Genomic DNA, 56361 nt, shown 5'->3' with positions numbered 1-56361 from the left:
TCGCGTCGGGCCCGGTGAGCGGCGCGAAGCTGGCGCTCATCCCGCGGCGGCGGGCCAGGTCGCGAACCAGCTCCCGCAGCAGCACGGCCCGATCCGCGGCGACCAGGCCGCCGGCGGGGCTCAGCGTCACCTCGTACTGCGCGTCCCCGTACTCGGCGAGCCAGTTCTCCGGCTCCAGCCCGGCTCGTTCGAGCAGGTCGACCAGGTCGCTGCCGAAGGGCTCGGCGGCGCGCAGCCGTTCGAACGTCATCGCGCTGGCGGGATGCGTCCCCGCCGGACCGGTGCCCGCGAGGGTGAACTCGTGCTCGAATGAGGCCAGCACCGTCAGGCCGGTCTCGCGCCGCAGCCGCTCCAGAATCCTCGCGAGCGTCGCGCGCGGGCAGACCGCCCACGGGTCCCCGTCGGTGGTCGTCTGGTCGGCGAGGTACAGCACGACGCCGGGCGGCTCGGGTATCTCGACCGCGGTGGCCGGGTCGGGCATCAGTCGCAGGTCACCGACCGAGCCGAACGCGTTGGGCTCGGCGATCGGGCCGAAGCAGGTCAGCGCCGCGTTGGCCGGTACCCAGCCGACGCCGCGGTCGAGGGCGGCCTGGTGCCGGCTGTAGGGCACGGCCCGCCCCCGGTACCGGCCGGACAGGTCGCACGTGCCGACGAAGGCGGTGCGGGCGCTCATCGCCGTCCCACGACTTGAAGCATTCGAGTCACATCTCCCCCTCCGGTGGGAAACTGAAACTATCATTTCTTCCACCGCGCACCCAAGCCTTCTGTCGATCAAGGCCCCAGCTCTCCCGTCGATCAAGCGCCCAGCTCTCCCGTCGATCAAGCGCCCAGCCCTCCCCGTCGATCAAGGGCCAGCTCTCCCCGTCGATCAAGGGCGAATGCACGTGCTTTGATCTCTTTTCCGCGTGCGTTCGCCCTTGATCCATGCGATTGGCCTTGATCGTCGCTGCCAGAATCGACGCTGTCCTGACCACCGCGACGGGAGCACGATGACTCCGCGACAGCGCTTTGACGACCTGCGCGCCGCCGAGCGGGCTGGGCGGCCGCTCGTGAGGGAGCGGCTGTGAACAGCGCGGCCGCCAGGCAGCGGCTGCGGGCCGTCGCCGCCGAGACCATGACGATCGTGCACGAGGGCGGCTATCGGGCCCCGGGCGGCGCCTGGATCGACATCCGGGACGCCGTCGACCAGGCCGTCGCCGGCACCCGCCTGTACCTGCCGGACGAGCCGGTGCTCACCGGCGGCGTGGCCCGGCCGGCGCCGCTGGTCGACGTCACCAACGAATCCACCCTCGCGGCCGCCCGCCGGCTCGGCCCGGACACCGCCGCCCTGGTCTTCGCCTCGGCCCGCAACCCGGGCGGCGGCTTCCGCAACGGCGCCCGCGCCCAGGAGGAGGACATCGCCAGGGCATCGGCCCTGCACGCCTGCCTGGAAACCGTGCCCGACTTCTACCAGCACCATCGCGGCGATCCCGACCTCCGCTACAGCGACCGGATCATCTACTCACCCGGCGTGCCGGTGTTCCGCGACGACCACGGCGCCCTGCTCGACCAGCCGTGCCGCGCGGCGCTGATCACCGCCGCCGCCCCCAACCTGCGGGCCGTGGCGCAGAACCAACCCGAGCTGGTCGACACCGTTCCCGCCGCGATAGAGCGCCGCGCCGCGCGGGTGCTCGAGGTCGCCGCCGCGCACGGGCACCGCCGCCTCGTCCTCGGCGCGTGGGGTTGTGGCGTCTTCGGCAACGACCCCGCGGTGGTGGCGCGGGCCTTCGACGACGCGCTGCGCCGCGTCGGACCCTTCGACCACGTGGTGTTCGCGGTCCTCGACCACGCCCCCGGCACCCCGACCCACCGGGCCTTCCTCGGGGCGGTCGGCACCACCCCGTAGCCTTCAAGAGCCTGAGGGCAGGACCGTCAATGGCGCGCCAAATGTGTCGGCGCCGGGGCCATGGCCCCGTGAGATCAGGACCCGGTTGCCGAGCGGAGCGGCCAGACGGACGACCACCTCGCGGCGCTCCATGTAGGCGAGTCGGACGCCGTCTCCACCGTCTAGGGGAACCTCCATGGGCTGGACAAACACAGCCGTATCCGTCTCATACACCTCGGCGTGAGGATAGGCGGCGTACACCTTCGGCGTTCCAATGAACCGGTACGTCAGGGTGCGGCCGTCGCCGGCGAGCGACGACTCCTCGCCGCCAGAAGGCACGAGGCCATGCGGTCGCCACGTCATCTGACGCTCGAACTCGGGATCGACGGCGATGAACGGCCATCTCCGGTTCGCCGGATACATCATCCACGCGGGAAGGTCACGGACGCCTCGGTCAGTAGCGAAGGGTCCGGGTCCGCGGATGACGGGGGCCAACGAACCTGATGCTCCCGTATGGACGTCTCGGCAATACGCGGTCGCTGCCGGTATGAGTTCCGCCGGCAGCTCGGACTCGGCAACGGCGGGACCGTCGAACATCGCCCGAAACCGCGCGTCCTCCGCTAGTTGATCGAGCTGTGCGGCGCTCATGCTGGTGAAGACGATCGGCCGTGGCTCCCGGCGGACCGGGAATCCGGCCCATCTCGCCAGCGCCTGATGGGCCTGATCCTGATGCGAGGGCACGGCCTCAGCGTAGCCGCCGGGCGCCAGGTCCACAGTGGTCAGCCCATCCATCGCGCCTTGACCCGTGCCATCGAGGAGGGTTGGTCGTTCTCCGGGTGTTGGGATACTGGTCCGCCGGGGTGTGAGGGGCATGATGGTGCGGGCGTTCGATGAGATGCTTGCCGAGTTGGCCGAGCGGCGTCACGAGTTTCGTGAGCAGCGCTACGTCTCCAAGGACTTCGTCGCGCGGCTCAAGCGGCTCGGCCTGTACCGGGTCGCGACGCCGCAACGCTTCGGCGGGCTGGCGATGGCGCCGGCGGATTTTCTTCGGCAGGTCGAGCGGATCTCGGTCGTCGACGGATCCACCGGCTGGGTCGCCAGCTTCGGCTCGCTGCTGATCTACCTCGGTTCGTTGCCGCTGGAGACGCAGGCCGAGCTGTACGCCGATGGACCTGATGTCGTCCTTGCGGGCGCGCTGCTTCCGATCCAACGGGCGACGCCCACCGAGCGGGGCTTCCTGGTCAACGGGCGGTGGAAGTTCGCCAGTGGTTGCATGGCCGCCGACATCGTGTGCGTCGGCATCCCCGGCGGCGATGGGGATGGTGGGGGCGTTGGCCGGCCACGCGGGGCGCTGGTGCGTCCGGACCGGCTGGAGATCGTGCCGGACTGGGACGTCGTGGGGATGCGGGGCACCGGCTCGTTCGACATCGTCGCCAAGGACGTCGAGGTGGACCGGGAGTGGACGTTCGTCCGTGGCGGCGAGCCGGTGATCGACGAGCCGCTGTTCCGGTACCCGGCGATCAGCTATGCCGCCCAGTCGCTGTCGGTGGTCTCCGCCGGCGTCGCCCGGGCCGCGCTCGACTTCGCCGAGCGGGTCGGCAGCGGCCGGGCCAGCAACACGGGCGCTCCCAAGCTCGCCGAACGCGCCTACTACCGCGCCGGCATCGCCGAGGCGGAGGCGAAGCTGCGCTCGGCACGCGCCTACTTCTACGAGGCCGCCGACGAGGCGTGGCAGGCGATCGTCGACGGCGGCCAGGTCAGCGACGAGCGCAACGCCCATCTCCGGCTCTCCGCGGCCTATCTCGCGCGGACCTCGTCGGAGGTGGTCCACCAGGTCGTCTCGCTGTCCGGCGCCGCCGCCATCTACAACGATCACCCGCTGCCCGCGCTGCTCGGCGACGCATTGGTACCCCAGGAGCACGCGTTTCTCAGCCCGGCGATGTACGACGCCGCCGGCGCCGTCCTCATGGGCCAGCCGGCGACCATCCCGGCCTTCCGCTGACCTGAAGAAATTGACCCTAGTCAGGCGAGCGTCTGCAAAGTAGTTTCATGCGATGCAGGTATCGCGTCGTGCTGTGTTGTCGACGGTTCCGGCGGCGGCGTTGCTGGCGGTGGTCGGTGCGCGGCCGGCACGTGCCGCGGAGAGCACCGACTTCGCCACACTGATGAGCAACATGGTCGCGATGTTCGCCGGCACCGTGGAGTCGAACGCCCATCCCGATGTCGCGGCGAAGCTGTCGGCCATCGACTCGACCGCCCGCACCTGGCTGACGGCCATGGACCAGGCCGGTGCGGGGGAGCTGTTCAAGGGCGTGCCGCTGGGCACGAGCGACGTCAACCTCAAGCGGACCTCGCAGAGCCTCTACGAGATCGCGCTGGCCACGCGGGCGCCGGGCTCGGCCCTGTATGGCGACGTCGCGGTGCGGCGGCGCGTCATCGACGGCCTGGCAACGATGCACGAGACCTGGTACGGCGACCAGTCCAAGGGGTACTACGGCAACTGGCACAACTGGGAGATCGGCATCTCGACCGACGTCAGCCGGACGCTGGTGCTGCTGGCCCCCGAGCTCGCCGCGTACCGGCCCGACCTGCCGGCCACCTACGTCGCCTCGATGGACGCCTACCTGCGCAACGGCCGCGACGGCGACGTGGACCTGAACTCGCGGTTCCACACTGGAGCCAACCTGGCCGACATCACCGCCAACCGGATCCTGCAGGGCGCCGTGCTCGGCGATGGTGCCCGGGTCGGCAAGGCGGTCGCCGACCAGCTGACCGTGTACGCCACCATCGACCCGTACGACCTGCGGCACGGTGTCACCGACGGGTACTACGCGGACGGTTCCTTCATCCAGCACTCCTCGGTGGCGTACACGGGCTCGTACGGCAAGGCGCTGCTGACCCGGGTGGTGCAGAGCGTCAAGACCCTCGACGGCACGAGCTTCGCGCAGGGCGGTGAGCTCGTCGGCGTGGTGCAGGGCTGGATCGTCGACGGCTTCGCCCCGCTCATCTTCGAGGGCTACCTGATGGAGGTCGTCAAGGGCCGCGCGGTGTCCCGGACGAACACCGGGTACGCCGACGTGGCGCAGGTGGTCGAGGCCATTGTGGACCTGTCCGGGTACGCCACCGGTAGCGATGCCACGGCGTTGCGCGGATACGTCAAGCACCTGCGGCAGTCGTCGCGGTCGGCGCTGAACCCCACGACGTTCGTGTCGCCGGTCAGCATCGTGCGGTACGCCGGCATCCTCGCCGACGCCTCGACACCGGCCCTGGACCTGAGCGCCGCCGAGCGCAGCGTCGCGTTCAACGCCATGGACAAGCACGTGCACCGGCGCCCCGGGTACGCCTTCGCGCTGGCCCGCAGCTCCAGCCGGATCAGCAAGTACGAGTACATGAACGGCGAGAACCTGATGCCCTGGTTCCAGGGAGACGGCGCGTACTACCTGTACCTGGCCGGGCAGGATCAGACGCAGGCGTTCGGCGTCGACCACTACGCGACCGTCTCGCCGTACCGGCTGGCCGGTGTGACCGCACCCGTGGAGAGCCGGCTCACCATCCCGCAGCTCTACGGCACGATGTGGTACGAGAATCCGGCGCTCGGGTTCACCTCGTCGTCCGAGTCGCAGAACAGGTACGTCTACTTCCCGCGTGGCACCAACGACTTCTCGGGCGGCGCCGTGCTCGGCGCCTACGGCGTGGCGGGCTTGGTGCAGTCCGACGACTTCGCCTACGCGGCCAAGCGGGCCGGCGAGCTTCCGGACGACTTCGTGGCCTACCGCAACGCCACCGCAACCAAGTCGTGGTTCATGTTCGACGACGAGATCGTGGTGCTCGCCGCGGGCGTGGGTGACGCCGCGGGCCGGGCGGTGACGACGACCATCGACAGCCGGATTGCCGCGGTCCCCGACGATGTCGTGTTGAGCGGGAAGCGGCGCGACGGCGGGGCGTGGTCGGGTACGGGCACCGCGCGGCTGGAGTGGCTGCGTTACGCGAACGCGACGCAGGGCACGTCGGTCGGGTACGTGTTTCTCGACCGGCGACGGGCGACGGTCACCCTCGACGAGGTGACCGCCAGCCGGCGCGTGGTGCGGCTGTCCAATCCAGACACGCTGGTCTCGAAGCGGGTGTTCTCCCTCGGCTACGAGCAACCGGCCGGTGCGGCGCCCGCCACCGTGGCGTACGCCATCATCCCCAACGCTCCCGGCGGGGCGTTGCGGTCTCGCGCCACCGTTCTTGTCAACACCAGCCGCGTCCAGGCGGTCATCCACAGTGGACTGCGGATCGTGGGGGTCAACGTCTTCGCCGCCGGCGTCCACCACGCCGGACACCTCGCCATCGAGGGCCCCGCCTCGGCGATCGTGCGCACCGCCCCGAACGGCGCCACGTCGATCGCCGTATCGGATCCGACGATGGGGCGCGACACCGTCACGCTGACCATCCACGGCCGGAGGCTGCGGGTCGTGTCGGCCGACGAGGGCCTTCGTGTCCGCCCCTGCGCCGGCGGCACCCGTGTCGACGTCACGACCCGGCACGCCTACGGCCGCACCTTCACCGCGACGCTCCGGTGAGGCGGCGCTCGGGTTAGTGGTATTCGTAGGCGCCGCGATCGGCCACGGCGACGCCGTCCTGGTTGCCGTCGACGGGGATGGTTACACCGTCCAGGTCGGTGGGGTAGCCGGCGCCGACGGCGGTGTCGACCATGGGGCTGCCAGCCGTCGGGCGCAGATCTCCGGCGGCCGCGTCGCGGAACAGCGGGTCGGCCCAGGCGTCGGTGGCCGCGGGCTGGCCGTCGAACGTGCTGCCGTGATAGATGTTGTTGCCGCCCGCGTAGACGCCGTCGGTGTACCCGGAGCGGTATCCGGCCACCAGCACGTTGTCGCTCGCGTGCAGGATCGTGGCGTCACAGCCGCCGTAGCACGCCAGTCCGTAGCTCTGCGCGCCGGTCACGTAGACGGTGTTGTGCGTGAAAACGGTGCCGGTGACCGGGCCGAAGCCGTCGCGCGCGCCGCGCGTCACCAGGCCTGCCGCGATGTCCAAACTGGAGCGCACGACGTTGTACGCGTACGTGTTGTCCCGCGTGGCGGCGTTGCCCAGCTCGGCGAAGGTGACGTTGTCGACGGAGATGTTGTGGTGGACGACGTTCTGCTGACCGCCGTAGATCTCAACCGCGCCACCGTCGAGGCCATAGTCGTGGGAGACCGCGTGGCTGCCGGAGATGCGGTTGCCGGCGACCTCGGTGCGGAGCCCCTGCAGCAGGATCCCGAAGGCGCCGTGGTCGTCGTCCCCGCCGGGCGTGTTCACGATCATCCGGTTGTTGTCGACGATGTCATTATCGAGGATGCGGGCGTCCTCGGAGCTCGGGTAGACGTCGATGCCGGTCGTGTTGTTGCTGACGATGTTGTGGCTGACCACCACCGAGTCGCCCCGGATCAGCACACCGCCGGGCCCGGCGCAGTTGTGGATGTCGAGGTAGGTCAGCGTCACGTACGAACCGTCGAGGGTGACGCAGGGGCCGTCGGTCGGCGTCGACTGGATGACCGGGGTGTTCCCGACGGCGCCGTAGGCGCTGATGAGGATCGGCGCGTCCGGGGTACCGCTCGTGGCTACCGTGAGCCGGTCCGAAAAGCGGCTACCGCGGGCCAGTAGCAACTGGTCACCGGGTGCGAGGGCGGCGCTGTTGGCCCGTGCCAGGCTCCGCCACGCCTGGTCCGGTGACCCGCCGCCGCGGGCGTCGTCGCCGTCGACACTGTCCACATAGTACACATTGGCGGTGGCGGCCGCCGGTTGGGCACCGGTGAGGGCGCCGGTCGTGGCCAGCAGTAGCGCGGCGGCGGCGATCGGTGTGCGGCGGCGTGACATCGGCGCTCCTCACGTATGATTTGCCGCTGCCTATTCCCCGCTGGCGGCGCTCCAAACGGAATGCGCCTACTGCTGGTCCATCCAGGTGTAGAGGGGCTGGCGGTGGGTCAGGAAGTAGTCGAGCGGCCGCTCGGGGTTCCAGTAGTCCCACGGGTGCTCGGTGATGTGGTCGTCACCGATCTCCTGGTAGAGCCGGTACGCCTCCTGGTACTGGTCGGCCCGGTGCAGCACGAACGCGAACGTGTTGTGCAGTCGCGGCCAACCCGGGCGGCGCTCGTACGCCGGGTGGAGCACCGACCGCTCGGCGGCGGCCATCAGCTCGGCGGTCACCTCGGGCTGCTCCAGGTAGCCGGCGCTGGCACCGGCGCGGCCCAGGTCCACGTACTTCTCGAGGTGTGCCTCGGCGATCGCGCCGTGCAGCGGGCTGCCGGCCGGGGCGTTGCGCGCGGCCTGGCGGGCGAACGCGAACATCTGCTCGTGGCTGCCGTGCCACTTCGCGCACAGGTACTGCTGCATCGCGCCGTGTGCCCACTTGTGATGCGGGTGGCGCCGCACCACCTCGGTGAAGCGGCGCCCCTGCTCGGTGATGTCGACCTGGCGTCCGATCCCGGAGTTGAGCAGGAACGCGCGTGCGGTCGTGTCGTGCGGGTCGCGCTGGGCCACCTCGTCGAGGCAGTTGTCGGCGAAGACGACGCGGTGGAAGAAGAGCTGGAGCCGCGACTGCGGGGTCTGGTCCGCGTACGCCGCGCCACGCGCCTCCCACGCCCAGTAGACCGCGTGCACGCCCTGTACGAGGCGGGGGAGCGTCGACTGCGGCTCGGCCGCCACCCACCGCGGGATCCAGTCCTGGACTGCGGCGACGTCGCCGCAGATGGACAGGTAGAACGCGTGGTCGTCGCGGTCGGTGATGGATGACAGGAAGTCGCGCGCTGTCGGCCAGTCTCGCCGCTCCAGCGCCGCCCGCAGGAACCGCGCGGCCGGATCACCCTGGCACGGGTCGATAGCCGGCCCGGCGGGTGGTGGTGTCGGCTCGTTCTTTCCACTGAACAGTCCCACGGCGAAGCACTGTACCGGTAGTGCTAGGTATACCCCGAAGACTCCACCGTGCGGGAATGCCCGCGGCGGCGCCGTTCGAGAGGCTGATTGCATGGTTCGTGCCGCGCTGCGTAACGTGTTCGCGCACAAGGCCCGGCTGCTGATGACCGCGCTCGCCGTGACGCTCGGCGTCGCCTTCGTCGCCGGCACCCTGGTCTTCGCGGGCAGCATCACGGGTGCGTACGCCGAGAGTTCGAAGAAGAGCTTCGACCATCTCGACGTGCGGATCCGGCCCGTGGTCGGCTTCGGCGAGCTCGGCTCCGGCCGGCTGCTCGGCCAGGAGACGCTCGACCGGGCGCGCGCCCTGCCAGGGGTGAGCGCCGCCACCGGCACCGCCTCCGGCTTCGCCGCGCTCGCCGGCCGCGACGGCGCGCTGGTCGGCGAGGGCTGGCAGACCCAGGGCGCCAACTACCCGGAGGCCGGCGGTGCGCGATACCCCTTGACTGACGGCCGGCCGCCGCGATCCGAGCGTGAGATCGCCATCGACCACCGGACGGCAGAACGCACCGGGTACCGGGTCGGCGACACGGTCCGGCTGTCCGTCAGCGGACCGGTCATCGAGCAGCGGGTCAGTGGCGTCTTCACCACCGACGACGGGAACGTCGCCGCCGGCGGCACCCTCGTCCTGTTCGACACCGCCACCGCCCAGCGCCTGTTCGCCGCGCCCGGCCGGTACAACCAGATCGACCTGAGGGCCGCGCCGGGCACGTCGCCCGAGGCGTTGCGGCGGCGGGCCGAGGCGGTGCTGCCGAACGGTACCGAGGCGGTCACCGCCGCCGGCCTCGCCGCCGAACAGGCGGACGTCAACGCGGGCGGCGTCCGGATGCTCGGCCAGGTGCTGCTCGCCTGCGCCGGTATCGCGCTGTTCGTGGCCGCTTTCCTGATCGTCAACACGTTTACGATGCTTGTCGCCCAGCGCACCAGGGAGTTGGCGCTGCTGCGCGCGGTCGGTGCCAGCCGCCGGCAGGTGACCCTCGCGGTACTGGCCGAGGCCGCCACGGTCGGCCTGATCGCGTCCGCGGCGGGTCTGGCCATCGGCATCGGTGCCGGGGCCGGGGTGCGCGGCATCGTGTACACGATGGACAGTACGCTGCCGGACGGCCCGCTGGTCGTGGGCGCCGCCACCGTCGTCGCCGCCCTGGCCATCGGTGTCGGTGTCACCGTCTTCGCCGCGTGGCTGCCGGCCAGGCACGCCGCGCGGATCCCACCGGTCGCCGCGATGAGCAGCGTGCACGCGCCGGCCACCACGCGCGGCCTGGTCGTGCGTAACGCCATCGGCGCGGCCCTGGCCGCGAGCGGCTTCGTCCTGGTCGTCGCCGCCACCACGATGGTCGACGGCAAAGGCTGGCTCGGCCTCGGCGCCGTCCTGCTGCTGACCGGCGTCTTCGTCCTCACCCCGCTGCTGTCCCGGCCCGTGATCGCCGCCGCCGGCCCGGTGCTGCGCCGCTTCGGGGTACCGGGAACGCTCGCCGGCCAGAACGCCCTGCGCGACCCGCGCCGCACCGCCGCGACCGCCTCGGCGCTGACCACCGGCCTCACCCTGATCACCGGCCTGACCGTCATCGGCGCCAGCGCCTACCGGACCACGGACGCGCTCGCCACCGCCAACCTGCGCGCTGACTATGTGGTCAGCATGGTGGGCGCCGGCCCGCTGGCGGCGGACACGGAAAGGAAACTGCGCGGGCTGGACGCCGTGGTCGCGTCCTCACCCCGGCGGGAGGTACAGGCCAGCGTCGAGGGCACGAACCAGACGGTGGTCGGCCTCAAGGCCAGCGACGTCGACGAGCTGCTCGACCTGGGCTTCATCGAGGGCACGTTCACCGCGGGGGAGACGGCCATCGTCGACGCGCCCACCGCCACGGCCAAGGGTTGGCGGCTGGGCGATCGCATCGAGGTCACCTGGCCGGACGGGGTCAGCGCCCACCTGACGATCACCGGCCTGTACGACAGCAGCTTCGACGACGGAGTGAAGACCGACATCTCCACAATGGACCGCCACCTGGACCGGGTCGCCGACACGACGGTCTTCGTGAAGACCGAGGGTGGCGCCAGCGAGGCGACGAAGCGCATCCTGCGGGAGGCGCTGGGCGACAGTCCCGCGATCCGGGTACAGGACCGGCGGGACCTGGTCGACGACATCACCGGCACCGTCGGCATCATCCTGAACATCCTCTATGGAATGCTGGCGATCGCCGTCGTCATCGCGGTTCTCGGCGTCGTCAACACCCTCGCGATGTCGGTGCACGAGCGCGCGCGGGAGATCGGCCTGCTGCGCGCCGTCGGCCTGGACCGCTCCGCCGTCAAGCGGATGATCCGGCTGGAGTCCATCGTCATCTCGCTCTTCGGCGGGCTGCTCGGTGTCGGGCTGGGGGTCTTTTTCGGCTGGGCGGTCGGCGAGTTGGTCACCGTCCTGGGCATCAGCACGTGGACGCTCGTGCTGCCCTGGGGTCGCCTGGCGCTCACGCTGGCGGCTGCCGCACTGGTCGGCGTGGTCGCCGCGCTGTGGCCGGCCCGCCGGGCCGCGAAACTCGACGTACTGGAAGCGATCCATGCCGAGTGACGCGGCCCGGTGCCGGTGTCAGGCCGGTATGCAGCCGTTGGCGTCCTTGAGGTGCGCCTTGTTGATCAGGTTGTCGTCCAGCCAGTTGTGCACGAAATTGAACGAGTCAAGCCCCTTGTAGTGCAGGGTGACCGAGTGCCCGGTGTTGTCGACCGAAAACGTGGTCAGGCACGCCTTGGGGCCGTAGTACGGCGCTTCCCGGGTCTTGATGGCCGCGGCGGTCGCGCAGCTCAGGCCGGGCGTGGCCGCGTCACACTGCAAGGTGTCGAACTCGCCGACGGAGAGCGCCACGGGCACCGTGATGGTGCTGGTGACGTTCGACGTCCGCACCGCACCGAGCGACTGGCGCTCGCTGAGCGTGCCGGGCATCTTGGCCGACTCGTCAAACGAGATCACGGCGCTGTCCGCGCCCGCCGCGTGATAGAAGTTCGTGCCGCGGGTGCCGGGCTTCGTCGTCATGTATCCGGTGGGATAGTTCTTCGGGGCGAGGACGGGATCGCTGCTGGTGGGGTGCAGGGAGTTGCCGAGATAGGTGACCGCCGGCAGGTAACCCTGATGCAGCCAGGCCGAGAAGACCAGGTAGTCGGGGACTCCCGTCTTGTCGGTGACGGTGCCGGCCAGGTACTGCAGGATGCCGGCGCCCAGCGAGTGGCCGACGCCGATGACGATGGGGAAGGCCCGCCCGCCGATCGCGCCGGCGCGCAGCTTCCGCACGATCTGCTCGGTGACGTACGCCTGGTTGTAGACGGTCAGCTTGTCCGCGGGCGGACGGCTGCTGAGCCCGACCCCCATCCGGTCGATGTTGAACGTCGAGTATCCGTGCTGGGTCGCGGAATATACCCACGAGTACGAGTACGGCGTGAGCGGGTTGTTGTAGTAGCTGCGGTCGTAGGTCAGCCCCGAGATCATCAACATGACCGCACGGCCGCCACGCAGCGCGTCCGGCTCGAGGCACAGCTGGCCCGCCATGGTGTACGGCGTGGGATCGCTGGCGGACAGAGTCACCGTGACGGTGTGCTGCGTGCAGGTCGAGTGTGGCGGGACCGGGTCGGCGGCGAGCGCTGCCTGCTGGTCGAGCACGACCGCCGTGGTCGTTATCAAAGCCACCGTCGCCAGTGTTCGCGATATCTTTGCCCAGTGTCTCATGTGGCCACCCGTGGTTTCTATATCAAAAAAGTAGATCCAGTTGGTTACTGGCTTGTTGAATCTACCGATGTGAAATAGTCCACTGTGGTCATCCAATGTGGTGGGAAGCGACGTCCGTTCGCGAAGGTGCGTGTGATCTCCGGACAGTGGTTACGGTCCGAATCGCCACCAATGAATGTCCCGATGGTTGACGCGAGAGTTACGGATCCACCAGGTCGCCGGGGGCGCGCATGTGCCAGGCGTCGGTGACGAGTTCCTCGAGGCGCGCGAGGTCTACCCGTTCCAGTCGCAGCATGACCAGGGGCAGGCCGTCGTAGGCGGGCGTGGTGAAGAAGAGCTCGGGCTCGCCGAGCAGCAGCGCCTGCTTCTCGGCCTCGTCACCGACGTACAGCACGGCGATGTCGGTGCGGATGACGCGCCGCTGACCGGGGTTGCGTTCGGGGTAGGACCAGACGAATCCCTTGTCGCCGACCCGGAAGTCGAAGCCCTCGCTGTCGATCTCGACCACGTGGGGGAGGGCGAGCGCCAGGCGGCGAACGTCGTCCGCCTCAGCCACCGACTACACCTTCAACCATGGAATTAGGATAGGGAGCACGTTTTTCGCCTGCATCGCGGTCATGTGGTCGGCGTCCGGGATCAGCTCGACGGTCCAGCCACGATCGACGAGCTCGTCGCGGTGCTCCTTCAACGCGTCCGCGATGGGAACGTAGGCGTCGTCCCATTTCGGGCCGTAGGTGATGTTGTCGTTCGCGCCGGCGAAGGCCAGCCGCGGGATGTCGAGCCGCTCCAGCGCGGCGCGTTCGTCGAAGCCCTGGAGTGACTCGTAGAGGGTCACGTACTGCTGGGTCTGGTCGGGCGTCTGCGTGAACTCGACCGAGTCCCAGTCGCCGGGCACGACCTCGGTGGTCTTCTTCTCCGGGCCCGCGAGGGCCATGCGGTGCGCGGTGTTGGTGACGGCCAGCATCGGCCCGTAAGGCCCGCCCAGGGGCGGGAAGCCACCCATGGCCAGCGCCGTGAGCCGGTCCGTGCGGATCGCGAGCTGGAGACCGGCGAGCGCGAGCCAGCTGTATCCGTAGTAGGCGAACCGGTCGACACCCGCCGCGTCGGCGATGGCCAGCAGGTCGGCCGCGACCGTGGCGGCGTCGAGGGTGCCCGGCTTGGGGTGCTGGTTGAGGTGGCCCTCGTAATCGAAGGCGACCACCCGGAAGCCGGCGTCGGTGAGGCCGGTCGCGAGCGTGTGGCCGAGGCTCGGATCGGCGCCCCAGGCGAGCATCTGCTCGGCCGCCTCGCCGCCGACCACGTCGGTGCTGATCGGCAGCAGGACCGCTGGTGGGGATGCCGTGGTCATGTCGGAGTCTGTCATGTCGGAGTCCTCCTCAAAACTCTATGCACTGCAAGAAGTAAAAACACTATACACTGCATGGACTATGGCGGTCGAACCGAACCGGGACGTCGAAGCGCACGTCCGCCGACTCTGGCGGCACCGCGGCACCACCGTCCCCACCCCGCGCCGGGGACCGCGGCAGCAGCTCGACCTCGACGAGATCCTGCGGGCCGGCATCGCGATCGCCGACGCCGAAGGGCTGGCGGCGGTGTCCACCCGGGCCATCGCGGCGGAGTTCGACAAGAGCGGCATGGTCATCTACCCGTACGTGGGGACCAAGGAGAACCTGCTCGCCCTGATGCAGGACCACGCGTCCGCGATGCCCTCGTGGGACGATCCGGTCACCAGCCTGGCCGACGCGCTCCACGCCTGGGCGGAGGCGCTGTTCGACGTGTACCTGTCACATCCGTGGCTGACCGAGCGCCCGTGGTCGCAGGCCACCCAGGGGCCGAACGAGCAGGACTGGCTCGAACGGCTCCTGCGCGTCCTCGACACCTGGGCCGTCGCGCCCGGCGCCCGCGCGCCAGCCGTCACGATGCTGTACGCCACGGTGCGCGCCACCGCCGGCACCGCGGCCGCGTACGAGCGCATGAACCAGCAGGGCATGGCCGAGTGGCGCGAGCGCGCCGAGGCCACCATGGCGCTGATCCCCGACTTTGGCCAGCGGTACCCGATGACGACCGGCCTCGAACCCGTCACCGCCCGCTGGCAGGACGCCCCCCGCGCGGGCCTCGCCTGTGCCGTCCGCCTCCTGGCGGCGGCACTCGTCACCCCGTAGGAGTTTGGATCTTGGCAGATCGGGGGTGGGCCAGGGGTGCGTCCCCGATGCCGGCGGAGGCGGGCGGCGCGACGCTGAAAGGGTCAACAATGACCCTGAGCAAAGGAAAGATCATGGAGACCGTGCACGACTCGTTCCGGACCCAAGGGCTCGTCCGGCCGCGGCAGGGGCGCGTCCTCGGCGGCGTCTGCGCCGGGCTGGGGCAGCGCTTCGGCATCGACCCGTGGCCGGCCCGCCTGCTGTTCGTGTTGATCCTGATGACGATCCCCGGCAGCCAGATCCTGCTCTACCCGATCCTCTGGATCCTCATGCCGTCCGAGGCCGAGTCGTACTCGCCCGCGACGACCTCGACCATCCCGCCTTCGCCCGCCCTCTGACGCGAGCTTCAGCCCTGACCCCGCCCGCCAGCGGGATCAGGGCGCTCAGAGGCGGGACTGCGAGGCGATGTGGATGTCGAGCAGCGGCGCCAGCCGGCCGGCCACCGCACGCGCCTCGATGTGCAGCCGTGCGACGTTGAGCCCGTCGTTGCCCAGCACCGCGAGCAGGGCCGCCTCGCCGATCGTGTAGACGGAGAAGTACCCCTTGTGGCTGCGGATGGTCGACTCCCGAAACGCGCCCTGGCGGAGGGCGAGGCCGGTCTGCCGGCCGAGCCCGGACGTCGCGGCCGCGAGCGCCGCGAGGTCGTGCGGCTCCGGCCCGCTGCCGAGGTCGTGAATGATCAGCAGGCCGTCCACCCCGGCGACAACCGATCCGACCACGCCGCTGACGGTCTGTCGCAGCGACTCCATCTCCGCGTACGCCGCTGTGAACGTCTTGTCGGCCTTGTCGTTCATCGCTGCCACCTCCAGGTGTCTGTGCGGTCGGTCGAGGCGGCGCGGCTCAGATCTCGATCGCGCTCTCGATCTGGCGCAACTGGTGGCGTGCCAAGCCGAGGTTGGCCCGGGACTTGCTCAGGGCCAGGTAGAGGAAGAGTCCCTTGCCGCCGCGGGCGTTGAGCGGGCGGATCAGGTGGTACTGGGTGTCCAATGTGATCAGGATGTCCTCGATGCCGTCCGCGATCTTCAGCATCTCCAGCGTGCGCATCTTGGCCCGTACCACGTCGGTGTTGCCGGCCGCGGCCACTGCCAGGTCGAGCTCCTGCGATCCGCCGGCCACGCCGAGGGTCATGCCACTCGAATAGTCGACGAGAGCGACACCGATGGCGCCGTCGATGCTCATCGCGTCCTTCAACGCCGTGTCCAGTGCAGCCATGTTTGTGCCTCCTGTTTCAGTGAACATGTCAGTGAACATGAGTGAGGCGTCACCCACCGATGTGTACGGTGGTCGGCCAGACGCCCGGTTTCGCGCATGTCTAAGACCGCGGTCGCGTTCGGGCCTTACCAACGAACCCCAGGCGGTTCGAAATACTACAAGATCACACGCAAAACGGCACCGTCAACGTCAGCCGGGCAAATAGACCCGTGCCGAAGCTCACGCGGGGCGTCGCGCCTGGCGCACCGATGTGGACAGAGCCGCGGGCAGCCGCCCGTCGGTCGCCCATGCGGCCAGCTCGTGGCGGTCGACCAGGACGATGCGGCACCGCGCGGCGAGCTGCCTGGCCCTGCTGGTCGGGCGCCCCGTGGTGACCAGCAGCGCCACGTCGGCCCGGTGGATCTGCCAGGCGGTGCCATTGAACTTCTGCACGTGCGGATCGCCCACCGACCCGCTGTATCGCTTGCACTGCACCACGACCCTGCGACCGTCTCCGGTGCGAGCGGTGATGTCGGCGCCGAGATCGCCCGAGCCGCCGCACACCCGCACCCCATGCAGCCCATCGCGGCGCATCAACCGCGCCACGTACTCCTCGAACTGCGGCCCGGTCATCGTGTCGGTGGCCGCGATGTCGCGGTCGCGCTGGGCCTGCCGAGCCGCTTGCCGCACGCGCGTCACCACGACGAGGGTGCCGACCGTCGCTGCGAGCGCCAGAACGACGACGAACGCCACGGTGATTGTGGTGGCATGGGCGGTGACGAGGTCATCCGCCCTGCTCAGCGCGGCAGCGGCGGCCAGACACCCGACGCCGGCCAGCAGCATCGTGCCCTGATTACCCTGCTTGCGACGTCGCCTGCGGCGTGCCACCCCGGCACTCCCCTCATTGGACAGTCCCCTTCGTACGCCCTCGAGAGTAGGCCACGGGTACGACACTCGGTGCCCCCTCGCACGCGGACAGTAACCCCCGGGGCGCTGTGATCAGGGCGTCCCTCAAGTCGCTATGACGACTTGAGGGACGCCCTGATCACCGGTGGGGTGGGGGGAGGGTCGCGGGGTCGGGTGGGGTGTCCGGCCAGACGAGCAGGACCTGGCAGGGCGCGTGGTCGACCACGAACCGGGTGTGCGGCCCGATGCTGCGCGGTCCGAGGCGGCTGCGGTCGCCGTCCCGCGCCAGTATCACCAGGTCGGCGCCGGCGCAGGCGGCGACCACCTCGCGTTCCGGGCGTCCATGCCGGGGGTCGCGGCGGGCGGTGCGGCCGAGCCGGTCTTCGGCGGCGTCCAGCAGCCGGGTCTGGCCGTCGGTCAGGGCCGCGAGGGTTCCGGCGTCGCCGGTCAGGCCCCGGCCGAGCAGCCCGGCCCGCGCGCCGCCGATCGCCTCGATCGTGTCGGGGTCGATGACGTGCACGAGCGTGACGGCGGTGGCGGGCAGGTCGCGGGCGGTGTCGACGCAGGCTTGCCAGGTGCCCTCGGTGACCCAGACGACGATCCTCATCCCTAGAACACTCGCAGGCTCGCCCACAGTGTGGCCACACCGGCGAGCAGACACGCCGGTACGGTCAGCGCGCCGAGCCGCAGGAACTCGCCGGCGCCGGGCGGATGGTCGCGGCTGTGCAGGACCTGCCGCCACAGCAGCGTGGCTAGCGAGCCGACGTAGGTCAGGTTCGGGCCGATGTTGACGCCGAGCAGCACGGCGAGGACCAGGCCCGGCTGGTGCGCCACGAGCGGCACGAGCATGAGGGTGGCGGGCAGGTTGTTGACCAGGTTCGCGAGGACGGCCGCCAGGACCGCCGCGCCGAGCATGCCGAGCAGGCCGGCGTGGCCCGGTACGAGGTGATCGACGGCGTCGCCCACCGGGCCCGCGCGGACCGCGAGCACGACCACACCAAGAGCGAAGACGAACGCGCCGAAAGGCAGGTTCGCCGCACTCACCAGCCGTCGTGCTTCAGCGGCGGGGGTACTGGTCAACCGCGGCACCGCCAACCCGATGGCGCCCGCCGCCGCGATCCACGCCGGATGCACCCCGATCGGTTCCGACAGAGCGAACCCGGCCAGCGTCGCGGCGAGTACCCCGATGGCGTACCACGGTGGGGGAGTGCGCGGCGTCGCGGCCGGCGTGGTGGCTGGCGCCGGCGTGCCGAGGTCGGCGGCGAACACCCGGCGCAGCACCGCGTACTCGACAGCGACGACCGCGAGCCACGGCGCGGCCATCAGCGCGGCGAACCGCGTGAAGCTCAGGCCGCTGGCGTCGAAGGCGAGCAGGTTGGTCAGGTTCGAGACGGGCAGCAGCAGGGAGGCGGTGTTCGCCAGGTGCCCGCACGCGTACAGGTGCGGCCTCGGCCGGACGCCGATCCGGGTAGCGGTGGACAGCAGCACGGGCGTGAGCAGCACCACGGTCGCGTCCAGGCTCAGCACAGCGGTCACGATCGAGGCGAGCACGAAGACCAGCCGCAGCAGTCGCCGCGGTGAGCCGCGACTCAGGCCGCCGATGACCTCGCCGGCGTACCCGAACACGCCGTGCTCGTCGGCCAGGTGGGCCAGGACCAGTACGGCCGCGAGGAAGCCGACGGTGGGCGCCAGCGCCACCACCTCGTCGCGCACCTGTGACCAGGACACCAGCCCGAAGGCGACCACCAGCGCGGCGCCGGGCACGGCGGCGACCGCCTCGGGCAGGCCGCGCGGGCGGGCCACGGCGAACCCGAGGACGCCAGCCAGTACGAGCAGGCCGGCGGCCGCGTCCAGGTGCATGATCGGGAACGTTAGTCCCTGAGGCGCAGGCCGTCGTGCAGGATGTCCATGGCGCGGTCGAGCAGCGCGACGATGTCGGGCTCGTGATCGGGGTGCCAGGTGCCGGCGGCGGCGCGAACTGCGGCGTGCAGGGCCATGCTGGCGGTGCGCACGTAGAGGTCGTCGTCGGGGCGGCCGGTGCGGGTCGCGATCGCGGCGGCGATGGCGGCCTCGTGCGCGCGGCGCGCCTGGGTGGAGCGGCTGGCCAGCTCCGGTCGTTCGCGCAGGAGCAGGGTGCGCTGCCGCCAGATCTCGCTGGTCGCCAGCTGCGCGAACAGGTCGGCGTACACGGCGTGGACCGCCTCGACCGGCTGCTCGTCGCGGGGGCGGTCGGTGATCCGCCGCTGGATCTGCGCCGGGTCGACCTCGAGGGCGAACACGGCCTCGTCCTTGGTGGCGAAGTAGTTGAAGAAGGTGCGCGGGGAGACCCCGGCGGCGGCGCAGATGTCTTCGACGGTGACCTTGTCGGGGCCGTGCCGGCGGTACAGGCCGATCGCCGCCTGCCGCAGCGCCTCGCGCGTGGCGATCTTCTTGCGCTCCCGCAGCCCTGTGGGTGTGCTCACAGCACGAGCCTACTCTTGCAGTACTGCATTTTTGCAGTACTGCACTATTGTCGAGCTGTGAGCTACAAGTGGATCGCGCTGTCGAACACGACGCTCGGCATGCTGATGGCCACGATCAACTCGTCGATCGTGCTGATCGCGCTGCCCGACATCTTCAAGGGGATCGGCATCAACCCCCTCGACGCCGGCAACACCAGCTACCTGCTGTGGATGATGATGGGGTACCTGGTCGTCACCGCCGTGCTGGTGGTGAGCTTCGGGCGGCTCGGCGACATGTTCGGTCGCGCCCGCATGTACAACCTCGGTTTCGCGATCTTCGCGGTCTCGTCGGTGCTGCTCGCGGTCACCTGGATGCACGGCGACGCCGCCGCGTGGTGGCTGATCGGCTGGCGCGTGGTGCAGGGTGTCGGCGGGGCGTTCCTGATGGCCAACTCAGCCGCCATCCTCACCGACACCTTCCCCGCGAACCAGCGCGGGCTGGCCCTGGGCATCAACGGCATCGCCGCGATCGCCGGCTCGTTCCTGGGCCTGCTCATCGGCGGCGTGCTCGCACCGGTCGACTGGCACTGGGTTTTCCTGGTCTCGGTGCCCGTCGGCGTGTTCGGCGCCGTCTGGGCGTACCTGAAACTGCGCGACACCGGCGTGCGGCAACCGTCCAAGATGGACTGGTGGGGCAACGTCACCTTCGCGGTCGGCCTGATCGCCGTGCTGGTCGGCATCACGTACGGCATCCAGCCCTACCGCCAGCACACCATGGGCTGGACGAACCCGTGGGTGCTCGCCGCGCTCATCGGCGGCACCGCCGTGCTGGCCGCGTTCGTGGTCATCGAGATGCGCTCGGACGCCCCGCTGTTCAACCTTTCCCTGTTTCGGCTGCGCTCGTTCACCGCGGGCAACGTCGCCGCGCTGATGGCCGCCCTCGGCCGCGGCGGCATGCAGTTCATCCTGCTCATCTGGCTGCAAGGCATCTGGCTGCCCCTGCACGGATACAGCTTCGAGCAGACTCCACTGTGGGCGGGCGTCTACATGCTGCCGATGACGGTCGGGTTCCTGATCGCCGCGCCGCTGGCCGGGATGCTGTCCGACCGGCTGGGCACGCGCCTGTTCGCGGCCATGGGCATGCTGCTGACGGCGGGCAGCTTCCTGCTGCTCATCGTGCTGCCGGCCGACTTCACCTACTGGCAGTTCGGGGCGGTGATCCTGGTCAACGGCCTCGGGCAGGGCCTGTTCTCGGCACCCAACCGCGCCGAGGTGATGAACAGCCTGCCGGCCAACGCGCGCGGCGTCGGCGCCGGGATGAGCACCACCTTCCAGAACGCGGCGATGGTGCTCTCGATCGGCCTGTTCTTCAGCCTCATCACCGCGGGACTGTCGTCCAACCTGCCCGGCGCCATGTACCAGGGACTGGTCCAGCACGACGTGCCGGCCACCGCGGCGCAGGCCGTCTCGCACCTGCCCGCCGTCGCGGTCCTGTTCGCCGCGTTCCTCGGGTACAACCCGATGCAGGAGCTGCTCGGGCCGGTACTGGCCAACCTGCCGGCCAGCCAGGCCGCCGACCTGACCGGCCGCGGCTTCTTCCCGCACCTGATCTCGGCGCCGTTCTCGGACGGGCTGGCCGTCGCTTTCGGCTTCGCGTTCGTGGCCTGCGTCGTCGCCGCGGTGGCCTCACTGCTGTGCGCCCCGCGCCGGCGGCACGGGGCGCACGAGTCTGTCGGCGCCGAGCTCGCGGCGGTGGCCGGTGAGCGCGTGGTTCAGGATTCCGCGCGCGCGTAGACCAGGTGCAGCACGCCGGTGCTGAACGTCTTCGACTCGGTCAGGCGCAGCGGGATCTGCGCGCCCTCCTCGAAGAGCTTCTTGCCGGAGCCGACCACGATCGGGTGCAGCAGCAGGTGCAGCTCGTCGATGAGCCCCTCGCGCAGCAGCGAGACGACGAGCGTGCCGCTGCCGGTGGTGCTGATGGTGCCGCCCGGCTCTTCCTTCAGGCGGGTCAGCTCCTTGACGACGTCACCGGTGATGAGCGTGGAGTTCTGCCAGTCGGCCGAGGTCAGCGTCTGGGACACGACGTACTTCGGTGTGTTGTTCATGTGGTCGGCGAAGTCGTCGGTCGAGGTCGGCCAGTACTCCGCGAACCCCTCGTAGGTCTTGCGGCCCAGCAGCATCGCCTCGCCCATCATGGCCTGGACGGCGCCGCCCATCTCGTCGTTGAAGTACGGAAAGTGCCACGTCTCGGGGGCCTCCACGACGCCGTCGAGCGAGATGAAGAGCCCAGCAACGATCTTTCGCATTGTCTTTCCTCCTGTGAGCCCGGAACTAGACGGTACAGTACTCAAACGAGTACTAGTCCGTCTAGTACTCTGCGGAAAGACGCAAGAGGAGGGACATGGAGACGAGTACGCAGGGGCGCTCGGCCCGCGCGCGGCAGGCGATCCTGGACGCCGCCACCGCGGTGTTCCTGGAGAAGGGCTACAAGGGCACCAGCATGGACGAGGTCGCGGCCGTCGCCTCGGTGTCCAAGCAGACGGTGTACAAGAACTTCACCGACAAGCGGTCGCTGTTCACCGAGATCATCCATCGGGGCCTGGACCGCATAGACGACCTCTTCAGCGACGTGACCGGCGCGCTCGCCGTCACCGAGGACCTGGAGCGGGACCTCGTCGCGCTCGCCCGGCAGTTCGTCGCCAACCTGACCCAGCCGCGGCTGCTGCAACTGCGCCGGCTGGTCATCGCCGAGGCGGACCGCTTTCCCGAGCTCGGCCGCTCGTACTACGAACGCGGCCCGGAGCACGTCCACGCGCTACTGGCCGACGCCTTCTCCAAGCTCGCCGACCGCGAGCTCCTGGTCGTCGACGATCCCACGCTGGCGGCCAACCACTTCACCTGGCTGACCACGTCGATCCCGGTCAACCGGGTGATGTTCTGCGGCTCGGGTGAGACCTTCACCCGAGCCGAGCTCGAACGGTTCGCCGACGAGGCGGTGCGCGTCTTCCTCGCCGCCTACCGGCCCTAAGGTCGCTGGTCGGCGCTCACGCAGAGCGCCGTCTCGGTCCAGCCGAGCGGGAACGAGTTGACCTGGCTGACGGTCCACACCTCGACCCGCCACTCCGACCAGGCGTAATAGGCGGTGCTGCCGGTCCCGTCGACCGCGACGTCGGACCAGGTGCCGTCCGCGTTCGTCGTGACCGTCTTGACGACGTACGGCGAGAAGAACGTGTTGAACCCGGGCGAATCGGCGCTGGCCTGGCTGAAGACCCTCGGTGCGTAGTACCGCACGGAGATCGTGGCGGGATACGGGAAGCCGGTGGCCGACACCCCGACGCGCGAGGAGCCGGTCGTGGGGTCGCAGTCGACCTCCAGGGTGGTGCGCAGGTCGCGGTAGCACATCACGTCCTGCGGCGCGGCGATCTGCTCGCCGGTGCTCACCTTGGTGACCGTGACCCGCACCTTCTCCAGGTAGAACAGTGAGCCGGCCGGCATCGGGCGGCTGAACCCGGTGACCGCGTATCCACCCCGGCGGTTCACGGTCGTGGGTATCGTCGTCAGCCCGATCGACGGCACCGGCCCGGCGGTGGTCGCGGTGGCGTATCCTCCACTGTAGACAGAAAACGTCACGTCGAGCTTGGTGCCGGGGAAGAGCCCGTAACCGGTCGCTTGCGCGGTGACCAGGTCGTTGTCGGCACCGCAGGTGATCGAGGCGGTCAGCGGCTCGGCCGCTCGGGCCGCGCTGGCTGGTGCGAGAAGCCCAGCCGTGAGCAGGACAAACGAACTCAGCCAGACGCCGATTCGTCGCGACATGACAAATCCCCCGTAGGACTCAAGCCGGAATGCTGGCACTACCGCGAAAGGGTTGTGACAGCTGTTGACTCTAGTCTTCCGCAGATGCGTGCCCTATACCTCCAGCGCCATGCTGTCGATGCCATGGGGCGCACCCGTTCCTACCTGACGCGGCCGGTCTCCCCGGAGACGTACCTGCGCACCTGCGGGGTGCTGGAGGCGTACACGAGGGGCGCCGGCGGCAGCAGATGGTCGCTGCGCGGCCTCGTCGAGGGCGCGGTGTCGCCCCGCGACGCGGCCGACGTGCTCGCCTTCGACACCGCGATCGAGGTCAGCCAGGCGCCCACGGTGGTCGACGGGCGGCGCCTGACCTGCCTGTGGGTCGCCCGGAACCTTCCGGACCGCCTGCCGCCGCGCCACGTCCGTGACGACGTCTTGCGCCAGATCCAGGACGCGCGGGCCCACCAGCGCGAGCTGGATCCCACCTTCCACGAGCAGGCCCGCGCGATGCTGAGCCGCGCGGGGGAGCACGGGCTGCGCCTGGTGTGCAACGACCCGATCGGAGACTGGGGGTTCGGCGCGATCGACGTCGAGTTGTTCGTGCGGCTGTTGACGCATTTCTTCTATGTGGACGGTGCGACCGCGCGCGCGATGGCGCAAGGCCACGGGTACGCGCCCGGTGGACACTACGTGTTCGGGATGAACAATCCCGACGGGCGGTTGATGTGCGTGTTCGTGATGGCGGTCTGGCCGTGGGGACTGGAACCCACGTACACCATCATCGACCGCAGGCAGCTCGCGCCCATCCTCGACCTGAGCGTGGCCTCGGTGCTGATGCTTCTCGCCAACGCGCTGGTCGTCGACCGCCACGGGCCGGACGCGCTGGTCATGGGCGAAGCCAACGCCCTCAACGCCCGCGCCTGCGTGCGGGCGGGCTTCGAACCGCTCGCCCCGGTCTTCGACGACGGTGCCCACCCGGTGCACACCAACGTCGTGTGGGCCGACAACCCGCTCGGTGACTTCACCGCGCGCTACGGCTCCGCCACGCGGGTCCCGCACTACAGCGAGGTGCCGTACACCCACTACGGCGTCGGCGTGCTCGCCCCGCACAAGGTCGCGCCGTACCGCGACGACGCGCTGCGCTTCCTGTCCGAATCGTAGGGCCACGGCCGTACCACGGCCACGCCCGCCTGGGTCAGATGCCGAGCTGCGTCGCCGCGAGGCGCGGGTCGAAGCCGTAGGGCAGCTCCAGCCGGTGGCCGCGCAGCAGGTCTTCGTCGGCCAGCACGTCGATGGTGGCGCCGTCGGCGACGATCCGCCCGGCGTCGAGGATGACCGCGCGCGGACACAGTTCCAAGGCGTACGGCAGGTCGTGCGTGACCATCAGCAGGGTGACCGGCAGCGTGCGCAGGATCTCGGACAGCTCGCGCCGGCTGGCGGGGTCGAGATTGGACGAGGGCTCGTCGAGGACGAGGATCTCCGGCCGCATCGCCAGCACGGTGGCGACCGCGACCCGCCGCCGCTGCCCGAACGACAGGTGGTGCGGGGTCTGGCCGCGGAACTCGGACATCTTCACGGCGGCGAGGGCCTCGTCGACCCGCTGCGCCAGCTCGTCGCCGCGCAGGCCGAGGTTGGCCGGGCCGAAGGCGACGTCTTCGGCGACGGTGGGCATGAACAGCTGGTCGTCGGGGTCCTGGAAGACGATCCCGACCCGGCGGCGGATCTCCATCAGCCGGGCGCGGTCGGCGGGGTCGACGTCGAGCCCGCCGACCGTGACCTGGCCGGCGCCGCCGTGCAGGATGCCGTTGAGGTGCAGCACGAGCGTGGTCTTGCCGGCGCCGTTCGGGCCGAGCAGGGCCACCCGCTCGCCGGCCGCGACCGTCAGGTCGACGCCCCGCAGCGCGGTGGAGCCGTCGGGGTAGTCGTAGTGCACGCCGCGCAGGTCCAGGGACGGGTTCATCGCAGCACCGCCGCCACGCCGATGCACGCCGCCGCGATCGGCAGCGCCGCCGAGGTGGCCCACTGCGCGGTGGTGGCGCCGCCGCCCTCGGCCGCCGGCAGCCGTCCGGTGTAGCCGCGCGACAGCATCGCCAGGTAGACCCGCTCGCCGCGCTCGAACGCCCGCAGGAACAGCGCGCCGACGCTGACCGCGAACGCCTTGACCTGCCACAGGAACCGCGGGTCGTAGCCGCGGGAGAGCCGGGCGACGCGCATGCGCCGGGCGTCTTCGGCGAGGATGTCCATGTACCTCAGCATGAACGTCGCGATCTGGGTGAACACGCGGGGGCAGCGCAACCGGTCCAGACCCAGCAGCAGGTCACGCGCGGTGGTGGTCGCGGCCAGCAGGAGCGAGGCCAGCACGCCGAGGGTGCCCTTGGCGAAGATGTTCCACGCCCCGTACAGGCCGTCGACCGACAGCGACATGCCCAACCAGGTGACCCGCTCGCCGTGCCCGGCGAAGGGCAGGGCCACCGCCAGCAGTACGAACGGCAGCTCGATCGTGGCTCGCTTGGCGAGCCAGCCAGCCGGCACGCGGGCGATCGCGGTCACGACCACGATGAGCAGGGCGTAGCCGGCGAACGCCAGGAACTCATCGCGCGGTGTCACGACCACGATGATCGTGTACAGCAGTACCGCCGCGATTTTCACCTGTGGCGGCAGCCGGTGCACCAGGCTGTCGTGGTCGAGGTGCAGCGGATGGGCGTGACCCGCGCCCATCAGTCGTTCCCCGTGCCCTTTTCGCTGTCGGCGCGGTCGGGGCTCCGGCGGCGTACCAGCCAGAACACGCCCGCGCCGATGCCGAACGTGATCAGTACACCGAGCGCGCCGGACAAGCCGGTGGCCAGGTACTCGTTGTCGATGCCCTTGATCCCGTAGTCGGCCAGCGGGCTGTCGGCCGTCTCGTGGTCCTTCTCCTCCCGCGCCATGCACGTGCCGCCGGTGATCTCGCCCTCGGCGTTGGTGGTGCACCCGTCGCGGGCGGTGTAGTCGAGCCCGTCGGGGCTGCCGGAGGCGAAGTTGCTGACCACGCCGGCCAGCACCAGCGCCACGAGCAGCCCCGCTCCGATGAACAGCCAGGTCCGTCGCTTCACGCGGCACTCCTCAGCGACGGCGTCGCGCCCGCGGTCGAGCCGGGTCGGGTGCGGAAGCGACGCAGCGCGTACACCAGGTCGGGGCGGACCCGCGCCACGGTCGCCACCGTCGTCGCGGTGATCAGGCCCTCGCCGACGCCGATCAGCGTGTGTACGCCGGCCATCGTGCCGGCGATCGCGGGCAGCGACAGGTCGGTCGTGCCGCCCAGCCAGTACTGCAGCACGAAGCCCTGCGAGGCGATCACGACGCCGATCACCGAGGCGATGAACCCGGTGACCGCCAGCCCTGTCGGCGTCTTCGGCAGCACTCGAAGCAGGCCCGCCACCAGCAGGTATCCGGCCGCCGTCCCGATGACCGCCATGTTGGTGATGTTGAGCCCCAGCGCCGTCAGCCCGCCGTCGGCGAACAGCAGGCACTGGATGATCAGCACCGTCGACACGCATAGCGCGCCCACCCACGGGCCCACCAGCATCACCGCGAGGGTGCCGCCCAGCAGGTGCCCGGACACGCCCGGCAGCACCTGGAAGTTGAGCATCTGCACCGCGAATATGAACGCCGCCACCAGCCCCGCCATCGGCGCCAACCGGTCGTCGAGATCGGCCCGGCCGCGCGCCACGCACAGCGCCAGCGCGACCACGGCGAACACCGCGAACACCGCTGACACCTGCGCGTTGACGATGCCGTTGGCGATGTGCATCGCCACTGTCTCCATCGGGCCAGCATATTGGGTCTGCCGGGCAGATGCATAGTGGTGGCAAGAGGGCCCGGTGCGGTCTCCGTTCGCATCGACTGATTGGCGGATCAGTATTCGTACCGGTTGGCGGAAGGGTGCCGGCTGCGGGGTGGATATCGCGACCGGTGGCTGTCACGTACCGTAGTCTTTGCGACCTTTATCGGGTGACTCGGCGGATATATCCGAATTGCCGGTAGGTTTGGGATGCGGGGTGTGTGGTGGACGCCATCGAACGGCTACGGACGGAGCTGGGACAGCGCATGCTGACCCTGGCGGCCGCCGATCCGGTGCTCGACAGGGCCGTGAACCTGTACGCCGACAGCATCGCCACGATCCTCAGTGAACTCCCCACTGTGGACGGTCGCGAGTCGACCGGCGGCGTCGACCTGGCCGGGCTCACCTGGTACGCGCGGCGGTTTCTGACCGTCGACAGCGACGACGAGCACGCTATCGCCGCCGGTGGACACCCGGCGCGCTCGCTGACGGTGGCCGCGATCTGCCGACTCGCCGACCGCCTGGCCGCACCCGCTGGCTAGGTTTTCGTGCGCCGCTCGCGCAGTAGGGATCGGACGCGGTGGGCGTCGCGGTGGCCCAGCTCGGTGAAGACGGCGAGTGCCTGCTTCCAGGCCAGGTCCGCCGCCCGGCGATCGGCCGACTGGTCGTAGGACTCGGCGAGGTGGGTGAGGAAGTCGGCCTCCATGTGCCGGGCACCGAGCCGGCGAGCCAGGTCGAGGGCGGTGCGGTAGCAGCCGATCGCCTGTTCGTAGCGCCCGAGATGGTGGTGGGCGTAACCGATGCTGTCCCAGGTGGCGGCCTGCCCGAACGGGTCGCCGCGCTCGATCAGCGTGGACAGCGCCTCCTCGCAGCAGGCCAGCGACCTCTCGTAGTCGCCGAGCAGGGCGTGCACCCAGCCGATCCCGTTCAGCGTGGTGGCGCGCGCGATGGTCACCGCCTCGTCTTCGACGCCGCCGACCTCGCCGTACAGGTCGAAGCCTCGTTGGAACCGTGCCAACGCCTCCCGCTGGCGGCCGCCGCTGGACAGCACGATGCCGCCCACGCTCAGCGCGTGCGCCAGCTCGACCCGGTCGTCGATCTCCTCCAGGAGCCTGATGCCGAGGTCGCTGTGTTCGAGCGCGGTTTCGGCGTGCCCGAGGCGGGCGTGCACGCGGGCCAGCGAACGGTGGGCGCGCGCCTGCTCGAGCCGGTCGCCGTGCTGGATCGCCTGGTCGAGCGCGAACGACGACGTCCGCACCCAGTCGTGCCAGTACCCCTCGCGATAGAAGTACTCGACGAGGCTCGCCGCGATCTGCCACGAGCGGTCCGGCCGGCAGGAGTCCGCGGCCTGTTGGATGACCGCCGAAAGGACGTGGCGCTCGGCGCGGAACCAGGCCAGCGCCTGCTCGTAGTCGCGCAGATCCTCGGCCACCACGTCCGTCGACGGTGAGCCGAAGGCCGGCAGCTGCCAGGGGTGTACGAGCTCCGCGGCCGTTCGGGCGGTGACGAGATAGTGGTCCAGACACCGGTCCCGCGACGCCAGCCGCTCCTCCCGGCTGTCCTGGCTGTTCGTGAGGCGATGCGCGTAGTCGCGGAGCAGGTCGTGAAAGCCGAAGCGCCCCGGCACCTGCTCGGTGACCAGGTACGCGTCGCCCAGCTCGCGCAGCAGCACCTTGGCCGACTCCGGGGACGTACCGGCCAGGCTCGCCGCCGCTGCCGGGGTGATGTCCGGGCCCGGGTGCAGGGCCAGGAGGCGAAACAGGCGGGCGGCGTCGACGGTGAGCGCGTCGTAGGACCACGAGAACACGACGGGTATGTCCACCACGGGATCGGTGGCGGCGAGGGCGGTCAACGGTCCCTCGGCGGACGCGAGCTCGGCGGCGATCGACCGGATGCTGAACTGGGGATGCGTGGCGACGCGGGCGGCCACGACCGCGAGCGCCAGCGGCAGGCGGGCACACCGGCGGACCACCTCGTCGACAGCCGCGCTCTCGGCGTCGACGCCGTCACCCAGCCGCCGTTCCAGCAGCTGGCGAGCGTCCTGTGTGGACATCAGGTCGAGGATGATCGGATCCGCGCCGGTGCTCGCGACCACGCCGGTGAGCGGTCGCCGGCTCGTGACGAGTACGAGACAGCCACCGGCGCCGGGCAGCAGCGGGGATACCTGCTCGGCGTCGCGGGCGTTGTCGAACACCAGCAGCATCCGCCGTCCGTCCATGATGGAGCGGTACAGGTCGACCAGGCCGTCTGTGCCGGCCGGGATGCGGCCCTCCGGCAGGCCCAGCGCACGCAGAAACCGTGTCAGTACCTGCTCCGGCGGCAGCGCCTGCCCGCGGTCGTACCCGTGCAGGTTGATCCACAGCTGCCCGTCGGGAAACCCGTCCGCCACGCGACGGGCCCAATGGGTGACGAGGGCGGTCTTTCCCACGCCGGGTGTGCCGCTGACCGTGACGACGACCGGGGCGTGGCGGTCGCGGTCTCGCTCCAGCAGCAGCGCGTCGAGCCGCGCCAGCTCTGCCTCGCGGCCGACGAACGGCGTCACGCCGGGCGGCAGTTGCCGCGGCACGACGAGCGCGCCCGCGGTGGACCCGGAGGCGGAAGGCGCCGCGTCCAGCAGGATCGACGCGTGCAGCGACTGCAGTTCATCGCTGGGGTCGATGCCCAACTGCTCGGACAGCACACGGCGAAGAGTGTGGTACGCGTCGAGCGCGTCGGCACGCCGGCCGGTGGCCTGTAGGGACGACATCAGGCGCGCCCAGAAACGCTCCTGAGTGGGATGCTTCGCGGTGACGTCGACCAGTTCGCTGATCAGGTCGGCATGCTTTCCGCGCCGCTGGTCGACGACGATGCGGCGGTCGAGTGCCTCCAGCCACAGCTCTCGCAGGTGCGGCACCGTTTCGCGGTGGAGTGACTCCGATGGGATGTCGGCGAGCGGGGCGCCGCGCCACTGCGCCAACGCTCTTTCGAGCGCCTTCGCCTCCCGCTCGAGGTCGCCTTCGGCCGCCGCGCGCCGCGCCTCCTCCCGCAGGGAGACGAAGCGCCCCAGATCGAGCTGGTGCGGCTTCACGTCGATCGAGTAGGCGTTGCTGTGCGTGTGAATCAGCTGGCCGGCGCCGCCGTGCTGCAGCTGCGCCCGCAGTCTGGTGACGTACAACTGGATCGCGCGACGGGGATCGGCTGGCGGCTCCGCGTCCCACACGGCCTGGGCAAGGGCCTCCAGGGACACGATCCGGCCCGCGTCGACCAGGAGACGCGCGAGGACGATCCGGTGTTTCGGCGCGCTGATCTGCACGGGGCGGTCGTCGATATATGACTGAAGCGTTCCGAGCACCCCAAATTCGAGTTTCGGCAACATCTATCCCCCGCGGCCGGATTGTTGCCGCCAATCGTAGTACCGCCCATACGGCACGAAGTCGATACGAAGTAGCGGGCTGCTTGACTCGCGCCATGAGTGGCTGCCTGAAAGCCATTCAGGATGGGAGAACCCGTGCGAAGAAAAGCTCTGATCTCCTCCGTGACCCTGCTCTGCCTGTTCGCCGTGGGCAGCACACCTGCCGCCTCGCTGGCGAGCCCGGTAGCCGCCGACCGGGTATCCGCGCGAGTGCCGCAGTTCGACGCGGTGGTCAACGGCTACCTGCGTACCTATCCGACCCTGACCAGGGAGCAGGCCCTGCGTTCCGCGCTGGGCCAGGAGCACCGGATCCGCCTGCTGGAACGGCTCCAGAGCCAGGATCCGACCGGGTTCGGCGGTTCCTGGTACGACCCGCTCACCGATACCCAGCACATCAACACCGTCGGCGCCGCGGCCGCGACCCGGGCCGGAAAGCTCGGTGCGGACGCGGGCCTGACGATCGCCGCCCACCAGGTCACCTACAGCCTCACCCAGCTACAGGTCATCGCCGCCGACATCAACGCCGGCAAACATCCTGTATTCGGTCGTGCCGCTATCGACACCGCCGCGCCCGATGCGGTAGCCAACAAGGTCACCGTGACCCTGCCGGCCGCGGACCTCGCCCGGTTCGAGAACACCCGGTCGACGCTGTCCTCCGTCATCGTGCTCAAGGAGGGCGATGCCCGTTCCTCGACGCCTGAGTGTGCTAGCCGGCTGGCCTGCACCACCCCGCTGCGCAGCGGGATCGTGTTGTGGCACGGTCCGAACAGGACCGGCATATGTTCGCTCGGCTTCACGGCCCGTGCCGGCGACGGCAGCCGCTGGGCGGTCACGGCCGGGCACTGCGGCACGGAGAGCGGCGAGTTCGCCCAGTGGGGCCACAGCGCGGAACCCATCGGACTTATCCAGGCGGGACGCGACAGCGGCAACATCGACATTGCGCGCATCCAGGTATCCAACCCGGTATGGCAGACCGGCGGGTATCTGTATGACTTCTGGCGGCCCAACGTCCCGGCACCACTGCACTATTCGATAACAGCGCGCGGCACGATCCAGGCTGGAGACGTCGTCTGCCTGTCGGCGTGGCACAGCGGCGTCGAAAACTGCGGGGGCATCCGGACCGCCTTCGGTGCTCGCGGGATGCCCGAGGTGTACTTCGACGCCTGTCCCGGCGATAGCGGCGGCGGCTGGTTCTACATCACCAGCTATGGCGAGAACTGGGCCTACGGCATTCACCGGGGACAGCCCTCCGGGTCCCTGACCTGCCACCGCCACGACCTCAACACATCCATCTTCACCGCCGTCCCCGACATGAACGCTTGGTGGGACAGCACCACCGCCGCGCTGCTGCGGCTCGAGGAGCGGTGACGACCGGCACGATATCCGCCATACTCAGGTTGTTGCATCATTCTGGCAACAGGGCCGTAGGATGGCGGGCATGGATTTTGGCGGCGACCTGCCGTCAGGCTCCGGTGCGATGATCCCGGGCGTCCGGGCGCTCGTCGAAACCGTGCTGCTCAGCGCGCGAGACGGACAGCTCTGCTTCCGCACCGTGACGCGGCCGCTCGGCGACGGCGAGCACCCGGACGCCTGCGCACGGAGCCTGGCCGGCCCCGATGTCGGGCTGCTGCACTCCACCTCCTGGCGCTACACGGGCGGTGGCATCGTGCTGACGTACGCCGGCCTGCCCGACGCCGACCCGGTGGCCGCCGTCGAGCCGGTGCCCGACCTGCCCGCCGTGCACAGCGGCGACCCCCTCGCACCGAGCCCGCCGGTGGTGCGGCCGGTCGACGTCGCCGCGCACGCCTGCCGCCATCTGGCGTTCCTGCGACACACCGACCCGCACGTCGCGGTCCTGGCCGCCGGCGGCGGCGAGGTGTGGGACCTGATCGACGTCTTCACCCCCGCCGTCGCCGGCATGTTCCCCATCCAGGTGCGATAGGTCAGAAGTCGTCGTCGAAGGTGACTGTGCCGGTCACGCCTACCTGGTATGCCGACACTCGCCGTTCGAAGAAGTTCGACAGCTCCTGCACGTCCTGCAGTTCCATGAACGCGAACGGGTTCTTGCTGCCGTACATCGGCTCGATGCTCAGTACGGCCAGCCGCCGGTCGGCGACATGCTCCAGATAGGACCGCATGTCAGCCAACGACATGCCGGACACGCCCTGTTCGAGCAGGTCGGCCGCGAACTGCGCCTCGCACTCGACGGCCTCGGCCAGCATGTCCTTGACCTGTTTCTCCATCTCGGCGTCGAACAGGTCGGGCTCCTCCTGGCGCACCGTGTCGACGACGTCGAACGCGAACGCCATGTGCATCGACTCGTCGCGGAACACCCAGTTGGTGCCGCTGGCGAGCCCGTGCAGCAGGCCGCGGGAACGCAGGTAGTACACGTACGCGAAGGCGCCGTAGAAGAACAGGCCCTCGATGCACGCGGCGAAGCAGATCAGGTTGAGCAGGAACGCCCGCCGGTCCTCCCGGCTGCGCAACTCGCGCAGCTCGAAGATCGAGTCGATCCACTTGAAGCAGAACTCGGCCTTGCGGGCGATCGACGGGATGTTCTCCACCGCCGCGAACGCCTCGAACCGCTCCTGCTCGTCCGGCACGTACGTGTCGAGCAGGTTCAGGTAGAACTGCACGTGAACCGCCTCCTCGAACAGTTGCCGGGAGAGATACAGGCGGCCCTCGGGCGAGTTGACGTGCTGGTAGAGGTTGAGCACGAGGTTGTTGGCCACGATCGTGTCGCCGGTGGCGAAAAACGCGACAAGGCGGCTGACCAGGTGCTGCTCCGCGGGGGAGAGCTTGGACAGGTCGGCCAGGTCGGAGTGCAGGTCGACCTCTTCGACCGTCCACGTGTTCTTGATGGCGTCCCGGTAGCGGTCGAAGAAGTGCGGGTAACGCATGGGCCGCAGGGTCAGGTCCATGCCGGGGTCGAGCAGCATTATTGACACGCCTCACAGGATTCGGGGTTTTCGAGGGAGCAGGCGAGCGCCTCGTCGTCGGTAACGGTCGCCACCGGCGCGATGGCCACGGTCGCCTGCTGGATGCGGGTCGCCGGCCGCGACCGCAGGTAGTAGGTCGTCTTCAGCCCGGCTTTCCAGGCGTACAGGTACATCGAGGAGACCTTGCCGATGGTCGGCGCGCTCATGAACAGGTTCAGCGACTGCGACTGGTCGATGTAGGGCGCTCGCGCCGCCGCGAGGTCGATCAGGGCCCGCTGCGGCAGCTCCCACGCGGTGCGGAACAGTTCGCGCACGTCGGCGGGCACGTCGGCGACGCCCTGCACCGACCCCTCGGCCCGCTTGATCTGCTCGCGGATCGGTGCCGTCCACAGCCCGCGCGCCTTCAGTTCGCGTACCAGATAGGTGTTGATCTGAAGGAACTCGCCCGACATCGTCTCGCGCTTGAACAGGTTGGACACCTGCGGCTCGATGCACTCGTAGCAGCCGGCGATCGAGGCGATGGTGGCGGTCGGCGCGATCGCCACGAGCAGCGAGTTGCGCAGGCCGGTCGCCGCGACCCGCGATCGCAGCGCCGCCCAGCGATCGGTCTGCGACGGCTCGACGCCCCACAGGTCCGGGTGCAGCTCACCCTTCGCGGCGCGGGTTTCCTGGTACGCCGGATGCGTCCCGAACGTCTCGGCCAGTCCCGCGGACGTCTCCAGCGCGGTCAGGAAAATCTCTTCCTGTACCCGGGTCGACAGCTCCCGGGCGCCCTCGGAGTCGAACGGCAGCCGGAGCGTGAAGAACGCGTCCTGCAGGCCCATCAGCCCGAGCCCGACCGGCCGCCACCGCGGGTTGGAGGCGGCGGCCTGGGTGGACGGGTAGAAGTTGATGTCGATGACCCGGTCCAGGAAGACCACCGCGGTGCGCACCGTCTCGCGCAGCTTCTCCCAGTCGACGCCGTCCGCGGTCACGTGCGCGCCCAGGTTGATCGAGCCGAGGTTGCAGACCGCCGTCTCGTCGTCCGAGTTGACCTCGAGGATCTCGGTGCACAGGTTCGACAGGTGGATCGTATTGCCCGGCGCGCCTGTCTGATTGGACAGCCGGTTGGAGGCGTCCTTGAACGTCATCCACCCGTTGCCGGTCTGGGCGAGGGTGCGCATCATCCGCCCGTACAGGTCGCGGGCCTTGACCGTCTTGACCGCCTTCTTCTCCGCCGCCTTGTAGGCCTCGTCAAAGGCATCCCCGTACAGGTCAGGCAGCTCGGGCGCGTCGCTCGGGTCGATCAGGGACCACTCGGCGTCGGCCTCGACCCGGCGCATGAACTCGTCCGGGATCCAGTTGGCCAGGTTCAGGTTGTGCGTGCGGCGGGAGTCCTCGCCGGTGTTGTCGCGCAGTTCCAGGAACTCCTCGATGTCCGGGTGCCACGGTTCGAGGTACACGCAGGCGGCACCCTTGCGCCGGCCGCCCTGGTTGACCGCGGCCACGCCGGCGTCGAGCGTCTTGAGGAACGGCACGATGCCGTTGGACTTGCCGTTCGTGCCGCGGATCAGCGCGCCCCGGCCACGGATCCGCGTCCAGGAGATGCCGATGCCGCCGGAGAACTTCGACAGCTTCGCGACCTGGTGATAGCGCTCGTAGATGGAGTCCAGCTCGTCGCGCGGCGAGTCGACGAGGAAGCACGACGACATCTGGGTGTGCCGGGTGCCCGAGTTGAACAGGGTCGGCGAGCTCGGCAGGTACGCGAGGCTCGACATCAGCCGGTAGAACCCGATCGCCTCGGCGGGCGTCTCGGACAGGCCGCAGGCCACCCGCAGCAGCCAGTACTGCGGTGTCTCCACCACCAGCCGGCTCTCCGGGTGCCGCAGCAGGTACCGGTCGGCGACCGTGCGCAGCCCGAAGTACTCGAACCGCAGGTCCCCGTCCGCGTCGACGGCGTCGTCGAGCTTGCGCGCGTTGCGGGCCACGAACGCGGCGGTGCCGTCGCCGATCAGCCCCTGCTGGTGGGCGTACCGGATCGACTGGCTGAAGCTGGCCACGCCCTGCCCGCGGACCTCCTTGTCCACGAACGCCGCCAGCAGCCGCGCCGCCAGCTTCGAGTACTGCGGCTCCTCACCGATCAGCTCCGCCGCCGTCTGGATCGACAGCTTGTCCAGCTCGGCCGTGGTCGCCCCGTCGTACAGCCCGCTGATCGTCTTGGTCGCCACCCGCAGCGGGTCGACCTCGTCCAGGTCGCCCACCCACCGCTCGACCGCCCGCACTATCTTGTTGACGTCGACCGTCTCGGAATCACCGTTACGCTTGCGGACCCGCATGACTGTCATGTCCCCCTACCGTCGCCGCTGCCGAGGTCGCCGGCGCGCAGGAGGACACCCACCGGCCCGTGACAGGGTCCGGCTGGTGGCGTCGACCATCCCGCGCGGCCTTCGACCACCGCACGCCCGGTGGCGTGCGGCGCGCTGGCAGGTCTTCGGACTCGCGGGCGTGACCACGGATGGTCGCCTACTGGCCGTCGCTTCCCGGGCCGGCGAAGGCCCAGTGCTTGGTTGACGGCGGTCGTTCCCACTCACCGCTGCGGGGCAGTCCCGGATTCGCACCGGGTTCCCTCTTGCCTCGACCCTCCTGGATGGAGCGCCGAACCAGCTGCGGCAACACCATATATGGGTGCCGGCACAAAACACCAACACCAGATGATGTGTCGGGCGTGTCGCGCACCTCACGTCACGCTGCGTGCTCGCACGGTACGCGGGAACTGGGCGCGCCTTGGCGCCGACTATCCGCGTGATGGAGTTCCGTGGGGAGGAGTCGGGCGTGACTAGTGTGCACAGTGGACGGCGAGCGGTACTGCGGGCGGCGGCGGCCGGTGGGGTGGGTGCGGGGCTGGCGATGACCGGGCTCGCCGCACCGGCCAGCGCGGCCAAATCCGGGCCGCGCATCGCGATCCTGCTGTACGACGGGCTGACGGCACTGGACGCGGTGGGCCCGTACGAGGTGCTGTCCCGCGTACCGGACGCGTCGGTCGTGACGGTGGCGAAGCGGGCCGGGCAGGTGCGCACCGACACGGGTGTACTGGGGCTGGTCGCCGACAAGTCGATGCGGCAGGTGCGAGACGCGGATGTGCTGCTGGTGCCCGGTGCCGGCAACCGGGGCGTGATAGCCGCGATGGAGGACGCCGAGACGGTCGAGTGGGTGAAGCGCCTGCACCGGCGTACCACCTGGACGACGTCGGTGTGCACCGGCGCGCTCATCCTGGGCGCGGCGGGGTTGCTGCGCGGTGTACCGGCGACGACGTACTGGGCGTCACGCTCCTATATGGAGTCGACGTTCGGTGCCATCTACAAACCGGAGCGCTTCGTCGAGTCCGGCAAAGTCGTCACCGCGGCCGGGGTGTCGGCGGGAATCGACATGGCGCTGCACCTGGCGGCGAAGCTGTCCGGCGAGCGGGTGGCGCAGGCGCTGCAACTGGCCGTCGAGTACGACCCGCAACCGCCATTCGACACCGGCAGCCCCGACAAGGCCGGCCCGGAGTTGCAACAACTGGCCCTGGAGCTCCTGGAAGCGGCCGCAACCTAAACGCGGGAACTTTTCCGCCTCCGCGACCGACTGAATAGCCGACGCTCAATGGCCACGGCTCAGCGGAGGTATCCCTTGTCGACGACTGCCAGTACGACCGCGGAGGTTGACGGCGCCGGGTCACCCGGCGGCGCGCCGGCCCGTACCAAGCGGGCCGGCCGCCGGTCGATCGCGTCGCTGGTGTTGCGGTTGCACTTTTACGCGGGCGTACTGGTGGCGCCGTTCCTCGTGGTCGCCGCCGTCAGCGGCCTGCTGTTCGTGTTCAGCCCGCAACTCGACCAGCTCGTGTACGCCGACGAGCTGCGCGTCGACCGGGTGGCCGGACAGGCGCGCCCGCTCGCCGAGCAGGTGACCGCGGCGCGGGCGGCGCACCCGAGCGGTGACCTCGCCACCGTCATCCCACCGGTCGAGGCGACCGACACCACCCGGGTCGTCTTCTCTCTGCCAGAGTTGGGGGAGAAGCAGCACACCGTGTACGTCGACCCGTACACCAACGAGGTGACCGGCACGCTCCTCACCTGGTACGGCGAGACGCCGCTCATGACGTGGCTGGACGACCTGCACCGCAACCTCCACCTGGGCGACGCCGGCCGGCACTACTCGGAGCTGGCCGCGTCCTGGCTGTGGGTGGTCGTACTCGGTGGACTGGTGCTGTGGGTACGTCGACAGTGGACCGGAAAGGGGCGGCTGCGCCGGCTCGTGTGGCCGGATCTGGCCGCTGGCAAGGGAGTACGCCGCACGCGTGGCTGGCACGCGGCGCTCGGCGTGTGGCTGGCGGTCGGTCTGCTGGCCCTCTCAGCGACCGGCCTGACCTGGTCGCGGTACGCCGGCGCGAAGTTCGACCTGTTGCAGGAGGGCTTCGACGCACACAGCCCGCAGTTGGACACCGCGCTGAGTGGTGGTGGTGCGCCGGCCGGCGGCCACCACGGCGGTGCGCCGGCCGGCGGCGCGGGGGAGTACGTTGTGTCCGACGTGGACGCGGTCGTCGTGGTCGCCCGCCGGGCTGGGCTGACCGGCTTTGTCGAGGTGACCCCGCCGGCCGAGCCGGGCACCGCCTGGGTGGTGGCTCAGGACGACGGCACGTGGCCGGTCGGGTTCGACCGCGCCGCCATCGACCCCGCGAGCGGCACCATCGTGGCCCGCAGCGACTTCGCCGACTGGCCGGTGCTCGCTCAACTGTCCAAAGTGGGCGTGCGGTTCCACATGGGATACTTGTTCGGTATCGTGAACCAGATTTTGCTCGCTGCCCTGGCGATCGGCCTGCTGTGCGTGATCGTCTGGGGCTACCGCATGTGGTGGCAGCGCCGCCCCACCCGCGTCGACCGCGCGGCCCCGCTGGGCACGCCACCGGCACGCGGCGCCTGGCGGCACGTCCACCCCGCGGTGCTCGTCGTGGGAGTCGTCGTCGTGGCGTTCGTCGGCTGGGCCATGCCGCTGCTGGGCGTCACGCTGGCCGCCTTCCTCGTCCTAGACCTGATCGTCGGCCTGACTCGCCGGCGCCGCGCCAGGACGGCCGCGCCGACCTCCCCCGCCCCAACCGCGCCCTGACCCGCGAGTGCCCTGTCCGCGCGCCGCGCTGTCGTGGCCGGGGCTGGCCGCCGGGGTTGAGGGGTTGGTGGCGGCGTGCCACCGCGCCGTGCGCGGTGCGCCGTGCGCCCTGCGCCGTGCGCGCCGATCAAGGGCATTCGCATCGATCAAGGGCGAACGCATGCGGAAAAGCGATCCAACCACGTGCGTTCGCCCTTGATCGGCGAGGGGTAGGCGCGCGGGACGCGGAGGGTGAGGCCGCGGGAGCGACGGTCTGGAGCGCGGCGGACGTCGCGGTAGCCCAAAAGCTCTTTGGTATTGACGTTGTTTGATGTGTGGGGTTGGGTGGATGGGTGTTGGGGTTCTGGGTTGATCCAAGCGCGCCGCTGGTCCGTATCCCTATCGTGGGTGGGCGGACGATGGCGGGCGGCGACGCGCGCGTGACCGAGTGGGCCATGGCCGCCGGTCGCGGTGACCAGGAGGCCGTGGCGGCGTTCGTGCGCGCCACGCAGCACGAGGTGCGGCGGTTCATGGCCCACATGGCGGGGGCGACCGACGCCGACGACCTGACCCAGGAAACTTACCTGCGGGCCCTGCGCAACCTGCCGGGGTTCGAAGGGCGTTCCTCGGCGCGCACGTGGCTGTTCGCCATCGCGCGCCGGGTGGTCGTCGACCACATCCGGGCCGCGACCGCCCGGCCACGGATAGCGACCGTCGACGACTGGCAGAGCGCGGCCGACGCCGCACAGGCCGGCGGTGGCTCGCGGTTCGAGGACGGCGTGGTGCTACGCCGCCTGCTGGACGATCTGGCGCCCGACCGGCGGGAGGCGTTCGTCGCGACCCAGGTGCTCGGTCTGTCCTATGAGGAGGCCGCAGAGGTCTGCGACTGTCCAGTTGGCACGATCAGGTCTCGGGTCGCGCGGGCCAGGCAGGATCTGGTCGCGGCGATGGCTGAGACCCGGACGCGCCGCACGGGCTGAGCGGCCCGCCGACAAAATCGATCATCTGCGGGGAACTTTCCCAGGTTCGGCAGCGACCACCTTGCTGACCGAACTTGATCGTGGAAGGACCACTCGATGATCGTGACAACGGCTGTGCCCGGACGGCGCCGGCGACTGCTGGGACTGGGCTCCGTCATGGCGGCGGCGCTGCTGCTCGGCGCGTGCGGCGACGACGGCGAACCGGCCGGTGCCGCCACCCCCTCCGCGTCGCCCACGGCGGTCGCGCAACCGTTGGCGGTCAAGGACATGTGGGTCAAGACCGCCGCGTCCGGTATGACGGCGGCCTTCGGCACCCTGCTGAACACCGGCGGCGCCGACGTCACCGTCGTCAAGGCCACCTCCACCGCCTCGCCCGTGATGGAGTTGCACGAGGTGGCCACAGTGGACGGAGAGATGGCGATGCGCCCGAAGGAGGGTGGCATCACCATCCCGGCCGGCGGCACGCACGAGCTGAAACCGGGCGGCGACCACCTGATGATGATGGACATCAAGACGCCCGTCACCGCGGGCACCGAGGTCACGTTCACGCTGACGTTCGCCGACGGCAAGACGATGGAGTTCACCGCTGTCGGCAAGGACTTCGCGGGCGGCAACGAGAGCTACCAGCCGGGCACCCACGGATGACCGGCGCCACGGGGCCGGTGAGCCGGCGGCGGCTGCTGACCGGCGGGGCGCTGACGGTCGGCGGGGTGGTGGCCGGTGCCGCCGCCACCGCCGGCCTGAGCGGCGACTCATCGAAGGCCGCGTCGGCCGCGCCGGCGATGTTCGGCGGAAACGTGGTGCCGTTTCACGGTGGGCATCAGGCCGGCATCGACACGCCGGCACAGGCGCACGGCACGTTCCTGGCGTTCGACCTGGCCGCCGGCGTGGACCGCGCGGCGCTGGGCCGGATGATGCGGCTGCTGACCGACGACGCGGCCCGCCTCACCCAGGGCCGGCCCGCGCTCGCCGACACCGAACCGGAACTGGCCGCGCTGCCGGCCCACCTGACCGTCACCTTCGGCTTCGGGCCGGGCCTGTTCGCGGCCGCCGGGCAGGAGGCGATGCGGCCGGAGTCGGTGGCGCCGCTGCCCGCGTTCGCCATCGACCGCCTCCAGCCCCGGTGGACCGGGGGAGACCTGCTCATCCAGATCTGCGCCGACGACCCCATGGCGGTCACGCACGCGCAGCGGATGCTGGTCAAGGACGCGCTCGCGTTCGCGAAGCCACGCTGGGTCCAACGTGGATTCCGCAACAGCCGCGGCGTGCAGGACGACGGCGTCACCCAGCGCAACGTGATGGGCCAGCTCGACGGCACCCGCAATCCCGCGCTCGGCACCGCCGCGTTCGACGCCGCCGTGTGGGTCGACAGTGGACCGTCCTGGTTGCACGGTGGCAGCACCCTCGTCGTGCGGCGGATCCGGGCCGAGATGGAGACCTGGGACGCCGTCGACACCACCGGCAAGGAGTTCTCCGTCGGGCGCAGGCTCGCCAGCGGCGCGCCGCTGACCGGTGCCCGCGAGCACGACCTGCCCGACTACAAGGCCACCAACGCGTTGGGCCTGACCGTGATCTCCGATACCTCGCACATCGCACGGGCCCATGTGGACGGCGATCGGCAGCGCATCTTCCGCCGCGCCTACAACTACGACGAGGGCCCCGGCCCGGACGGCCGTTCCGACAGCGGGCTGGTCTTCGCGTCCTACCAGCGTGACGTCGGCGCCCAGTTCCTGCCGATCCAGCGCAAGCTCGCCGAGGCCGACCTGCTCAACGACTGGACCACTCCGATCGGCTCGGCCGTCTTCGCCATCCCGCCCGGCTGCCAGCCCGGCGGCTGGATCGGCGAGACCCTCCTCGGCTAGCGGCCGTTTTCTCCTGGCCAGGGCCGGGTACATGCCGGTCATGAGCAAGCGACACCCGGTCGACCGCGACAGCGTGACCGATCAGAGCCAGCCCGGTGCCGACGGGGACGAGCAGCGCGCCCGGACGGCGGCGCCGGACACCGGCGCCGCCGCACCCTTCAGCGGAAACGAGGACAGGAAAGACGATCGGCGGGACGAACCCGACGAGCGCTGACGCGGTCAGCCGGCCTGTGCGCCGGAGCGCCGCCAGGCCAGTACACCGAACACCAGACCGGCCAGGCCCGCGATCAGGCCGCCGACGCCGGCCACGGCGTACCAGCCGGAAGCGCCGTCGTCCGAGCTGCCGTCGGCGAGGTCGGCGTTCGCGTTCACGATCGCCGCTCCGGTACTGGCCGGCTGCGCGCCCTTCTTGGCCAGCTTGAGTACCGGTGCGGGGTGCTCCGGCTCCTCCTGCCCTGCCTGCGGCTCCTCGATCCAGCGCACGACCTCGCCGTTGGAGTACGTCTGCAGGGCCTTGAACGCGATCTGGTCCGCCTCCGGCAGCGGGCCGGCGGAGATCTCGAACTCCTGGAACTGTCCCGGCTTCACCTCGTTGCCGGGGGCGGCCGTCCAGGTGATCTTCGAGACCGCCTCGGTGACCTCGCTGTCGTGCACCTTCAGCGGAGTGGCGAGCTTGGCACGCTCGACCGTGGCGGTCCATCCGGGCGCCGGCCGGGTCGACACCGAGGCGATCGCCGTCTTGTCGGTCGGGATCGTCACCTCCACCTTGACCGTCGAGGCGTTGTCGCGCTCGTTCGGTACCCGGAACGCCAGCTTCGCGTATCCGCCCTGCGTCGCCTCCCGCGGGTTCACCGTCACGTGCGCCGACGCCGGGCCCACCCCCGCGCCCAGGCCCGCCACGACACCGGCCAGTACCGCCACCCCGAGCCCGGCCGCCATCCGTACCCGCATCTGCACTCCATTCACCACCCCGCCGGCATCTCCGGCGAGAATTCTCGGACCGTCCGATAGGTGGTCGTGAATCGTGCCCGTTTAGTTCCCGTGACATTCGGGTCGATACATTTGACTCGTGCCGACTGACGCGGGGTACGTGCCTGTCCGGGTGGGGATCGACTTCGGTACGTCCTCGACCGTCGCGGTCGTCGTCGTGCCGGGACGTGAGCCGCGTCCGTTGCTGTTCGACGGCTCGCCGCTGCTGCCGTCGGCGGTCTGTGTGGACCCGACCGGCCGCATCCTGACCGGCAGAGACGCGCTGCACGTCGCCGCGGCGCATCCCGAGGCGTTCGAGCCGCACCCGAAGCAACGGGTCGACGAGGGTACGTTGCTGCTGGCCGGCGCCGACTTCGAGGTGTCGAGACTGTTCGCCGCGGTACTGCAACGGGTGCTGGGCGAGGCGGCCCACCTCACCGGACACCCCGGCGGCCCAATGGAGACGGTGGTGACCTGCCCCGCGGCCTGGGCCGGCGCGCGGCGGGCGGTGCTGCTCGCCGCCGCCCCCGCCGGCACGCGGCTTGTCGACGAACCGGTCGCCGCCGCGCACTACTTCACCGACATCGCCGGGGCCCAGATCCCCGACGGCGGCACCGCGGTGATCTACGACCTTGGAGCCGGTACGTTCGACGCCGCTGTCGTCCGGCGTACCGGTGACGGGTTCGCGACGGTGGCCGCCCGCGGGCTGCCGGACTGCGGCGGCCTCGACATCGACGCCGCGATCGTGGCGCACCTGGCCGCAGCCGGGTTCGACCCGCAGGCGTGGGGCCGGCTCGAAGCGCCCACGACGGTGGCCGAGCGCCGGGCCCGGCAACAGCTGTGGGACAACGTCCGGGCCGCGAAGGAGATGCTGTCGCGGGCCACCACGACGTTGATCCACGTTCCTCTCGTCGACGCCGAGGCGCCACTGGGCCGCGAGGAGTTGGACCGGCTCATCGCGCCGATCCTCGACCGCACGGTCGCCGCCGTCCGCGAGGTACTGGAGACCGCCGGCGTGCGGGCGACCGACCTGTCGGCGATCTTCCTGGCCGGCGGCTCCAGCCGGATGCCCGCCGTCGCCACCACGCTGCACCGGGCCTTCGGCATCCTGCCGGTCACCGTCGACCAGCCGGAGTTGGCCGTCGCCGAGGGCAGCCTGCGGTCGGTCCCCGCGCCCGACGCCATTGCCGTCGCGGTTGCCCCGCCACCGCCCGTGCTTGCGGCCGCGCCCGCCACGGCCAGGTCCGTGAAGCTCCGGCGAGCCGGCTGGGCCGCCGCGGCGGCGGGCGGGGTCGCCGCGCTCGCCGTGGCGCTGGCGCAACTGCCCGTCTTCGGTGGCGAGGGCTCGTCCGCCGCGCCGACCACGACTCCGTCCACTGTGGCGAGCCCGTCGCCGACCGCGAGCCCGTCGCCCACCTACCCGCCCGGCATCGACCCCTGCCTGCTCGGCACCTGGAAGATCACGATGAACCGCGTGTACGGCCTGATCGACGACGTGCGGGTGCTCTACACCGGCGGCGCCGGCACCCTCGTCACCTACCGCGCCGACGGCACCAGCTTCACCGACTACAACAAGATGCAGCCGCGGACCACGCGCTATCGCAACGCGGACTGGTCGGATGTCAGCCGCGGCACCGCCTCGGGCCGGTACTTCGTGAAAGATGGCGAGATCATCGATGAGGTGACCAAAACCAACGCCGTGGGCACGCTGCGCCGAAACGGCAAGGTGAACGCCAGCGGGCCGCTGACGTACTTTCCGGAGCCGACGAAGTACCAGTGCTCGGGCAACAACCTGCACACGTACAGCCCGCACGGCAACTACTCCAACCAGATGGTCCGCGTCGCCTGACAGTGCCGCTACGAGGCGTTGGCGAGCTGCTCGCCGAGGCCGGTGCGGAGGTACCGCAGGCGCCGCCCGACGCGGTCTCCGGCCACCAGACCGGCGTCCCGCAACGTGGTCAGGTGGTGGGAGGCGGTCGCGGGGGACAGGCCCAGGACGCTCGCGACCTCACCGGTGCTGTGCGGCATCGCCAGTAGCGTCAGCACCGATGCCCGGGTGTGGCCGAGCACGGCCGCCAGCGCCGCGGAGGGCTGGACGGGCGCCGGCTGGTCCCAGACCCGGCCGTACCCGCGCGGCGGGTACCACAGTGCCCGCCCCGAGGGGGCGGCGGACACGGTGTACATGGACGGACCGGCGAAGCCAGCCGGCAGCAGCGCCAATCCGTGCCCGTCAAGACCCCAGTGATCGTCCCGTGTGTATCCGATGTGGAGTGTCGCGCCGTCCCAGTCCAGTCGCGGGTGCAGACCGGATACCAGCGCGCGAGGGGTCCGCTCGGCGGCCGTCCGTGCCCGCCGTGCGATGTCGCTCTCGACCACGGCGCGCAATCGCGGCCAGAAGGGGGCGATCGCCAGCTCGAAGTACCGCCGGATCTGCCGCACCAGGTCGTCGAGGGCACGGCGGGGGTCGTGCTCGAACCGGAGGATCTCCGGCGGCGCCGGATGCCCGGCCCAGGCGGCATGGACCTCGGCGGCCACCTGTTCCAGCGGGGTCGCGCCGATGACCGCCAACTCCTCCTCCAGGCGCGGCCGGGCGCCAACCGGTACGGGCGAGAGGAAGTCGGGCACGAAGCAGTTGGGGCCGGTGGTCACGGCCAGGAACGTCTCCAGGCCAGCCCTCGGCAACTGGGGCGCCACGCGGGATCTCCAGGACCGGTACATCCAGTACTTCGATGGCCGGTACAGCGCGAATGTGCTGGTCACCACCTCGACCATCGGCGAGTGCGCGAGCCTGACCGTGGCCAGGTCGGCGTCGCTGAACTCGATCTGGATCACCTGGCCATTCGAGCACATTCGAACAACTCCGGCCGCCCCCGCTCGTGAACCTACGGTCGCCGCCGTGCTTCGCTTTGAGATTCTTGGACCGTGGCGGGTCAGCTCCGCCGGCGAGCCGGTCGCCGTCCCGCCTGGCCGGTTACGTGTACTGCTGGCCGTGCTGATCGCGTCGGGCAGATGGGTCGCGGCGGACGTGCTGGCAGCGCGGCTGTGGCCCGACCGGGCGCGCCCCAATGAGCGGGCCCACGTCCACACGTACGTGGCACGCCTGCGACGGCTGCTGGGGTCCGACTCCATCGAGACCTCGTCTGACGGTTACCGGATCGCCACGACCGTCAGCGGCGCCGACCTGTGGGAGTTCCGTGATCTGAGGCGCCGGTCAGGAGAAGCCGGTCGGATCGAGGACGAGTTGGCGTTGCTGCGCCAGGCGTCGATGCTGTGGCGCGGCACTCCGTTCGCCGGTCTGCGGTCGCAGTGGCTGGATCGGGAGGTCGTGCCGCGGCTCGAGTACGAGCGGTTGGCGGCGGTCGAGCGGCGAACTGACCTGGAGCGGCGGCTGGGGCTGCTCGCTCCGGTCACCGCCGGGTCGGCCGCGATCCGGCAGTTGCCGCCAGCCGCGGCCAGCTTCACGAGCCGGCCCGAACTCGAGCGCCTGCACGCCTTGGTGACCGGGGCGAGAGGCGCCGGGTGTCCGGCCCGGGTCGTGGCGCTCGTCGGTGCGCCTGGTATCGGGAAGACGACGCTGGCTCTCCACTTCGCACACGCGGTCGCGCACGCGTACCCGGACATGCAGTTGTATCTCAACCTGCGTGGACACGGTCCGGACGCGCCACTGGCGCCCTCCGCCGCGGTGGCGGCGCTGCTGCGCGGCCTGGGCGTGCGCTCCGGACTCATCCCGACCGGGACGGCCACGAGGGCCGCGCTGCTGCGCCGCACGCTCGCTGGCCGGCGGGTGCTGATGCTTCTGGACAACGTGCGGGACGCCGGACAGGTGCGTCCCCTGCTGCCGGGCGGTGACAGCCTCATCGTCGTCACGAGCCGTGACAGTCTGGCGGGCCTCGCGGTCCAGGATGGTGCTCGGCGGCTGACGCTCGGACCGTTGGCGAGGCACGACGCGCTCGCGCTGGTCGCCTCCGCGTACGGGCGCGATGGCGTCGTCGCCGAACCGGCTGCGGCCGCTCGCCTGGTCGAGATGTGCGCTGGGCACCCGCTGGCGCTCGCGATCGCCGCTGAGCGCGCCCAGCGAGCAGGTGGCCTGGCCCGGGTGGCGCGTGCCATGGCGGACGAGCGCGCGAGGCTGGACCTGTTCGGTGGTGAGGATGGCGATCCGTACAACGAGCTGTGGGCAACGCTCGCCTGGTCGTATCGCGCGCTGGACCCGGACGCGGCGCACATGTTCCGCGTGCTCGGATCGCACGCGTCCGGCGAGGTGACGCTGGCGGACGCGGCGGCATTGGCGGGCCTGCCGAAGAGCCGGACCGGAGCCGTACTGGAGAGTCTCGCCGCCGCGCACCTCGTCCGCCAGCGCCGTCCGCGCCGCTACGAAATGCATACCGTGATCCGCTGGTACGCGCGCGAGCGGGCCCGGTTACGGCTGCGTCAGGGCGGCGACGTCCCACCGCCGCGCGGCGCCGTTGACCACGACGTACAGCGAGCGGCTGTCAGAAGTGAACGCCGTGTCGGTGCTGGCGTCGCCCAGGCCCGGCAAGGGGACCGTCGTGCCGCGCTGGCGGCGGTTCGCCACGTCCCACAGACGTAACTGACCGTCGGCGCCGCTGCTGGCGAGCGTGCCGTCAGGGGCGAAGGCGACCGGCACCGCCCCGATCGCCCAGAAGGACCGTGTCGTCGTCGACGCAGCGCGCGCCGGGGGACTGGGAAGCGCGGACGGTGAGGCCGCGGGAGCAGCGGTCGTGCGCACGACGGACGTCGCGGTAGCTCAGAGCTCGGTCCTGGTTCTGGGCTTGCCCTTGCCCCGCGACGGGCCGTCGATCAAGGCCATCCGCGTGGATCAAGGGCGTATGCACGCGGTTTTGAGATCGAACCACGTGCGTTTGCCCTTGATCGGCGGAAGGGGCGCGGCGGCGCGGCGGGCGCGGCGGGCGCCGTGGTGCGGCGCGGCGCGGCGGGTACGGTGTGTTCGATGATCACACCGGAGCAGGTGACGAGCCGGCTGAACAAGGAGATCCGTGCTGTCGTGCGGCCGCTGGGCTTCGTGGGTTCGCGCGGGAGTTGGACGGTCATCACGTCCGACGGCGTGGCGCAGATCGGTATCGGCCGGAGTGTGATGCGCGCCGTCGGCGGCGGCACGATCTTCGTCACCGTGGGCATCAGCATGGTGCCGATCGCGTGGTGGGAGTACGTGAACTGGCGTGCCGCCCGCTGGGGCCAGCCCGCGATCGCGCTGGACGAGGGCGCGACGTCGTTCTCGATCGGCTTCGTCGAGACCCGCCAGCGCCCGAAGGACAGCTTCTACCACCTGAAGTTCGACCCTGATCGGTACCCGGCCGCCATGACGACGGCCGAGGAGCTCGAGCATGCCGCGGCGCTGCTGGTCAACGCGGCCGGCATCCTGGCCCGCACCGCGCTGGACCTGCTCAGGCCGGGCGCTTATCTCAAAGCGCTGCGCCGCATACCCGACTTCGGCGGCGCGATGTGGGAGCCGCTGGTGGTGCTGCTCGCCGAGGACGGGCCGTCGGCGGCGCTCGACACCGCGATCGAGGACATGCGCGCCGAGTACGCTGACTACGGCTTCGGCGCGCCCGAGATGGAGGTCGAGTACGTCCGCATGCGGGCCGCCGCGGTGTCGGGAGGAGTGGGTTCATGAGCGGCATCGGAAGTCTCAGTGGGGTCGCGCTCGAGTGTCCCGATCCCGCCGCGCTCGCCGACTTCTACAGCGGGGTCACGGGTTGGCCGATCGTGTACGCCGACCCGGACTGGTATTCCGTGGGCGAGAGCCGGAACGCTGACCTGCACCTGTCGTTCCAGCGGGCTCCCGGTTACCAGCCACCGACGTGGCCCGATCCGGCCTCCTCGATGCAGTTTCACCTTCACTTCCGCGTCGACGATCTCGACGCGGCCGAGCGGGCGGTTGTCGCTCTGGGCGCCACGAAGCTGGACCACCAGGCGAAGCATCGGGTCTTCGCCGATCCGGCGGGGCACCCGTTCTGCCTGTGCCTCCGGCCGGCGGGCTATGGGGACTCGGGGGTTAGCAGCTCCACTTCGGCCTCGGCCAGGGCATCTCGCAGGTCGGGGGGTGGGGTGGAGTCGGTCACCAGGTAGTCGGCGCCGCCCAGGTCGGAGACCTGGGCGAAGAGCCGGCGGCCGAACTTCGACGAGTCGGCGAGGATCGCCACCCGCGCCGCGCGCGAGATCATTTCCCGCATCATCGCGGCCTCGGCCAGGTTGCTCGTCGTGTACCCAGCGGCGGCCGACACGGCACCGACGCCAATCAGCGCCAGATCGCAGCTGATGTCGAGCTCGCTGCCGCCGGCGGTGCGGAAGCTGACGGGTCCGGCGGTGGCCAGCGTGAGCGTGCGGACCGCGCCGCCGAAGACGTACACGTCGCGGATCGCCGATGGTGACAGCGCCGGCGGTACCAGCAGGCTGTTCGTCGCCACCGTCAGGTCACGGTGGTGGCGCAGGCTCTTGGCGACGGCGAGAGTGGTCGTGCCGCCGTTGAGCATGATGACGGAACCATTCTCCACAAGGGACGCTGCCAGTACCGCGATCTTCTCTTTCTCGCGCTTCTCCATGGTGAGCCGCACGTCGACGGTGCGGTCGACCCGCGAGGCCGTCGACTGGCTGACCGCGCCACCGTAGGTGCGCACGAGCACGCCGTCGGCGCTGAGCTGATCGAGGTCGCGCCGGATGGTGTCGATGGAGACGCCGAAGCGCTCCGCGAGCGCGGTGACCGTGACCTCCCCGGTCTCGGCCACGTACGCCGCCAGCTGAGCCTTGCGGCCCGCGGGGAGGCGGCGCTGCCGGTCCTCTTTGTCCAGGGTCACTGGTCCTCCAAGTCTGCGGTAGCTAGCTCGAAACAAGCTTAGAACGGCAGGGTACAGCATGGTGCTGCCCGTTTCGTGCGGTGTTGTGCCAGCGTCTGCGGCCCATATCGAGATCTGACTGCCAGATTCGGCCCTAGTTTCCGATTTGCTCTGCCGAACTATGCAGTACCAAGCAGGATTTTGCAGTACTGGGTCTTGTGAGCGATGTAACGTGCTGTTAACGTGGCGCAGACCAGCATAGAGCGGTAACACCTTGACATAGAAGGAGTTCGGCATGACCCGACGGAGGCACCTACTCGGGGTGATAGCGGTGGCCGCGTTGGTCGGTACCACCGGGGTGGCGTGTGGCGGTTCGGACGACGGCGCGAGCGCGGACGGGAGCGTCACGCTCGAGTTCGCGCAGTGGTGGGCACCGGAGCTTCCGGCGGGATCGTTCGACAAGCTGATGACCGAGTTCACGGCTCAGAACCCGAACATCAAGGTCAAGCTGCTGAGCGGGCCGTACGCGTCCACGAAGCAGCAGCTGGTATCCGGCGCGGCGTCCAAGACGCTGCCTGACGTCGTGGGCCTCGACGGCGCGTGGGTCAACGACTTCGCCAAGCAGGGCGCGATCGCCGACCTGAGTGCGCTGATGAAGGACGCGAACTACGACGAGAGCCAGCTCGCGAGCCAGATCCAGATCCAGGGGAAGACCTACATGATCCCCATTGTGAACTTCGTGTATCCGATGTTCGTCAACAACGACCTGCTCGCGAAGGCCGGTGTCACGAAGCCGCCGAGCACGCGCACCGAGTTCCTGGACGCGGCCAAGAAGATCACCGCGACCGGCGGCAACGTCAAGGGTTGGGCACTTCCGCTCGACACCGCCGTGCCCAACGGCATCCAGAACGACGTGATGTCGTGGCTGTGGGCCTCGGGCGGCACCATGCTCACCAAGGACGGCAAGCCCGACCTGACCAACGCGCAGGTCAAGAGCACGATCGAGTACGTCAAGAGCCTCAACGACGCCAGCGTGATCGCCCCCGGCTCCCTCACCATGAAGGAGCAGGACAAGGTCGAGAAGTTCACCACCGGCCAGGTCGGCATGGTGATCGATTCCTTGGCGCACATCAACCTCATCAAGAAGAACAACCCCTCGCTGAACTTCACGGTGCTGCCGATCCCGGCCGAAGACGGCTACACCGGCAAGCGCGGCATTCCGTACGCGTCGTGGGGCATCGGCGTCGCCGACTCCTCCAAGCACAAGGCCGAGGCGTTCAAGCTGGTCGAGTTCCTGATGAGCAAGGAGAAGAACGCGGAGCTGAGCACGCTCGCGAACGGCTTCCCGGGCAACAAGACCGCCGTGCCTGACTTCAGCAACAGCGACCCGCTGTTCAAGACGGCCTTCGACATCTACCAGGCGGGCTACCCGGCCAACGAGTTCGTCGGCCTGCCGAAGGCCGAGGACCTCATGCGCAGCTTCGACGAGCAGTTGCAGCTCACGCTGACCGGCAAGCAGAGCGTCGACGACACGCTCAGCAAGGCGCAAGAGGACTGGGCTTCGGTGCTCTGAGGCTTTCCACACATCGGGGCCGCGCCGACACCGCGGCGCGGCCCCGACACAAGGAGACATCGATGAACTCTGCGAAACTGGATCACGCGCCACCCCCGGCGGTGGCGGCGCCGGAGACCCGCGCGGCCCCTCGGGGCAGGGCGCGGCGTTTGTGGGCGCGAGGCACCGCCCCGTACGCCTTCCTGTCGCCGACGATGATCCTGATCTTCGTTTTGATGATCATCCCCATCGCGATGGTCGTGAGCTACTCGTTCAAAGACAACGTGATCGTCCAGCAGAACTCGGTCTTCGTCGGCTTCGCGAACTACACGAAGGTGCTCACCGACCCCGACTTCCTGGCGGCGCTGAAGAACACCTTCGTCTTCATCACCGTGAGCACGGTGGCACACCTGATCCTGGGGCTCGGCTTCGCGTTGATGCTCAACACGCCGCTGCTGGGCAACGTGACCAAGGCGATCTTCCGGATCATCTACATCCTGCCGTGGCTGTTCACGGTGGCCGTGATCGCGGTCATCTGGCGGCTTATGCTCGACCCGTCCGGAGTGGTCAACTACCTCCTGACGACGCTCGGCGGGAGCAGCGTCGACTGGCTCTCCGATCCGGGCAAGGCGTTGTGGGCGCTGACGTTCATCAACATCTGGGCCGGCTTCCCGTTCTTCATGATCAGCATCCTCGCCGGGTTGCAGGGGATCCCCGGTGACCTGTACGAGGCGGCCTCTGTGGACGGTGCCAGCCCGATCCGGCAGTTCTGGAACGTGACGATCCCGCAGTTGCGGCCGGTACTGATCAGCATGGCCGTACTCGACCTCATCTGGACCTCGCAGCAGTTCGCGCTCATCTGGATGACCACGGGCGGCGGTCCGCTGAACGTCACGGAGATGCTCAGCACGTACACGTACAAGCAAGCCTTCAGCAGTTACGAGTTCGCCACCGCGTCCGCCGCGGCGGTCATCGTTCTGCTCCTCACGATGGTGCTCGCGGTCTTCTACGTCCGCCTGCAAAAGGAGAGGTGACCGCGTGCCCACCTCCAAGAAAGTGCTGACCCGCAAGAGGCGGCGCCTCGGCGCGAAGATCGCCGTGTTCACCGGCCTGTGCCTCGGCGCGGCCTTCGCCGGGCTGCCCGTCGTGTGGATGCTGTCGACCTCGTTCAAGCCCAACGGCGAGGTCTTCGCGGTGCCGCCTAAGCTGATCAGCCACTTCTCGTTCGACGCGTACACCGCGATCCTGAGCGACGGCGCGCAGCTGCGGTTCTTCCTCAACAGCTACATCGTCGCGCTCTCAGTCACGGCGTTGACGTTGTTCGTGGCGATCCTGGCGGCGTACGGGTTCAGCCGTTACGAGTTCCCGCTGAAGAAGTCCATCAACGCGGTCATCATCAGCGTGCAGGCGGTACCGCCGATCACGCTCGTCATCCCGTACTTCGGGCTGGTCGTGACGCTCGGGCTCTACAACACCTATCCCGGGCTGATCCTCACGCACATGGTGTTCACGCTGCCGTACGCGATCATCATGATGACCGCTTACTTCAACACGCTGCCCAAGGAGCTGGACGAGTCCGTCAAGGTCGACGGCGCGTCGAGCTGGACGGCGCTGTGGCGGGTACTGGTGCCCGTCTCGGTTCCGGGCATGGTCGCCGTCGGCGTCTACACGTTCATGATCTCGTGGAACGAGTACCTCTTCGCGCTGACGCTCACGCGTACCGACGACATGCGCACCGTACCCATCGGCATCCAGCTCCTGATGGGCCAGCACTCCTACGAGTGGAACCAGATGATGGCGATGAGCATCCTCGGGTCCATCCCGGTCCTCATCCTGTTCCTGCTCTTCCAGCGGCGATTCATTGGCGGCCTCACCTCCGGCGCCGTCAAGGCATGACATTCCCGCTCGGGCGAGCGGGAACCAACCCCAGAAGGAGAACGCAGCAATGCTGACGACCGGCAAGGCGATCCTGGACGTAGCGCACGAGAAAAACTTCGCCGTGCCTGCCTTCAACATCAGCGACTACGCCATGTTCAACGGCATCGTGGACATCAGCGAGGAGAAGAACGCGCCGCTGTTCATCGGTATCCATCCCGACGAGGTCAAGCACATCGGGCACGACGTCATCGCCGCGATGACGCTGCGGGCCCACCGCTCGTCCGTGCCGATCGCGATCCATTGGGACCACGGCGCGACGTACGAGGAGATGCTGACCGCCATCAAGATCGGCTTCACCTCGGTGATGATCGACGCGTCGCTCAAGTCCTTTGAGGACAACGTCGCGATCTCCCGGAAGGTCACCGAGACCGCGCACGCCGTAGGGCTTTCGGTCGAGGCGGAGCTGGGTACGATCGGCAAGGCCGACGCCGAGGGCGAGGCCGGCACCGACGCCATCATCTACACAGACCCGGCCGACGCGGTGACCTTCGTGCGGGAGACCGGCGTCGACAGCCTCGCGGTGGCCATCGGCACCTACCACGGCCTCTACCCGGCGACCTTGAAGCCCGAGCTCAAGCTCGACCTGCTCAAGGAGATCAAGGACGCGGTGGGTATTCCCCTGGTGCTGCACGGCGGCTCGGGCAACCCGGACGACGAGATCGCGCAGTCGGTCAAGCTCGGCATCAACAAAATCAACATCTCCAGCGACATCAAGGTCGCCTACCACGCGAAGATGCGCGAGGTCCTCGCCGACACCGGGTTGCGCGAGCCGCTGAACATCCAGCCACCGGCGATCGCGGCCATGAAGGCCGTCGCGGCCCACAAGATCGACCTCTTCGAGGCGACCGGCAAGGCATCCCTGTACTGACATGAGCACTGAGCCGGCTGGCATGACTGTGGTCCTGGGCCTCGGGGGAGGCGTCGACTATGAGCTCAAGCTGTCCGCGCCGGTCATGGAGCGGCTCGTCGGCGAGTACCGGATCCGCGACGGCGAGCTGACCTCACCGGCCACGGTGAACACCGAGCGTGAGCTGGTCATCTCGATCCTCACGTACTTGAAGAAAGGCGGAGGGGGCGAGCACTTCGTCGCCTCCTCCGCGTGCCTGAGCGCGTTCGCGGAGCGTTTCCCCACCCGCGCCACACTGGGCGGAACGTCGGTGCGCGCGGCGAAGGAGATGAGCCGCCTCGGCGTACCGTCCACTTTGCACCTGGTCAGCATCAACGACGTGATCCGGCGGCTGCTGCCGGCCGGCTGCGACTACATCTGCAGCGACGACCGTGACACGTTCTACCCGCACCTGATCGTCCAGTACGACCAGGACTTGCGGATCCGGGCCGGCGACATCGACATCCGCGCGCCGTTTCCGAACCGGCTGATCTACGTCAACGACCCGGCGAACGGCTCGATGCTGCTCAGCCCTGGGCTCGGCGAGCTGCTGAGCACCGCCCGGCTCTTTCTCATCTCGGGCTTCAACGCGATACGGCAGGCGCGGCTGCTGGACCGCCGGCTGTCCACATTGATCGGCCACATGCGACAGTTGCCCGCCGGGGCGGTCGTATACTACGAGGACGCCGGCTTCCACGAGCCGGGGCTCAGCCAGCGGCTCCGCGACGCGCTGCTTCCGAGTATCGACGTCTACGGGCTCAACGAGGACGAGCTGCAGGCGTACCTGGGGCGCACCGTCGACCTGCTCTCCGTGCCGGAGGTGGCCGCCGCGCTGGAGTCGCTGCGCGCGCTCATTCCGGTGCCGACGCTGGTGGTGCACACCAAGTACTGGGCGGCCGCGTTCGGCGAAGACGCCGGCCGGTACGCGGGCGCACTCGACGGCGGGATCCTGGTCGCCAGCACCCGGTACAGCCATGGCGACGACCACACCGGCGAGCAGTTCGAGGCGATGCGGCGCCGGCCCAGGCGGCCGGAGTCGGTGGCGTTCGCCGCGGCACTGGAGGCCAAAATGGGGGACGCCGTGCGGTGCGTGCCGGGTTTCCGCCTCGATGTGGCCCAGCCGACGACGATCGGGCTCGGCGACGCCTTCGTCGGTGGCTTCCTCGCCGCGACCTACGCGCTCCCGCCTGGACGCCTCAGTCCTGCCTGATCGCGGCGGCTCAGTCCGGCCTGATCGCGGCGGCTCAATCCTGCCTGATCGCGGCGGCTCAATCCTGCCTGATCGCGGCGGCGAAGTCGCCCAGCGCGACGCGCCGGCCACCGGCCTGGCCGCTGTCACGACAGGCGGTTGATCGCCGCCCGGGCCTGGTCGGCGTCCGGATGCCCGAGCTGTTCGAGGGTCTCCAGGGCGCGACGCCAGGCGTCGAGGGCGCGGAACTCGGCGTTGTCGGCGTAGCCGCAGTCAGCCACGATCAGCGGCGCCCGCCGTCCCCGGCCCCCCAGTTCGTCGATCATGTCCTGATACCGGCCTTTCGGCGGCGCGGCTTTGGGTGGGGGCACGCATTGGCTCAACCGACCACGGCTGTTGGTCACGCCCGCCCGGTCCTGCCAACACGATCCCCGGCCTACGTCCGCCGGTGGTAGATGTTGCGCCGGGGCCGACGCTCACTGTCCACATAGGGCTGTGGAATGAACTCCGGCCGGCCATCGTCGGCCATCCGCACTTCCCACTCTCCGCGGTGGATGAGCCGATGGTGGTATCCGCACAACAGGACGCCGTTGTTCAGCGCGGTATCGCCGCCGTCTGTCCAGTGTCGAATGTGGTGGCCGTCGCACCATTGTGGTGGTCGGTCGCAGCCGGGGAAGGCACATCCACCATCCCGTACGACCAACGCCCGTCGCAGTGGTCCGGTGAACAGCCGTCGTTGCTGTCCGACGTCGAGGATCTGCCCCTGCCCGCCCAGCACGATCGGCAGGATGTGGGCGTCGCAGGCCAGCCGCCGCACCTGCTCCGCGGTCAACCGTTCCCCGGTGTCGAGCTGCCCGACGCCCAGTTCTTTACGCACGACGTCGTACGGCACCGTGACCGCAACCTGTGGCCGGTCTCCGCCGTTGTCCGGTAGCTGTTCGGTGCGTAGCGCCAGCCGGCACACTTCCACGAGTGCGTCGGCGCGGCGTTGGGCCGGGGTTCGTTCGAGGTCGGGTTTGCATAGTGGGTCGAGGGCGGCGTTGACGATGGCGGCGGCTTCGGCGTCGAGCCAGCCGGTGACTCGGTAGCGGCCGTCGCCGTTGTTGGTCAGGGTGAACGCCCGTGTCCGTTGGGCGCGTTTCTCGTCTCGTTCGGCGGCGCGCCGGTCGGCTTCGTCGGCCACTTCCGGTGCCACATGTGCCAGGATTCGCTCCGCGGCCTTGCGGAAGGTGGCCGGCTCCCAGTCGGCGAACTCCGCGATCAACGTTTTCTCGGCCAGGTCCACCACATCCGGCGAATTCTCGTCGGTCAGATCGTGGACGGTCTTGGCGACGATGTGGGCTTGTTCGACGTTGATAGTGCCGCTTGACAGTGCCGTGTCCAGCGTCGGCCGTTGGTCGAGTGTTTTGGCCAGGTCGACCGTGCGGCGGGCGGTGTGGATGCTGACGTGGAGGCGTTCGCGGAGCCAGACGGCGGTGCTGGCGGCCTGCTGCGTGATGGGTAGGTTGCGGCCTTCGATTTCGCGGATGAGGTGGAGTTTGACGGCGGCGAGCATCTGCTGCGCGTCGTGCACGGTGTGGAGGGCGTCGATGAGGTCGGTGTCGGGCAGCGACCACACTGGGGTGCCGGCGCAGTGGCCGGCGATCTCCCTGAGCTGCTCCAACGTTTCCCGCACGCATTGATTCTCGTACGTTTGTGCGGTGGTCGTTGCCCCGCCAGGCGACACGCCGGCCGACACGCCGATACCGCAAAAAATAGGTCCCGCGTCTGCGGCGGGCGTGGGCGCGGCCGCCGCAAGCCAGCGGTCGCCGTATCCGCGGGTCGGTGGCGTCGGGCCCCGTATCCGTCCGGACGTCGACGGTAGGCGG

At 69.8% G+C, this 56361-nt stretch carries 54 protein-coding genes and 1 riboswitch (1 of these 55 only partly in view); of the genes, 27 read left to right on the top strand and 27 right to left on the bottom strand.

What is annotated here, in order from left to right; genetic code table 11:
- Positions 1-673: the 5' portion of a type I glutamate--ammonia ligase gene (locus QMG73_RS35180; RefSeq protein WP_281903066.1), read on the bottom strand. The gene continues 626 nt to the left of window position 1, outside the view; only the first 673 of its 1299 coding nucleotides appear in the window; its start codon is at positions 671-673; its stop codon lies off the left edge, out of view.
- A 390-nt stretch (positions 674-1063) separates the two neighbouring features.
- On the opposite strand from QMG73_RS35180, the gene QMG73_RS35175 reads away from it, so the two are divergent.
- Positions 1064-1885 (top strand): TIGR02452 family protein, encoded by an 822-nt coding sequence (locus tag QMG73_RS35175; protein WP_281903064.1) that lies wholly within the window; start codon positions 1064-1066, stop codon positions 1883-1885.
- Positions 1886-1888: 3 nt separating this feature from the next.
- Here the strand turns inward: QMG73_RS35175 and QMG73_RS35170 are convergent, their stop codons facing one another.
- A complete protein-coding gene (locus QMG73_RS35170) occupies positions 1889-2656 on the bottom strand; it encodes a hypothetical protein (protein WP_281903063.1) in 768 nt (255 codons plus the stop codon).
- Between the two features lie 79 nt (positions 2657-2735).
- Here QMG73_RS35170 and QMG73_RS35165 point away from each other — a divergent pair, with 79 nt between their 5' ends.
- Together QMG73_RS35165 and QMG73_RS35160 are read left to right on the top strand one after the other, a co-directional pair.
- A complete protein-coding gene (locus tag QMG73_RS35165; protein WP_281903062.1) occupies positions 2736-3866 on the top strand; it encodes an acyl-CoA dehydrogenase family protein in 1131 nt (376 codons plus the stop codon).
- A gap of 73 nt (positions 3867-3939) precedes the next feature.
- Entirely contained in the window at positions 3940-6429 is a 2490-nt protein-coding gene (locus QMG73_RS35160; RefSeq protein WP_281903060.1) for a polysaccharide lyase family 8 super-sandwich domain-containing protein, read from the top strand.
- Positions 6430-6442: 13 nt separating this feature from the next.
- On the opposite strand, the gene QMG73_RS35155 is transcribed toward QMG73_RS35160, so the two are convergent.
- Complete coding sequence (locus tag QMG73_RS35155) at positions 6443-7720, bottom strand: right-handed parallel beta-helix repeat-containing protein (protein ID WP_281903058.1); 1278 nt, start codon at positions 7718-7720, stop codon at positions 6443-6445.
- Between the two features lie 66 nt (positions 7721-7786).
- Positions 7787-8776, bottom strand: a complete 990-nt coding sequence (locus QMG73_RS35150; protein ID WP_281903056.1) for a DUF4034 domain-containing protein — start codon at positions 8774-8776, stop codon at positions 7787-7789.
- A 91-nt stretch (positions 8777-8867) separates the two neighbouring features.
- Here QMG73_RS35150 and QMG73_RS35145 point away from each other — a divergent pair, with 91 nt between their 5' ends.
- A complete protein-coding gene (locus tag QMG73_RS35145) occupies positions 8868-11375 on the top strand; it encodes an ABC transporter permease (protein WP_281903054.1) in 2508 nt (835 codons plus the stop codon).
- An 18-nt stretch (positions 11376-11393) separates the two neighbouring features.
- Here QMG73_RS35145 and QMG73_RS35140 read toward each other — a convergent pair whose 3' ends face one another.
- The 3 genes from QMG73_RS35140 to QMG73_RS35130 all read right to left on the bottom strand — a co-directional run bounded on the left by QMG73_RS35140 (position 11394) and on the right by QMG73_RS35130 (position 13884).
- Positions 11394-12482 carry an alpha/beta fold hydrolase gene (locus tag QMG73_RS35140; protein WP_281903052.1) on the bottom strand — a complete coding sequence of 363 codons (1089 nt, stop codon included), beginning with the start codon at positions 12480-12482 and terminating at the stop codon, positions 11394-11396.
- A gap of 238 nt (positions 12483-12720) precedes the next feature.
- A complete protein-coding gene (locus tag QMG73_RS35135) occupies positions 12721-13077 on the bottom strand; it encodes an MmcQ/YjbR family DNA-binding protein (RefSeq protein ID WP_281903050.1) in 357 nt (118 codons plus the stop codon).
- Between the two features lie 3 nt (positions 13078-13080).
- Complete coding sequence (locus tag QMG73_RS35130; RefSeq protein ID WP_281903049.1) at positions 13081-13884, bottom strand: alpha/beta fold hydrolase; 804 nt, start codon at positions 13882-13884, stop codon at positions 13081-13083.
- Between the two features lie 64 nt (positions 13885-13948).
- Between QMG73_RS35130 and QMG73_RS35125 the strand changes: the two genes are divergently transcribed.
- Together QMG73_RS35125 and QMG73_RS35120 are read left to right on the top strand one after the other, a co-directional pair.
- Positions 13949-14683, top strand: coding sequence for a TetR/AcrR family transcriptional regulator (locus QMG73_RS35125; protein ID WP_281903047.1), 735 nt, complete (start codon positions 13949-13951; stop codon positions 14681-14683).
- An 89-nt stretch (positions 14684-14772) separates the two neighbouring features.
- Positions 14773-15060 carry a PspC domain-containing protein gene (locus tag QMG73_RS35120; RefSeq protein ID WP_309299563.1) on the top strand — a complete coding sequence of 96 codons (288 nt, stop codon included), beginning with the start codon at positions 14773-14775 and terminating at the stop codon, positions 15058-15060.
- A gap of 45 nt (positions 15061-15105) precedes the next feature.
- Here the strand turns inward: QMG73_RS35120 and QMG73_RS35115 are convergent, their stop codons facing one another.
- The 6 genes from QMG73_RS35115 to QMG73_RS35090 form a co-directional block, all read right to left on the bottom strand.
- Positions 15106-15516 carry a roadblock/LC7 domain-containing protein gene (locus QMG73_RS35115; RefSeq protein WP_281903045.1) on the bottom strand — a complete coding sequence of 137 codons (411 nt, stop codon included), beginning with the start codon at positions 15514-15516 and terminating at the stop codon, positions 15106-15108.
- 46 nt (positions 15517-15562) lie between these two features.
- Positions 15563-15934, bottom strand: a complete 372-nt coding sequence (locus tag QMG73_RS35110; RefSeq protein ID WP_281903043.1) for a hypothetical protein — start codon at positions 15932-15934, stop codon at positions 15563-15565.
- A gap of 219 nt (positions 15935-16153) precedes the next feature.
- Complete coding sequence (locus QMG73_RS35105; protein ID WP_281903041.1) at positions 16154-16801, bottom strand: restriction endonuclease; 648 nt, start codon at positions 16799-16801, stop codon at positions 16154-16156.
- A 157-nt stretch (positions 16802-16958) separates the two neighbouring features.
- Positions 16959-17426 (bottom strand): universal stress protein, encoded by a 468-nt coding sequence (locus tag QMG73_RS35100; RefSeq protein ID WP_281903039.1) that lies wholly within the window; start codon positions 17424-17426, stop codon positions 16959-16961.
- A 2-nt stretch (positions 17427-17428) separates the two neighbouring features.
- Positions 17429-18679: an SLC13 family permease gene (locus QMG73_RS35095; protein WP_281903037.1), complete on the bottom strand. Its 1251-nt coding sequence runs from the start codon at positions 18677-18679 to the stop codon at positions 17429-17431.
- An 11-nt stretch (positions 18680-18690) separates the two neighbouring features.
- A complete protein-coding gene (locus tag QMG73_RS35090; RefSeq protein WP_281903036.1) occupies positions 18691-19281 on the bottom strand; it encodes a TetR/AcrR family transcriptional regulator in 591 nt (196 codons plus the stop codon).
- Between the two features lie 57 nt (positions 19282-19338).
- On the opposite strand from QMG73_RS35090, the gene QMG73_RS35085 reads away from it, so the two are divergent.
- Positions 19339-21054 (top strand): MFS transporter, encoded by a 1716-nt coding sequence (locus tag QMG73_RS35085; RefSeq protein ID WP_281903034.1) that lies wholly within the window; start codon positions 19339-19341, stop codon positions 21052-21054.
- On the opposite strand, the gene QMG73_RS35080 is transcribed toward QMG73_RS35085, so the two are convergent.
- Positions 21033-21566: a dihydrofolate reductase family protein gene (locus QMG73_RS35080; protein WP_281903033.1), complete on the bottom strand. Its 534-nt coding sequence runs from the start codon at positions 21564-21566 to the stop codon at positions 21033-21035. The genes QMG73_RS35085 and QMG73_RS35080 overlap by 22 nt on opposite strands.
- A gap of 95 nt (positions 21567-21661) precedes the next feature.
- Between QMG73_RS35080 and QMG73_RS35075 the strand changes: the two genes are divergently transcribed.
- A complete protein-coding gene (locus QMG73_RS35075) occupies positions 21662-22288 on the top strand; it encodes a TetR/AcrR family transcriptional regulator (protein ID WP_281903031.1) in 627 nt (208 codons plus the stop codon).
- Here the strand turns inward: QMG73_RS35075 and QMG73_RS35070 are convergent.
- Positions 22285-23073, bottom strand: a complete 789-nt coding sequence (locus QMG73_RS35070; RefSeq protein ID WP_281903029.1) for a hypothetical protein — start codon at positions 23071-23073, stop codon at positions 22285-22287. The genes QMG73_RS35075 and QMG73_RS35070 overlap by 4 nt on opposite strands.
- 84 nt (positions 23074-23157) lie before the next feature.
- Between QMG73_RS35070 and QMG73_RS35065 the strand changes: the two genes are divergently transcribed.
- Positions 23158-24213, top strand: a complete 1056-nt coding sequence (locus QMG73_RS35065; RefSeq protein ID WP_281903027.1) for a hypothetical protein — start codon at positions 23158-23160, stop codon at positions 24211-24213.
- 34 nt (positions 24214-24247) lie between these two features.
- Here the strand turns inward: QMG73_RS35065 and QMG73_RS35060 are convergent, their stop codons facing one another.
- The 4 genes from QMG73_RS35060 to QMG73_RS35045 are packed head-to-tail and all read right to left on the bottom strand — an operon-like array spanning position 24248 to position 26857.
- Entirely contained in the window at positions 24248-25012 is a 765-nt protein-coding gene (locus QMG73_RS35060; RefSeq protein ID WP_281903025.1) for an energy-coupling factor ABC transporter ATP-binding protein, read from the bottom strand.
- Positions 25009-25770: a cobalt ECF transporter T component CbiQ gene (cbiQ, locus tag QMG73_RS35055; RefSeq protein WP_281903023.1), complete on the bottom strand. Its 762-nt coding sequence runs from the start codon at positions 25768-25770 to the stop codon at positions 25009-25011. The genes QMG73_RS35060 and cbiQ overlap by 4 nt, the downstream gene beginning before the upstream one ends.
- Positions 25770-26144, bottom strand: a complete 375-nt coding sequence (locus QMG73_RS35050; RefSeq protein WP_281903022.1) for a PDGLE domain-containing protein — start codon at positions 26142-26144, stop codon at positions 25770-25772. Before QMG73_RS35050 ends, cbiQ begins: the two co-directional genes overlap by 1 nt.
- Positions 26141-26857 (bottom strand): energy-coupling factor ABC transporter permease, encoded by a 717-nt coding sequence (locus QMG73_RS35045; RefSeq protein WP_281903021.1) that lies wholly within the window; start codon positions 26855-26857, stop codon positions 26141-26143. The genes QMG73_RS35050 and QMG73_RS35045 overlap by 4 nt, the downstream gene beginning before the upstream one ends.
- A gap of 239 nt (positions 26858-27096) precedes the next feature.
- On the opposite strand from QMG73_RS35045, the gene QMG73_RS35040 reads away from it, so the two are divergent.
- On the top strand, positions 27097-27414 hold the full coding sequence (locus QMG73_RS35040; protein WP_281903019.1) for a hypothetical protein: 318 nt from the start codon (positions 27097-27099) through the stop codon (positions 27412-27414).
- Here QMG73_RS35040 and QMG73_RS35035 read toward each other — a convergent pair.
- A complete protein-coding gene (locus tag QMG73_RS35035) occupies positions 27411-30203 on the bottom strand; it encodes an AfsR/SARP family transcriptional regulator (RefSeq protein ID WP_281903017.1) in 2793 nt (930 codons plus the stop codon). The genes QMG73_RS35040 and QMG73_RS35035 overlap by 4 nt on opposite strands.
- 156 nt (positions 30204-30359) lie before the next feature.
- On the opposite strand from QMG73_RS35035, the gene QMG73_RS35030 reads away from it, so the two are divergent.
- Together QMG73_RS35030 and QMG73_RS35025 are read left to right on the top strand one after the other, a co-directional pair.
- On the top strand, positions 30360-31631 hold the full coding sequence (locus QMG73_RS35030) for a chymotrypsin family serine protease (protein WP_281903015.1): 1272 nt from the start codon (positions 30360-30362) through the stop codon (positions 31629-31631).
- Between the two features lie 70 nt (positions 31632-31701).
- A complete protein-coding gene (locus tag QMG73_RS35025) occupies positions 31702-32205 on the top strand; it encodes a DOMON domain-containing protein (RefSeq protein ID WP_281903013.1) in 504 nt (167 codons plus the stop codon).
- 1 nt (position 32206) lies between these two features.
- Here QMG73_RS35025 and QMG73_RS35020 read toward each other — a convergent pair whose 3' ends face one another.
- Positions 32207-33202: a ribonucleotide-diphosphate reductase subunit beta gene (locus QMG73_RS35020; protein WP_281903125.1), complete on the bottom strand. Its 996-nt coding sequence runs from the start codon at positions 33200-33202 to the stop codon at positions 32207-32209.
- On the bottom strand, positions 33202-35526 hold the full coding sequence (locus QMG73_RS35015; protein WP_281903012.1) for a ribonucleoside-diphosphate reductase subunit alpha: 2325 nt from the start codon (positions 35524-35526) through the stop codon (positions 33202-33204). Before QMG73_RS35015 ends, QMG73_RS35020 begins: the two co-directional genes overlap by 1 nt.
- Before the next feature lie 121 nt (positions 35527-35647).
- Positions 35648-35861, bottom strand: a riboswitch (cobalamin riboswitch).
- Between the two features lie 152 nt (positions 35862-36013).
- Here QMG73_RS35015 and QMG73_RS35010 point away from each other — a divergent pair.
- The 6 genes from QMG73_RS35010 to QMG73_RS34985 all read left to right on the top strand — a co-directional run bounded on the left by QMG73_RS35010 (position 36014) and on the right by QMG73_RS34985 (position 41358).
- Positions 36014-36775 (top strand): DJ-1/PfpI family protein, encoded by a 762-nt coding sequence (locus tag QMG73_RS35010; RefSeq protein WP_281903011.1) that lies wholly within the window; start codon positions 36014-36016, stop codon positions 36773-36775.
- 75 nt (positions 36776-36850) lie between these two features.
- A complete protein-coding gene (locus tag QMG73_RS35005; RefSeq protein ID WP_281903009.1) occupies positions 36851-38323 on the top strand; it encodes a PepSY-associated TM helix domain-containing protein in 1473 nt (490 codons plus the stop codon).
- Between the two features lie 398 nt (positions 38324-38721).
- Entirely contained in the window at positions 38722-39282 is a 561-nt protein-coding gene (locus QMG73_RS35000; RefSeq protein ID WP_281903005.1) for a sigma-70 family RNA polymerase sigma factor, read from the top strand.
- A 96-nt stretch (positions 39283-39378) separates the two neighbouring features.
- The gene (locus tag QMG73_RS34995) at positions 39379-39927 is read left to right on the top strand and encodes a copper chaperone PCu(A)C (RefSeq protein ID WP_407676896.1); all 549 of its coding nucleotides are present in this window, start codon (positions 39379-39381) and stop codon (positions 39925-39927) included.
- On the top strand, positions 39924-41144 hold the full coding sequence (locus tag QMG73_RS34990) for a Dyp-type peroxidase (protein ID WP_281903003.1): 1221 nt from the start codon (positions 39924-39926) through the stop codon (positions 41142-41144). Before QMG73_RS34995 ends, QMG73_RS34990 begins: the two co-directional genes overlap by 4 nt.
- A gap of 40 nt (positions 41145-41184) precedes the next feature.
- A complete protein-coding gene (locus QMG73_RS34985; RefSeq protein WP_281903001.1) occupies positions 41185-41358 on the top strand; it encodes a hypothetical protein in 174 nt (57 codons plus the stop codon).
- Between the two features lie 5 nt (positions 41359-41363).
- On the opposite strand, the gene QMG73_RS34980 is transcribed toward QMG73_RS34985, so the two are convergent.
- Positions 41364-42095 carry a YcnI family copper-binding membrane protein gene (locus QMG73_RS34980; RefSeq protein WP_281902999.1) on the bottom strand — a complete coding sequence of 244 codons (732 nt, stop codon included), beginning with the start codon at positions 42093-42095 and terminating at the stop codon, positions 41364-41366.
- Between the two features lie 118 nt (positions 42096-42213).
- Between QMG73_RS34980 and QMG73_RS34975 the strand changes: the two genes are divergently transcribed.
- The gene (locus QMG73_RS34975) at positions 42214-43962 is read left to right on the top strand and encodes an Hsp70 family protein (RefSeq protein ID WP_281902997.1); all 1749 of its coding nucleotides are present in this window, start codon (positions 42214-42216) and stop codon (positions 43960-43962) included.
- 8 nt (positions 43963-43970) lie between these two features.
- Here QMG73_RS34975 and QMG73_RS34970 read toward each other — a convergent pair whose 3' ends face one another.
- Positions 43971-44945 carry an ArsR/SmtB family transcription factor gene (locus QMG73_RS34970; protein ID WP_281902995.1) on the bottom strand — a complete coding sequence of 325 codons (975 nt, stop codon included), beginning with the start codon at positions 44943-44945 and terminating at the stop codon, positions 43971-43973.
- Positions 44946-45009: 64 nt separating this feature from the next.
- On the opposite strand from QMG73_RS34970, the gene QMG73_RS34965 reads away from it, so the two are divergent.
- From QMG73_RS34965 to QMG73_RS34955, 3 genes are all read left to right on the top strand, one after another.
- Positions 45010-46704 carry an AfsR/SARP family transcriptional regulator gene (locus QMG73_RS34965; RefSeq protein WP_281902994.1) on the top strand — a complete coding sequence of 565 codons (1695 nt, stop codon included), beginning with the start codon at positions 45010-45012 and terminating at the stop codon, positions 46702-46704.
- Positions 46705-47085: 381 nt separating this feature from the next.
- Positions 47086-47769: a hypothetical protein gene (locus QMG73_RS34960; protein ID WP_281902992.1), complete on the top strand. Its 684-nt coding sequence runs from the start codon at positions 47086-47088 to the stop codon at positions 47767-47769.
- Entirely contained in the window at positions 47766-48224 is a 459-nt protein-coding gene (locus QMG73_RS34955; protein WP_309299562.1) for a VOC family protein, read from the top strand. Before QMG73_RS34960 ends, QMG73_RS34955 begins: the two co-directional genes overlap by 4 nt.
- Here QMG73_RS34955 and QMG73_RS34950 read toward each other — a convergent pair.
- Positions 48134-48949, bottom strand: coding sequence for a DeoR/GlpR family DNA-binding transcription regulator (locus tag QMG73_RS34950; RefSeq protein WP_281902990.1), 816 nt, complete (start codon positions 48947-48949; stop codon positions 48134-48136). The two genes, QMG73_RS34955 and QMG73_RS34950, sit on opposite strands and share 91 nt — an antisense overlap.
- A gap of 274 nt (positions 48950-49223) precedes the next feature.
- On the opposite strand from QMG73_RS34950, the gene QMG73_RS34945 reads away from it, so the two are divergent.
- The 5 genes from QMG73_RS34945 to QMG73_RS34925 all read left to right on the top strand — a co-directional run bounded on the left by QMG73_RS34945 (position 49224) and on the right by QMG73_RS34925 (position 54514).
- Positions 49224-50501: an ABC transporter substrate-binding protein gene (locus QMG73_RS34945; RefSeq protein ID WP_281902989.1), complete on the top strand. Its 1278-nt coding sequence runs from the start codon at positions 49224-49226 to the stop codon at positions 50499-50501.
- Positions 50502-50563: 62 nt separating this feature from the next.
- A complete protein-coding gene (locus tag QMG73_RS34940) occupies positions 50564-51514 on the top strand; it encodes a carbohydrate ABC transporter permease (protein ID WP_281902986.1) in 951 nt (316 codons plus the stop codon).
- 4 nt (positions 51515-51518) lie between these two features.
- The gene (locus QMG73_RS34935; protein WP_281902984.1) at positions 51519-52376 is read left to right on the top strand and encodes a carbohydrate ABC transporter permease; all 858 of its coding nucleotides are present in this window, start codon (positions 51519-51521) and stop codon (positions 52374-52376) included.
- A gap of 49 nt (positions 52377-52425) precedes the next feature.
- The gene (locus QMG73_RS34930) at positions 52426-53286 is read left to right on the top strand and encodes a ketose-bisphosphate aldolase (protein ID WP_281902982.1); all 861 of its coding nucleotides are present in this window, start codon (positions 52426-52428) and stop codon (positions 53284-53286) included.
- Between the two features lies 1 nt (position 53287).
- Positions 53288-54514 carry an ADP-dependent glucokinase/phosphofructokinase gene (locus QMG73_RS34925; RefSeq protein WP_281902979.1) on the top strand — a complete coding sequence of 409 codons (1227 nt, stop codon included), beginning with the start codon at positions 53288-53290 and terminating at the stop codon, positions 54512-54514.
- A 125-nt stretch (positions 54515-54639) separates the two neighbouring features.
- On the opposite strand, the gene QMG73_RS34920 is transcribed toward QMG73_RS34925, so the two are convergent.
- Both QMG73_RS34920 and QMG73_RS34915 read right to left on the bottom strand, forming a co-directional pair.
- Positions 54640-54819 (bottom strand): hypothetical protein, encoded by a 180-nt coding sequence (locus tag QMG73_RS34920; RefSeq protein WP_281902977.1) that lies wholly within the window; start codon positions 54817-54819, stop codon positions 54640-54642.
- A 110-nt stretch (positions 54820-54929) separates the two neighbouring features.
- On the bottom strand, positions 54930-56168 hold the full coding sequence (locus tag QMG73_RS34915; protein WP_281902976.1) for an HNH endonuclease signature motif containing protein: 1239 nt from the start codon (positions 56166-56168) through the stop codon (positions 54930-54932).
- Positions 56169-56361 lie beyond the last annotated feature (193 nt).

The sequence above is a fragment of the Phytohabitans aurantiacus genome, assembly GCF_027923225.1.
Lineage (GTDB): Bacteria > Actinomycetota > Actinomycetes > Mycobacteriales > Micromonosporaceae > Phytohabitans > Phytohabitans aurantiacus.
This window is presented reverse-complemented; position numbering and strand designations above follow the sequence as displayed.

What these genes read in the sequence shown, in the direction of transcription:
- QMG73_RS34930 (WP_281902982.1), top strand. Translation starts at nt 52,426, where the DNA reads ATGCTGACGACCGGCAAGGCGATCCTGGACGTAGCGCACGAGAAAAAC.
- QMG73_RS35025 (WP_281903013.1), top strand. Translation starts at nt 31,702, where the DNA reads ATGGATTTTGGCGGCGACCTGCCGTCAGGCTCCGGTGCGATGATCCCG.
- QMG73_RS35065 (WP_281903027.1), top strand. Translation starts at nt 23,158, where the DNA reads ATGCGTGCCCTATACCTCCAGCGCCATGCTGTCGATGCCATGGGGCGC.
- cbiQ (WP_281903023.1), bottom strand. Translation starts at nt 25,770, where the DNA reads ATGGGCGCGGGTCACGCCCATCCGCTGCACCTCGACCACGACAGCCTG.
- QMG73_RS35060 (WP_281903025.1), bottom strand. Translation starts at nt 25,012, where the DNA reads ATGAACCCGTCCCTGGACCTGCGCGGCGTGCACTACGACTACCCCGAC.
- QMG73_RS35155 (WP_281903058.1), bottom strand. Translation starts at nt 7,720, where the DNA reads ATGTCACGCCGCCGCACACCGATCGCCGCCGCCGCGCTACTGCTGGCC.
- QMG73_RS35015 (WP_281903012.1), bottom strand. Translation starts at nt 35,526, where the DNA reads ATGACAGTCATGCGGGTCCGCAAGCGTAACGGTGATTCCGAGACGGTC.
- QMG73_RS35045 (WP_281903021.1), bottom strand. Translation starts at nt 26,857, where the DNA reads ATGGAGACAGTGGCGATGCACATCGCCAACGGCATCGTCAACGCGCAG.
- QMG73_RS35130 (WP_281903049.1), bottom strand. Translation starts at nt 13,884, where the DNA reads ATGACAGACTCCGACATGACCACGGCATCCCCACCAGCGGTCCTGCTG.
- QMG73_RS34980 (WP_281902999.1), bottom strand. Translation starts at nt 42,095, where the DNA reads ATGCGGGTACGGATGGCGGCCGGGCTCGGGGTGGCGGTACTGGCCGGT.
- QMG73_RS35070 (WP_281903029.1), bottom strand. Translation starts at nt 23,073, where the DNA reads ATGTCGCGACGAATCGGCGTCTGGCTGAGTTCGTTTGTCCTGCTCACG.
- QMG73_RS35145 (WP_281903054.1), top strand. Translation starts at nt 8,868, where the DNA reads ATGGTTCGTGCCGCGCTGCGTAACGTGTTCGCGCACAAGGCCCGGCTG.
- QMG73_RS35100 (WP_281903039.1), bottom strand. Translation starts at nt 17,426, where the DNA reads ATGAGGATCGTCGTCTGGGTCACCGAGGGCACCTGGCAAGCCTGCGTC.
- QMG73_RS35080 (WP_281903033.1), bottom strand. Translation starts at nt 21,566, where the DNA reads ATGCGAAAGATCGTTGCTGGGCTCTTCATCTCGCTCGACGGCGTCGTG.
- QMG73_RS35120 (WP_309299563.1), top strand. Translation starts at nt 14,773, where the DNA reads ATGACCCTGAGCAAAGGAAAGATCATGGAGACCGTGCACGACTCGTTC.
- QMG73_RS35110 (WP_281903043.1), bottom strand. Translation starts at nt 15,934, where the DNA reads ATGGCTGCACTGGACACGGCGTTGAAGGACGCGATGAGCATCGACGGC.
- QMG73_RS35075 (WP_281903031.1), top strand. Translation starts at nt 21,662, where the DNA reads ATGGAGACGAGTACGCAGGGGCGCTCGGCCCGCGCGCGGCAGGCGATC.
- QMG73_RS35125 (WP_281903047.1), top strand. Translation starts at nt 13,949, where the DNA reads ATGGCGGTCGAACCGAACCGGGACGTCGAAGCGCACGTCCGCCGACTC.
- QMG73_RS34920 (WP_281902977.1), bottom strand. Translation starts at nt 54,819, where the DNA reads ATGATCGACGAACTGGGGGGCCGGGGACGGCGGGCGCCGCTGATCGTG.
- QMG73_RS34940 (WP_281902986.1), top strand. Translation starts at nt 50,564, where the DNA reads ATGAACTCTGCGAAACTGGATCACGCGCCACCCCCGGCGGTGGCGGCG.
- QMG73_RS34985 (WP_281903001.1), top strand. Translation starts at nt 41,185, where the DNA reads ATGAGCAAGCGACACCCGGTCGACCGCGACAGCGTGACCGATCAGAGC.
- QMG73_RS34960 (WP_281902992.1), top strand. Translation starts at nt 47,086, where the DNA reads ATGATCACACCGGAGCAGGTGACGAGCCGGCTGAACAAGGAGATCCGT.
- QMG73_RS35170 (WP_281903063.1), bottom strand. Translation starts at nt 2,656, where the DNA reads ATGGATGGGCTGACCACTGTGGACCTGGCGCCCGGCGGCTACGCTGAG.
- QMG73_RS35000 (WP_281903005.1), top strand. Translation starts at nt 38,722, where the DNA reads ATGGCGGGCGGCGACGCGCGCGTGACCGAGTGGGCCATGGCCGCCGGT.
- QMG73_RS34945 (WP_281902989.1), top strand. Translation starts at nt 49,224, where the DNA reads ATGACCCGACGGAGGCACCTACTCGGGGTGATAGCGGTGGCCGCGTTG.
- QMG73_RS35115 (WP_281903045.1), bottom strand. Translation starts at nt 15,516, where the DNA reads ATGAACGACAAGGCCGACAAGACGTTCACAGCGGCGTACGCGGAGATG.
- QMG73_RS34995 (WP_407676896.1), top strand. Translation starts at nt 39,379, where the DNA reads ATGATCGTGACAACGGCTGTGCCCGGACGGCGCCGGCGACTGCTGGGA.
- QMG73_RS34955 (WP_309299562.1), top strand. Translation starts at nt 47,766, where the DNA reads ATGAGCGGCATCGGAAGTCTCAGTGGGGTCGCGCTCGAGTGTCCCGAT.
- QMG73_RS34990 (WP_281903003.1), top strand. Translation starts at nt 39,924, where the DNA reads ATGACCGGCGCCACGGGGCCGGTGAGCCGGCGGCGGCTGCTGACCGGC.
- QMG73_RS34925 (WP_281902979.1), top strand. Translation starts at nt 53,288, where the DNA reads ATGAGCACTGAGCCGGCTGGCATGACTGTGGTCCTGGGCCTCGGGGGA.
- QMG73_RS35165 (WP_281903062.1), top strand. Translation starts at nt 2,736, where the DNA reads ATGATGGTGCGGGCGTTCGATGAGATGCTTGCCGAGTTGGCCGAGCGG.
- QMG73_RS35020 (WP_281903125.1), bottom strand. Translation starts at nt 33,202, where the DNA reads ATGCTGCTCGACCCCGGCATGGACCTGACCCTGCGGCCCATGCGTTAC.
- QMG73_RS35095 (WP_281903037.1), bottom strand. Translation starts at nt 18,679, where the DNA reads ATGCACCTGGACGCGGCCGCCGGCCTGCTCGTACTGGCTGGCGTCCTC.